The sequence below is a fragment of the Streptomyces sp. NPDC005784 genome (assembly GCF_042871525.1).
GTDB lineage: Bacteria > Actinomycetota > Actinomycetes > Streptomycetales > Streptomycetaceae > Streptomyces.
This window is the reverse complement of the sequence record NZ_JBIAIQ010000009.1, coordinates 131,904-189,574: the sequence shown is the minus strand read 5'-3', so window position 1 is coordinate 189,574 and position 57,671 is coordinate 131,904. Positions and strand designations below refer to the sequence as shown.

44 protein-coding genes and 1 riboswitch are annotated in these 57,671 nt (G+C 70.7%); of the genes, 17 read left to right on the top strand and 27 right to left on the bottom strand.

Annotation, left to right across the window (positions count from 1 at the left end):
* The first annotated feature begins 21 nt into the window (after positions 1-21).
* Positions 22-2,562, top strand: a complete 2,541-nt coding sequence (locus ACFYR3_RS17780; protein WP_389283741.1) for an ABC transporter permease — start codon at positions 22-24, stop codon at positions 2,560-2,562.
* Positions 2,563-2,669: 107 nt separating this feature from the next.
* Here ACFYR3_RS17780 and ACFYR3_RS17775 read toward each other — a convergent pair whose 3' ends face one another.
* The 9 genes from ACFYR3_RS17775 to ACFYR3_RS17735 all read right to left on the bottom strand — a co-directional run bounded on the left by ACFYR3_RS17775 (position 2,670) and on the right by ACFYR3_RS17735 (position 13,577).
* Positions 2,670-3,959: a cyclopropane-fatty-acyl-phospholipid synthase family protein gene (locus ACFYR3_RS17775; RefSeq protein ID WP_355846036.1), complete on the bottom strand. Its 1,290-nt coding sequence runs from the start codon at positions 3,957-3,959 to the stop codon at positions 2,670-2,672.
* Between the two features lie 228 nt (positions 3,960-4,187).
* Positions 4,188-5,582, bottom strand: a complete 1,395-nt coding sequence (locus tag ACFYR3_RS17770) for an NAD(P)/FAD-dependent oxidoreductase (protein ID WP_355846034.1) — start codon at positions 5,580-5,582, stop codon at positions 4,188-4,190.
* Between the two features lie 566 nt (positions 5,583-6,148).
* Entirely contained in the window at positions 6,149-7,129 is a 981-nt protein-coding gene (locus ACFYR3_RS17765; protein ID WP_389283738.1) for an exopolyphosphatase, read from the bottom strand.
* Entirely contained in the window at positions 7,126-7,734 is a 609-nt protein-coding gene (locus ACFYR3_RS17760; protein WP_355846028.1) for a DUF501 domain-containing protein, read from the bottom strand. The genes ACFYR3_RS17765 and ACFYR3_RS17760 overlap by 4 nt, the downstream gene beginning before the upstream one ends.
* A gap of 39 nt (positions 7,735-7,773) precedes the next feature.
* Positions 7,774-8,250, bottom strand: a complete 477-nt coding sequence (locus ACFYR3_RS17755; RefSeq protein WP_355846025.1) for a septum formation initiator family protein — start codon at positions 8,248-8,250, stop codon at positions 7,774-7,776.
* 141 nt (positions 8,251-8,391) lie between these two features.
* A complete protein-coding gene (eno, locus tag ACFYR3_RS17750; protein ID WP_261703999.1) occupies positions 8,392-9,678 on the bottom strand; it encodes a phosphopyruvate hydratase in 1,287 nt (428 codons plus the stop codon).
* Positions 9,679-10,026: 348 nt separating this feature from the next.
* Positions 10,027-10,728 carry a transglycosylase family protein gene (locus tag ACFYR3_RS17745; RefSeq protein WP_389283736.1) on the bottom strand — a complete coding sequence of 234 codons (702 nt, stop codon included), beginning with the start codon at positions 10,726-10,728 and terminating at the stop codon, positions 10,027-10,029.
* A gap of 4 nt (positions 10,729-10,732) precedes the next feature.
* Positions 10,733-10,926: riboswitch (cyclic di-AMP (ydaO/yuaA leader) on the bottom strand.
* Between the two features lie 183 nt (positions 10,927-11,109).
* Positions 11,110-11,991 carry a transglycosylase family protein gene (locus ACFYR3_RS17740; protein WP_389283734.1) on the bottom strand — a complete coding sequence of 294 codons (882 nt, stop codon included), beginning with the start codon at positions 11,989-11,991 and terminating at the stop codon, positions 11,110-11,112.
* Between the two features lie 314 nt (positions 11,992-12,305).
* Entirely contained in the window at positions 12,306-13,577 is a 1,272-nt protein-coding gene (locus tag ACFYR3_RS17735) for a cytochrome P450 (RefSeq protein WP_355846017.1), read from the bottom strand.
* Between the two features lie 441 nt (positions 13,578-14,018).
* Here ACFYR3_RS17735 and ACFYR3_RS17730 point away from each other — a divergent pair, with 441 nt between their 5' ends.
* A complete protein-coding gene (locus tag ACFYR3_RS17730) occupies positions 14,019-15,230 on the top strand; it encodes a globin domain-containing protein (protein ID WP_355846014.1) in 1,212 nt (403 codons plus the stop codon).
* A 36-nt stretch (positions 15,231-15,266) separates the two neighbouring features.
* On the opposite strand, the gene ACFYR3_RS17725 is transcribed toward ACFYR3_RS17730, so the two are convergent.
* The 6 genes from ACFYR3_RS17725 to ACFYR3_RS17700 form a co-directional block, all read right to left on the bottom strand.
* The gene (locus ACFYR3_RS17725) at positions 15,267-16,319 is read right to left on the bottom strand and encodes a nucleoside triphosphate pyrophosphohydrolase (protein ID WP_389283811.1); all 1,053 of its coding nucleotides are present in this window, start codon (positions 16,317-16,319) and stop codon (positions 15,267-15,269) included.
* Positions 16,320-16,455: 136 nt separating this feature from the next.
* On the bottom strand, positions 16,456-17,115 hold the full coding sequence (locus ACFYR3_RS17720; protein ID WP_355846011.1) for a SurA N-terminal domain-containing protein: 660 nt from the start codon (positions 17,113-17,115) through the stop codon (positions 16,456-16,458).
* Positions 17,116-17,337: 222 nt separating this feature from the next.
* Positions 17,338-18,165: a glycoside hydrolase domain-containing protein gene (locus ACFYR3_RS17715; RefSeq protein ID WP_355846009.1), complete on the bottom strand. Its 828-nt coding sequence runs from the start codon at positions 18,163-18,165 to the stop codon at positions 17,338-17,340.
* A gap of 175 nt (positions 18,166-18,340) precedes the next feature.
* Positions 18,341-19,825 carry a serine/threonine-protein kinase gene (locus tag ACFYR3_RS17710; RefSeq protein ID WP_355846116.1) on the bottom strand — a complete coding sequence of 495 codons (1,485 nt, stop codon included), beginning with the start codon at positions 19,823-19,825 and terminating at the stop codon, positions 18,341-18,343.
* A gap of 38 nt (positions 19,826-19,863) precedes the next feature.
* Positions 19,864-20,499: a hypothetical protein gene (locus ACFYR3_RS17705; protein WP_389283730.1), complete on the bottom strand. Its 636-nt coding sequence runs from the start codon at positions 20,497-20,499 to the stop codon at positions 19,864-19,866.
* A gap of 173 nt (positions 20,500-20,672) precedes the next feature.
* Complete coding sequence (locus ACFYR3_RS17700; protein WP_389283728.1) at positions 20,673-22,835, bottom strand: N-6 DNA methylase; 2,163 nt, start codon at positions 22,833-22,835, stop codon at positions 20,673-20,675.
* A gap of 198 nt (positions 22,836-23,033) precedes the next feature.
* Between ACFYR3_RS17700 and ACFYR3_RS17695 the strand changes: the two genes are divergently transcribed.
* The 3 genes from ACFYR3_RS17695 (at position 23,034) to ACFYR3_RS17685 (ending at position 24,722) form a co-directional block, all read left to right on the top strand.
* Positions 23,034-23,225 (top strand): hypothetical protein, encoded by a 192-nt coding sequence (locus ACFYR3_RS17695; protein ID WP_355846000.1) that lies wholly within the window; start codon positions 23,034-23,036, stop codon positions 23,223-23,225.
* A 331-nt stretch (positions 23,226-23,556) separates the two neighbouring features.
* Positions 23,557-24,273, top strand: a complete 717-nt coding sequence (locus ACFYR3_RS17690) for a hypothetical protein (protein ID WP_389283726.1) — start codon at positions 23,557-23,559, stop codon at positions 24,271-24,273.
* 86 nt (positions 24,274-24,359) lie between these two features.
* Positions 24,360-24,722, top strand: coding sequence for a hypothetical protein (locus ACFYR3_RS17685; protein ID WP_356783191.1), 363 nt, complete (start codon positions 24,360-24,362; stop codon positions 24,720-24,722).
* A gap of 135 nt (positions 24,723-24,857) precedes the next feature.
* Here the strand turns inward: ACFYR3_RS17685 and ACFYR3_RS17680 are convergent, their stop codons facing one another.
* From ACFYR3_RS17680 to ACFYR3_RS17670, 3 genes are all read right to left on the bottom strand, one after another.
* Positions 24,858-26,585: an insulinase family protein gene (locus ACFYR3_RS17680; RefSeq protein WP_389283724.1), complete on the bottom strand. Its 1,728-nt coding sequence runs from the start codon at positions 26,583-26,585 to the stop codon at positions 24,858-24,860.
* Positions 26,582-27,559, bottom strand: a complete 978-nt coding sequence (locus tag ACFYR3_RS17675; protein ID WP_355845988.1) for a hypothetical protein — start codon at positions 27,557-27,559, stop codon at positions 26,582-26,584. Before ACFYR3_RS17675 ends, ACFYR3_RS17680 begins: the two co-directional genes overlap by 4 nt.
* Positions 27,560-27,780: 221 nt before the next feature.
* A complete protein-coding gene (locus tag ACFYR3_RS17670) occupies positions 27,781-28,266 on the bottom strand; it encodes an ATP-binding protein (protein ID WP_389283722.1) in 486 nt (161 codons plus the stop codon).
* Between the two features lie 267 nt (positions 28,267-28,533).
* Here ACFYR3_RS17670 and ACFYR3_RS17665 point away from each other — a divergent pair, with 267 nt between their 5' ends.
* Genes ACFYR3_RS17665 through ACFYR3_RS17655 form a run of 3 tightly spaced genes read left to right on the top strand, consistent with a single transcriptional unit; the run spans position 28,534 to position 29,841 of the window.
* Positions 28,534-29,385 carry a helix-turn-helix domain-containing protein gene (locus tag ACFYR3_RS17665; protein ID WP_389283720.1) on the top strand — a complete coding sequence of 284 codons (852 nt, stop codon included), beginning with the start codon at positions 28,534-28,536 and terminating at the stop codon, positions 29,383-29,385.
* A gap of 3 nt (positions 29,386-29,388) precedes the next feature.
* The gene (locus ACFYR3_RS17660; RefSeq protein WP_356783186.1) at positions 29,389-29,580 is read left to right on the top strand and encodes a DUF397 domain-containing protein; all 192 of its coding nucleotides are present in this window, start codon (positions 29,389-29,391) and stop codon (positions 29,578-29,580) included.
* Positions 29,581-29,601: 21 nt separating this feature from the next.
* On the top strand, positions 29,602-29,841 hold the full coding sequence (locus ACFYR3_RS17655) for a hypothetical protein (RefSeq protein ID WP_355845977.1): 240 nt from the start codon (positions 29,602-29,604) through the stop codon (positions 29,839-29,841).
* Positions 29,842-29,883: 42 nt separating this feature from the next.
* Here the strand turns inward: ACFYR3_RS17655 and ACFYR3_RS17650 are convergent, their stop codons facing one another.
* Both ACFYR3_RS17650 and ACFYR3_RS17645 read right to left on the bottom strand, forming a co-directional pair.
* Positions 29,884-30,777, bottom strand: a complete 894-nt coding sequence (locus tag ACFYR3_RS17650) for a hypothetical protein (RefSeq protein ID WP_355845974.1) — start codon at positions 30,775-30,777, stop codon at positions 29,884-29,886.
* 8 nt (positions 30,778-30,785) lie between these two features.
* Positions 30,786-31,526 carry a hypothetical protein gene (locus ACFYR3_RS17645; protein WP_355845972.1) on the bottom strand — a complete coding sequence of 247 codons (741 nt, stop codon included), beginning with the start codon at positions 31,524-31,526 and terminating at the stop codon, positions 30,786-30,788.
* Between the two features lie 326 nt (positions 31,527-31,852).
* Here ACFYR3_RS17645 and ACFYR3_RS17640 point away from each other — a divergent pair, with 326 nt between their 5' ends.
* The 4 genes from ACFYR3_RS17640 (at position 31,853) to ACFYR3_RS17625 (ending at position 39,303) form a co-directional block, all read left to right on the top strand.
* Positions 31,853-33,403, top strand: coding sequence for a hypothetical protein (locus ACFYR3_RS17640; RefSeq protein ID WP_389283717.1), 1,551 nt, complete (start codon positions 31,853-31,855; stop codon positions 33,401-33,403).
* 160 nt (positions 33,404-33,563) lie between these two features.
* Positions 33,564-35,423, top strand: coding sequence for a hypothetical protein (locus tag ACFYR3_RS17635; protein WP_389283715.1), 1,860 nt, complete (start codon positions 33,564-33,566; stop codon positions 35,421-35,423).
* A gap of 162 nt (positions 35,424-35,585) precedes the next feature.
* Positions 35,586-37,262, top strand: coding sequence for a hypothetical protein (locus ACFYR3_RS17630; protein ID WP_389283713.1), 1,677 nt, complete (start codon positions 35,586-35,588; stop codon positions 37,260-37,262).
* Positions 37,263-37,953: 691 nt separating this feature from the next.
* A complete protein-coding gene (locus ACFYR3_RS17625; RefSeq protein WP_389283711.1) occupies positions 37,954-39,303 on the top strand; it encodes a hypothetical protein in 1,350 nt (449 codons plus the stop codon).
* Positions 39,304-39,429: 126 nt separating this feature from the next.
* Here the strand turns inward: ACFYR3_RS17625 and ACFYR3_RS17620 are convergent, their stop codons facing one another.
* The gene (locus ACFYR3_RS17620) at positions 39,430-40,161 is read right to left on the bottom strand and encodes an HNH endonuclease family protein (RefSeq protein WP_355845957.1); all 732 of its coding nucleotides are present in this window, start codon (positions 40,159-40,161) and stop codon (positions 39,430-39,432) included.
* A 161-nt stretch (positions 40,162-40,322) separates the two neighbouring features.
* Here ACFYR3_RS17620 and ACFYR3_RS17615 point away from each other — a divergent pair, with 161 nt between their 5' ends.
* Positions 40,323-40,514, top strand: coding sequence for an Rv0909 family putative TA system antitoxin (locus tag ACFYR3_RS17615; protein ID WP_355845954.1), 192 nt, complete (start codon positions 40,323-40,325; stop codon positions 40,512-40,514).
* 172 nt (positions 40,515-40,686) lie between these two features.
* On the opposite strand, the gene ACFYR3_RS17610 is transcribed toward ACFYR3_RS17615, so the two are convergent.
* The gene (locus ACFYR3_RS17610; protein WP_355845951.1) at positions 40,687-41,658 is read right to left on the bottom strand and encodes a hypothetical protein; all 972 of its coding nucleotides are present in this window, start codon (positions 41,656-41,658) and stop codon (positions 40,687-40,689) included.
* Between the two features lie 224 nt (positions 41,659-41,882).
* Between ACFYR3_RS17610 and ACFYR3_RS17605 the strand changes: the two genes are divergently transcribed.
* The gene (locus ACFYR3_RS17605) at positions 41,883-42,473 is read left to right on the top strand and encodes a TetR/AcrR family transcriptional regulator (RefSeq protein ID WP_389283710.1); all 591 of its coding nucleotides are present in this window, start codon (positions 41,883-41,885) and stop codon (positions 42,471-42,473) included.
* Positions 42,474-42,592: 119 nt separating this feature from the next.
* Here ACFYR3_RS17605 and mfd read toward each other — a convergent pair whose 3' ends face one another.
* The 3 genes from mfd to ACFYR3_RS17590 all read right to left on the bottom strand — a co-directional run bounded on the left by mfd (position 42,593) and on the right by ACFYR3_RS17590 (position 49,979).
* Positions 42,593-46,144: a transcription-repair coupling factor gene (mfd, locus tag ACFYR3_RS17600; protein WP_355845945.1), complete on the bottom strand. Its 3,552-nt coding sequence runs from the start codon at positions 46,142-46,144 to the stop codon at positions 42,593-42,595.
* A 485-nt stretch (positions 46,145-46,629) separates the two neighbouring features.
* Positions 46,630-49,194, bottom strand: coding sequence for an FtsX-like permease family protein (locus ACFYR3_RS17595; RefSeq protein WP_355845942.1), 2,565 nt, complete (start codon positions 49,192-49,194; stop codon positions 46,630-46,632).
* Complete coding sequence (locus tag ACFYR3_RS17590) at positions 49,191-49,979, bottom strand: ABC transporter ATP-binding protein (protein ID WP_355845939.1); 789 nt, start codon at positions 49,977-49,979, stop codon at positions 49,191-49,193. The genes ACFYR3_RS17595 and ACFYR3_RS17590 overlap by 4 nt, the downstream gene beginning before the upstream one ends.
* Before the next feature lie 477 nt (positions 49,980-50,456).
* Between ACFYR3_RS17590 and ACFYR3_RS17585 the strand changes: the two genes are divergently transcribed.
* Positions 50,457-52,004 (top strand): MFS transporter, encoded by a 1,548-nt coding sequence (locus tag ACFYR3_RS17585; protein WP_389283809.1) that lies wholly within the window; start codon positions 50,457-50,459, stop codon positions 52,002-52,004.
* Positions 52,005-52,261: 257 nt separating this feature from the next.
* On the opposite strand, the gene ACFYR3_RS17580 is transcribed toward ACFYR3_RS17585, so the two are convergent.
* Positions 52,262-54,025: an NlpC/P60 family protein gene (locus ACFYR3_RS17580; RefSeq protein ID WP_389283708.1), complete on the bottom strand. Its 1,764-nt coding sequence runs from the start codon at positions 54,023-54,025 to the stop codon at positions 52,262-52,264.
* A 234-nt stretch (positions 54,026-54,259) separates the two neighbouring features.
* On the opposite strand from ACFYR3_RS17580, the gene ACFYR3_RS17575 reads away from it, so the two are divergent.
* Entirely contained in the window at positions 54,260-54,859 is a 600-nt protein-coding gene (locus ACFYR3_RS17575) for a DUF485 domain-containing protein (RefSeq protein ID WP_389283706.1), read from the top strand.
* Entirely contained in the window at positions 54,856-56,490 is a 1,635-nt protein-coding gene (locus tag ACFYR3_RS17570; RefSeq protein WP_356785438.1) for a cation acetate symporter, read from the top strand. Before ACFYR3_RS17575 ends, ACFYR3_RS17570 begins: the two co-directional genes overlap by 4 nt.
* A gap of 187 nt (positions 56,491-56,677) precedes the next feature.
* On the opposite strand, the gene ACFYR3_RS17565 is transcribed toward ACFYR3_RS17570, so the two are convergent.
* The gene (locus tag ACFYR3_RS17565) at positions 56,678-57,565 is read right to left on the bottom strand and encodes a cellulose-binding protein (RefSeq protein ID WP_355845930.1); all 888 of its coding nucleotides are present in this window, start codon (positions 57,563-57,565) and stop codon (positions 56,678-56,680) included.
* Between the last annotated feature and the right edge of the window lie 106 nt (positions 57,566-57,671).

Genomic DNA, 57,671 nt, shown 5'->3' with positions numbered 1-57,671 from the left:
ACTCCTGGACTGAGACAACCCATGTTCCGTACCGCCTTGCGCAACGTGTTCGCGCACAAGGCCAGGCTCCTGATGACCGTGCTCGCCGTCCTGCTCGGCGTCGCATTCGTGTCGGGGACCCTGGTCTTCACCAACACCATCTCGGACGCCTACCAGAAGAGCTCCGCCAAGGGCTTCGACCAGGTCGACGTCGCCATCCACCCGGAGAGCGCGGCGGACACGGGCGACACCGTCGGCCGCACGCACAAGCTCACGCAGCCGCTGCTCGACAAGGCGGCCAAGGTGCCGGGAGCCGCCTCCGCGATCGGCGTCGTCAACGGCTTCACCGCCATGGCCGACAAGGACGGCAAGCTGATCGGTGGCGGCTTCCAGTCGCAGGGCGGCAACTACTGGAGCGCGAAGGACGGCGGGAAGGACCCCCGCTATCCCCTGGCCTCCGGACACGCGCCCCACGGCACGGGCGAGGTCGCGATCGACGCGGAGACCGCGAAGCGGGCCGGCTACCAGGTCGGCGACACCGTACGTCTTTCGGTCGACGGCCCCGTCCTCAAGCCCGTGGTGACCGGCATCTTCACCACCGACGACGGCAACGTCGCCGCGGGCGGCAGCCTCGCCCTGTTCGACACGGCGACCGCGCAGCGGCTGTTCCACTCGGTCGGCTCCTACGACGAGATCGATGTGAAGGCCGCGCCGGGCACCAGCCAGACCGCGCTGCGCGACGCGCTCGACGCCGTCGTGCCGAAGGACATCGCCTCCACCACGACCGGCCAGAAGCTCGCCGACGACCAGGCCGAGCAGATCTCCTCGGCGATGAGCGGTATGAAGACGGGCCTGCTGGTCTTCGCCGGGATCGCGCTGTTCGTCGGCACGTTCATCATCGCCAACACCTTCACCATGCTGGTCGCCCAGCGCACCAAGGAGCTGGCGCTGCTGCGCGCCGTCGGAGCCTCCCGCCGCCAGGTGACCCGCTCGGTGCTGATCGAGGCGTTCGTGGTCGGCGCGGTCGCCGCCGTCGGCGGGCTCGCCGCGGGCATCGGCATCGGCGCCGGAATGCGCTCCCTGATGGGCACGCTCGGCGCCACGGTGCCGGACGGCCCGCTGGTCGTCTCGCCCGGCACGGTCGCCACGGCGCTGCTCGTGGGCATCCTCATCACGATGCTGGCCGCGTGGCTGCCGGGCCGCCGCGCCGCGAAGATCCCGCCGGTCGCCGCGATGAGCAGCGTCCACGCGAAGGCGACGACGAAGTCCCTGGTCCTGCGGAACTCGATCGGTGCCCTGTTCGCGGCCGCGGGTGTCGCCGTGGTCCTCTACGCCACGACGATGGACGGCTCGGACGGCCAGGCCCCGATGGGTCTCGGCGCGGTGCTGCTCATCATCGGCGTCTTCGTCCTCACCCCGCTGCTGTCCCGTCCGATGATCGCCGCGGCGGCTCCCGTCCTGCGGGTCTTCGGGATCTCCGGCAAGCTGGCCCGGCAGAACTCCGTGCGCAATCCGCGCCGTACGGCCGCCACCGCCTCCGCGCTGATGATCGGCCTCACCCTCATCACTGGCATGACGGTGATGGCGGGCAGTCTGCAGAAGTCGATCGACAAGATGGCCAGTTCGGCGATCAAGGCGGACTACATGGTGTCGATGGCCAACGGCATCCCCCTCTCCCCGGACGTCGAGAAGAAGCTCGCCTCGGTCGACGGGGTCACCGACACCAGCTCGCTGCGCAACGCCCCCTCCCGCATCGACCACCGGACCGAGTTCCTGACCGGTGTCAACGGCGCGGCCATCGGCAGACTCACCGACCTCGCCGTCACCGACGGCTCGTTCCGGGTCGGCGGCACCCGGGTCGTGGTCGACTCGGACACCGCCAAGTCCCATGACTGGAAGGCCGGTTCGGTTTTCAAGGTCTCCTACGAGGACGGCAAGAAGGAGAACCTGACCGTCGCGGGGGTGTACGAGGCCAACGAAGTCATCCGAGGCATCATGCTCGACAACGCCACCCTCTCCCCGCACCAGCGCGACGTCACCGACATGCAGGTCGTACTGAAGACGTCCAACGGCGCGTCCGCCGCGACCAAGGACAAGCTGGAGAAGGCCCTCGGCGACAACCCCGCCATCACGGTCCAGGACAAGCAGGACATCTCCGACAGCATCGCGAAGGCGTTCACGCTGATGCTCAACATGCTCTACGGCCTGCTGGCGATGGCGGTCATCGTCGCTGTCCTCGGTGTCATCAACACCCTCGCGATGTCGGTCTTCGAGCGCTCGCAGGAGATCGGGATGCTCCGCGCGATCGGCCTGGACCGCAAGGGCGTCAAGCGGATGGTCCGTCTGGAGTCCCTGGTCATCTCGCTCTTCGGCGGTGTCCTCGGCGTCGGTCTCGGCGTGTTCTTCGGCTGGGCGGCCGGCCAGTTGCTGGGCAGCAGGATGTCGACGTACGAACTGGTCCTGCCCTGGGGCCGGATGGCGGTCTTCCTCCTCCTCGCGGCGGCAGTCGGCGTCCTCGCGGCGCTGTGGCCGGCCCGCCGGGCGGCCCGCCTGAACATGCTGACGGCGATCAAGTCGGAGTAACGGGGCGGGCGGCGGGACCGGAAGCGGCCGGACGCGCAACGTGCAGGGAGGGGTCCCGTTCCGGATGGAACGGGACCCCTCCCTGCACATTCGGCCTCTGTACAGCCTCAGTTCCAGGTTCTCGCGCGCAGTGGCATCCCGGACGAGCCGGTTCCGTCCGGGGTCTTGACCGCCAGGACCTGGTTGACGCCGATCTGGTTGCGTTCGAAGGCGACCGCGCTGGCCGCCATGTACAGACGCCAGACGCGGGCCCGGCCGGCGCTGGTGAGCCGGACGGCACGGGACCAGCCGGCCTCCAGATTGGCGACCCAGCGGCGCAGGGTGAGCGCGTAGTGCTCGCGGATCACCTCGACGTCACGCACCTCGAACCCGGCCCGTTCGAGCTGCGTCACGGTCGTCCCGAGGGGCGCGAGTTCGCCGTCGGGGAAGACGTAGGCGTCGATGAACTCGTCGACGGAGTACGTCGATTCGTCCCGCTGCGGCCGCCGCGCGATCTGGTGGTTGAGCAGCCGCCCACCGGGCTCGAGGAGGCGGTTCAGCACCTCCGCGTACTCCAGGTAGCGCTCGGCGCCGACGTGTTCGGCCATACCGATGGACGAGATCGCGTCGTAGGGCCCGTCGGTGACGTCCCGGTAGTCCTGCACCCGGATCTCCACCTTGTCGGTCAGACCCTCGTCGGCGACCCGCTTACGGGCGTACGCGGCCTGTTCCTGCGACAGCGTCACCCCGACCACCCTCGCGCCGTGCTCGCGGGCCGCGTGGATGGCCATCGAGCCCCAGCCGCAGCCGACGTCGAGGAGCCGCTGACCGGGCTTCAGACCCAGCTTCCCGGCGATGAGTTCCAGCTTGTCGCGCTGGGCCTCCTCCAGGGTGACGCCGTCCTCCCAGTAGGCGCACGAGTAGACCATCGACGGGCCGAGGACGATCTCGTAGAAGTCGTTGCCGACGTCGTAGTGGTGGCTGATGGCTCGTCGGTCGCTGCGCTTGGTGTGCAGGTGATGACGTCTGCGCACCTCCTCGACGGGCGGGGCGGGCGGCAGCGGCAGCCCGGCCATCTTCACCAGCCCGCGCACCGCGGCGCGCACCTCGGGGTCGCGCAGGGCCTCCCCGAGCCCGCGCGCGTCCTCTCCGCGTTCCCAGACGAGCCCGGAAATCAGGTCCAGGGCGGTGTACAGGTCGCCCTCGACTCCCAGGTCGCCGGAGACCCAGGCGCGGGCGAGTCCCAACTCGCCCGGTTTCCACAGCAGACGACGCAGGGCGCGCCGGTTGTGGACCACGAGCGCCGGAGCCCCGGGCGGACCCGCTTCCGAACCGTCCCAGGCGCGGATGCGCAACGGGAGCGGGACTCCCAGCATCTGTTCGACAAGGCTCTTCAGCCGCGGCGCGGCGTCCTGCATGGCGTACACCTCCGAGACAGCACTCCCGAACGCTCCGACACCACGTAAACATCTACCCGCTCTGCGCGCAGTCCCTCCTCCGCGTTACAGATTCGCAAAATACGTGTACGCGCCACGTTTTGCGCGCCGCCATGTGCGCACCGGGGTACGCCTTCCGGGGAAACACCGAAGGGGCCGCCCGCACCACGGATGGCGGGCGGCCCCTTCGGGGCGTTCGGTGACCGGAGGTCAGGAGGCCTTGGCCTTCTCCTCGGTCTTGGCGGCGGGCGCCGGGGCAGCCGCGGCCGGAGCCGGCTTGGCGGCCTCGTAGAACTCCTCGCGAGGAGATTCCATGGCGCCGAGGGAGACGACCTCGCGCTTGAGGAACATCGCGAGCGTCCAGTCCGCGAAGACGCGGATCTTGCGGTTCCAGGTCGGCATGGCCAGACCGTGGTAGCCACGGTGCATGTACCAGGCGAGACGGCCCTTGAGCTTGATCTTCGTCTTGCCCAGGACGATCATCGCGACGCCCTTGTGGAGGCCGAGACCGGCCACGGCGCCCTTGTTGGCGTGCGCGTACTCCTTCTGCGGGAAGCCCCGCATACCGGAGATCACGTTGTCGCCCAGGATCTTGGCCTGGCGCAGCGCGTGCTGGGCGTTCGGCGGGCACCAGGCGTTCTCGACACCGGCCTTGCGGGCGGCGACGTCCGGCACCTGGGCGTTGTCGCCCGCGGCCCAGATGTAGTCCGTGCCCTGCACCTGGAGGGTGGTCTGGGTGTCCACGTGGCCGCGCGGGCCGAGCGGCAGACCGAAGCGGGAGAGAACGGGGTTCGGCTTGACGCCGGCCGTCCAGACGATCGTGTTGGAGTCGACCTCGAGGCCGTTCTTCAGCACCACGTGACCGTCGACGCAGGAGTCCATGGAGGTGGAGAGGTAGATCTCCACACCGCGGCTCTCCAGGTGCTCCTTGCCGTACTGGCCGAGCTTGGGGCCGACCTCGGGAAGGATCTTGTCCGCGGCGTCGACGAGGATGAAGCGCATGTCCTCGCGGGACACGCTGCTGTAGTACTTGGCCGCGTCGCGGGCCATGTCCTCGACTTCACCGATGGTCTCGGCGCCGGCGAAGCCGCCACCCACGAAGACGAAGGTCAGCGCCTTGCGGCGGACGTCCTCGTCCGTGGTGGAGTCGGCCTTGTCGAGCTGCTCGAGGACGTGATTGCGCAGGCCGATGGCCTCCTCGATGCCCTTCATACCGATGCCCTGTTCGGCGAGGCCGGGGATCGGGAAGGTGCGGGAGACCGCGCCCATCGCGATGACGAGGTAGTCGAAGGGCAGCTCGTACGCCTCGCCCACGAGGGGGGCGACCGTGGCGACCTTGCGGTCCTGGTCGATGGTGGTGACCCGGCCGGTGAGGACCTCCGCCTTGGGAAGTACACGTCGCAGCGGGACGACGACGTGCCGCGGGGAGATGCTGCCGGCGGCGGCTTCGGGGAGGAAGGGCTGGTAGGTCATGTACGACCGGGGATCGACGACCGTGACGGTCGCCTCTCCGTAGCGCATCTGCTTGAGGATGCGCCGAGCTGCGTACAGGCCTACGTACCCACCGCCTACTACGAGGATCCTGGGACGCTCCGTGGTGCTCATGCCATCGAGTATCCACCCGCTTCAGGGGGGTCGCTCGTGCGCCCCTTCACAAGCTTGGGCAGGGGCTCTGCTACACTCCGCCGCCCACGTGATCAAGGTCATGGCAGCCGGGGGAAACCACCGTACGGTTCGTACCGTTGTCAACACCGCGTGAGCTGCACTCCAAGCCATTCGGCCCAGCGGACCACACCCCTGTTTCACCACCCGGAAACACGGCCGCAACGCTCCGTTGAGCATGCTGCCGGACCGCCCGGGGCCTGCGAAAGGGCCCAAGTGGCCCCTTCCTCGCCCAGCAGGGCTTTTTTCCTTGTGAAGAACTTCACGAAGTTTCTCGGCGGGGCCTCGCCGGAGGGGTTCCACGACCCCCTCGGGCACGCTCATACGGTATCCGACACGCTCAGCCGAGGCTACTGATCAGTAGCAAACGAGACCTGAACCACGCCCTCGCGACACCGCCGGACATCGCGTCCGGAGCTCCCTGCGGCCTCCCGGGAACCCTGGACGGCGACGGCCCCGGTCCCTCGGGAAAGAGGTACCGGGGCCGCGCCACGTCCGTTCTCGGCGCGTCAGCGAGCGTCAGTCGTCTGCCCGCCCGCCTCGGCGTCTTCCGCCACCTTGAAGGCGATGCCGTCGAGGATGTCGTGCTCGCTGACCACGACCTCCTCCGCCCCGGTCCGCTCCATGATCGAGAGCAGGACGAGGGCGCCCGCGCCGATCACGTCCACCCGGCCCGGGTGCATCGAGGGGATCGCCGCGCGCTCGGCGTGCGTGGAGCGCAGCAGCCACTGGGTGATCTCGCGGACGCGGGCGAGGGAGATCCGGGAGTGGTGGATCCTCTCGGAGTCGTACTCGGCGAGGTCCAGCGCGATCGCGGCGACCGTGGTGACCGAGCCGGCCAGACCGACCAGGGTGCGCGCCTCGCGCAGCGGGACCGTCTCCTCGGCGAGGTCGAGGGCGGCCTCGATGTCGGCGCGCATGGCCGCGACCTGCTCGGCGGTGGGCGGGTCGGTCACGACGCCGTCGTGCACGAGGTGACGTTCCGTCATCCGTACGCAGCCGATGTCCACGGAGCGTGCCGCGTGCACGTGGTCGGCACCGACGACGAACTCGGTCGAACCGCCGCCGATGTCCACGACCAGGTAGGGCGTGGCGAGGTCGTCGCGCCCGGCCAGTTCCCTGGTCGCGCCGGTGAAGGAGAACTCCGCCTCCTGGTCCCCGGTGATGACCTCCGGCTCGACGCCGAGGATGTCCAGCACCCCGCGCACGAATTCGTCCCGGTTCTCGGCGTCCCGGGAGGCGGAGGTGGCGACGAAGCGGAGCCGCTCGGCGCCGTGCTCCTTCATGGCCGCCGCGTACTCACGGCAGGCGGCGAAGGTCCGCTCCAGCGCCTCGGGGGCGAGCCGGCCGGTGCGGTCGACGCCCTGGCCCAGCCGGACGATGGTCATCCGCCGGTCCAGGTCTGCGAGTTCGCCCGTCCGCGGGTCGGCGTCGGCGACCAGGAGCCGGATGGAGTTCGTACCGCAGTCGACGGCGGCGACGCGGGTCACCGGCCCTCTCCGGGCCCGACGTCCTGCGCGGAGTCACCCGCGTCAGCCGTGTCACCGGCGTCCTCGGCAGGGCCCGTCGAGGCGTCCTCCGCGGGGAGCGTCACGCACGCACCCTTGCGCCACCACTCCGGAAGCATCGCGATGGCCTCGTCGCCGAGCGGGTTGACGCCCGGCCCGGCGGCCAGCGAGTGGGCGACCAGGACGTGCAGGCACTTCACCCGGTCCGGCATGCCGCCCGCGCTCGGGAAGCCCGCCAGGACCTCGATGGCGTCACGGCGCGCGATGTAGTCCTCGTGCGCGGCGCGGTAGGCCGCGGCCAGTTCGGGGTCGGTGGCCAGCCGGTCGGTCATCTCCTTCATGACCCCGTTGGCCTCCAGCGTCCCGATCGCGGACGCGGCCCGCGGGCACGTCAGGTAGTACGTGGTCGGGAACGGCGTCCCGTCGGGGAGGCGGGGCGCCGTCTCCACGACGTCCGGCTGACCGCAGGGGCAGCGGTGCACGATCGCGCGCAGCCCGCGCGGCGGCCGGCCGAGCTGCTGCTTGAAGGCCTCGACGTCGGCGTCGGTGGGCTCGGTGCGCGGGGTGGTCGGCGGAGGCGTTTCCATGCCGTGAGTCACGTGTCTTTCTGGTCAGTTCATGGGTCGTCACTGGTCGGCGGCGTCGGACTTGTCCACGCCGTCCCAGACATTGGTGTACCAGGGGCGGTCGGCGGTGCCCCGTTCGGCGCGGGCCTGCTTCGCCGCGTCCGGGTCGATCACGACGTAGCCGGTCTCGCCCGGCATCACATAGTGCAGCCGCTGCCGGATCTGCTGCTTCGCGTACGCGTCGTCCTGCCAGCGCGCCTTGAGGTCGCGCAGCTGCTCGACCCGTTGCCGGGCCTGCTCCCGCTGCCGCTCCAGGTCGGCGACCTGGGCGCGCTGGGAGACGTACTGCCGCATCGGGTACGCGAGGGCGACGATCAGGGAGCACAGGACCAGGGCGAGCAGCGCGGCCCGGCCGGTCAGCCGGGAGCGGCGCGCCTGCCGTTTGGTCTGGGAGCGGTAGACCCGGGCCGCCGTCTGCTCGCCGAGCAGCTTCAGCCTGGTCGAGGTGGAGAACCGGTCCCGGTCCTTCACGGCCATGAGTCCCGCCTCCCCAGTACTGGCCCGTCGTACGGGCCAGTACTGGCCCGTCGTACGGGCCCGTCACGCGCGTACGTCCCCGCACACGGTACGGGACCGAGTGCGGGGACGTACGGACGACGCTTCCTGAGCCTTGCGGGGTCAGTCCTTGAAGCGGGGGAACGCGGAGCGGCCGGCGTACACAGCGGCGTCGTCGAGGATCTCCTCGATGCGCAGCAGCTGGTTGTACTTGGCGACGCGCTCGGAGCGGGCCGGGGCGCCGGTCTTGATCTGGCCGCAGTTGGTGGCGACGGCCAGGTCGGCGATGGTGACGTCCTCGGTCTCGCCGGAGCGGTGGGACATCATGCACTTGTAGCCGCTGCGCTGGGCGAGCTCGACGGCGTCCAGGGTCTCGGTCAGCGAACCGATCTGGTTGACCTTGACGAGCAGGGCGTTGGCGGTGCCCTCCTCGATGCCGCGGGCCAGGCGCTCCGGGTTGGTGACGAACAGGTCGTCGCCGACGATCTGGACCTTGTCGCCGAGGCGGTCGGTGAGGACCTTCCAGCCGGCCCAGTCGTCCTCGAAGAGCGGGTCCTCGATGGAGACGAGCGGGTAGGCCGCCACGAGCTCCTCGTAGTACTCGGTCATCTCGGCGGCCGAGCGGGACTTGCCCTCGAACTCGTACTTGCCGTCCTTGTAGAACTCGGACGCGGCGACGTCGAGCGCGAGCGCGACCTGCTCGCCGGGGACGTAACCGGCCTGCTTGATGGCCTCGAGGATGAGGTCGAGCGCGGCGCGGTTGGAGTCCAGGTTCGGGGCGAAGCCGCCCTCGTCGCCGAGGCCGGTGGACAGGCCCTTGGACTTCAGGACGGACTTGAGGGTGTGGTAGACCTCGGTGCCCCAGCGCAGAGCCTCGGAGAAGGACTCCGCGCCGATCGGGGCGATCATGAACTCCTGGATGTCCACGTTCGAGTCGGCGTGCGACCCGCCGTTCAGGATGTTCATCATCGGAACGGGCAGCAGGTGCGCGTTCGGGCCGCCCAGGTAGCGGAAGAGCGGCAGGTCGGACGCCTCGGAAGCGGCGTGCGCGACGGCGAGCGAGACGCCGAGGATGGCGTTGGCGCCGAGCGAGCCCTTGTTGTCGGTGGCGTCCAGGTCGAACATCGCCTGGTCGATCAGGCGCTGCTCGGTGGCGTCGTAACCGACGAGCTCCGGGCCGATCTGCTCGATGACGGCGAGGACGGCCTTCTCGACACCCTTGCCCTGGTAGCGGTTGGGGTCGCCGTCGCGAAGCTCGATGGCCTCGAACGCTCCGGTGGAGGCGCCGGACGGAACGGCGGCACGACCCGTGCTGCCGTCGTCGAGGCCGACCTCGACCTCGACCGTGGGGTTGCCTCGGGAGTCCAGGATTTCCCGGGCTACGACGACGTCGATGGACGGCACGAGCATCTCCTTCTGGGATGTGACGCGGGTATGCGGGGCTTGGCAGCCCCGCGGGATGAGCCTATCCGGCTCAGGGGGATCGGCCAGCCGATCGACCACCCCTTGAGCAGAAGTGAGAGTACATATTGTTCCTGAACGGAACAAAAAAAGAAATGAAAAACCCCGCTCCGGTGCATGCGGGGGAACAAGCACCGGAGCGGGGAGCCCGTGGGGACGGGGGCCCTCACCAGGCCTTCGGCACGAAGGCCTGGCCTGCGAGGGAACTGCTGTTCAGCTGGGGCGATGCTGCGCACGGCCGGGACCACGGTCGCCCTCCGCCGAAGGCGACCCCGTCGGGCCGGCGTGCGGCCGCGCTCAGCCGAGGTGCAGCTGCTGACCCGGGTAGATGAAGTCGGCGTCGGCGACGATGTCCTTGTTCAGCTTGAACAGCTTCTGCCAACCGCCCTTGACGTGCTTCTTCTCAGCGATCGAGCTGAGGGTGTCACCCTTGACGACCTTGTACTCGCCGTCACCCTTCTTGACCTTCTTGCCGGTCGGGGTGGTGACGGTCTTCTGGGCGGCGGGGCGCTCCGCGGAACGCGAGGCGGGCTGCTCCGTCGTACGGGTGGCGGGGGCGCTCTGCGAGCCGCTCGACGAGGAGGAGCCGGAGGAGGTCGACGGGGCCGAGGCGCCACCGCCGTACGCGGCGCTCGACAGGCCGGTGCCACAGGTCGGCCAGGCACCCTTGCCCTGGGCGGCGAGGACCTTCTCACCGATGGTGATCTGCTGCGACTTCGAGGCCTGGTCGGCGGTCGAGGCGTACGCGGTGCCGCCGTACGCGGCCCAGGTCGAGGACGAGAACTGCAGACCGCCGTAGTAGCCGTTGCCGGTGTTGATCGACCAGTTGCCGCCGGCCTCGCACTGGGCGACGGCGTCCCACTCGGACGCGGTGGCGGCGGAGGCGTTGCCGGCGGCCATCAGCGGAGCGGCGATGGCGACACCGGTGACACCGGCGAGTGCGGCGACGCGGGTGGCCTTGTTCGGGCGGCGGTGCTTGCCCTTGCTGGAAAACAGCATGGAGTGATCCCCTCACCGACGCCTGCGAGGTGAGCTGTCGGGTTCGGGCCGGTTGAGTTGCCCGGCCGCGGGCCTTCCGCCCTGTCTCCAGGACGTCCGGCACGCGACTTAACCCCAAGCCGTTCCCGGGTGTCTCTCAACTCCCGGACGCGGCGCTTACCTTGGGTCCCCCGCTCCTGCCTACGGCGCATGACGCGACGACTGTTCCCGTACGGCCGCTGGCAGGATTCGGCGTTGTGACCGTCGGGGCCCGCTGTGGCGAGCGGTCACGACCGTAAGCAGTCGATCGGCGGAATATCAAAGACGATCAGGGCTTCTGAGACCCATCTCTCAGTTGCACCAAACCGGACATTCCACAGCGAACCGTGACGTGAACTCCCGCTAGTTCTGCACCGTTTCGGCAGTGTCCGCAATGCTTCGACCGGGGACGATGAGCCCGGGACCGTCGTCGGCCGCCGCGCCGTACGAGGCGGACAGGTCGCCCGATCCACCCTCGAGGCCGAGGACGTCGGAAACGTTCCAGAGATTCGTACCGAAGTCCGCGACGTACGAGTTGTCAGCGGTGTCGCTCGGGGCGCTCGAGGCATGCCGCCCCGTGGCGCTGTCAGCGGGGCTGCCCTTCGCGTTCTCCGCGGCGTCTCCGCCACGATGCCGCCCGGTGCCGGCGCTCGCGGCGTCGGAGGCGCTCGAAGAGGCGCCCTTCTGTCTCGACTTGCCGGACTCGTCACTCTTGTCGGTCGCCCGAGCCGAGGCGCTGGGGCTCGGCGAGGCGTCGGACTTCGCGGCACCGCCGGTCGCGCTCGAGGAGTCACCCGAATCGGTTGAACCAGTCAGGCCAGACAAAGGGGACGAGCTGGGCGAAGTAGACAAACCGGAGGAGCTGTATGAACCCTCGTCACTCCCGGCACTCGACGAGCCGTCGGCCACGCCCGTGTCGACCTGGACCCCGGCCGAGCCCTTGCTGAGCCCGGAGAGCGGTCCACAGGTCGGCCAGGCCGCGAGGCCCTGGTCGTCGAGCAGCTTCTCGGCGACGGCTATCTGCTGCGAGCGGCTGGCCTGGTCGGCGCTCGGGGCGTACTCGAGACCGCCGTACGCCTCCCAGTCCTCCTGGTCGAGCTGGAGCCCGCCGTAGTACCCGTTGCCCTGGTCGGCGCTCCACGCGCCACCGCTCTCGCACTGCGCCACCCGGTCCCAGGTGGTCCCGTCGGCCGCGCTCGCACCCGACGCGGCGAGCAACGGGATGACGATGGCCGATCCGGTCACTCCCGCGGCGACGATGAGGGCCGGGGCTTGACGAGGGCGACGGTGACGGCCGTTCCCGGAGAGCATGCGGAAGCCTTTCGCGTGACAGCGGGGGAACACCGCGGCTCCGGCGAAGCAAGAAGCGGAGCCGCTGCGTTGATGGGTGAACGTAGCCGGACTCGATCACTTGTCACAAGTCGATGCAGTACAGATCACGTGAAGATCACAGATTTGATGGATCGTCACGTTCCGGTAGCCGGAAGGGTGCCTTTTCCGGTATTCGGAAGAACTCCCCGGACGGGGTTCCGAAGGGTCGCCGATGAACCGATCAAGGACTATTTGACCGGGGTGAACTCAACAGGAAGCGTGCGCAATCCACGCATAATGAGTCCTCCACGCCAGCGCAAATCGGCTGATTCTCCTGCGAGTTGGAGGTCGGGCAGGCGGTTGAGGAGCGTGCCGAGCGCGGTCTGCCCCTCCAGTCGGGCGAGCGGAGCGCCCAGGCAGTAGTGGATGCCGTGGCCGTAGCCCAAGTGCTGAAGGTCACGTCGTGCGAGATCGAGGGTGTCCGGCTGCTCGAACCGCTCGGGGTCTCGGTCCGCGGCGGCGAGGACCACGAGCACGGGGTCGCCGGCCGCGATGTCCTGCCCGCCGATCCGCACGTCCTCGGTCGCGAACCGCCAGGTGGCCAGTTCCACGGGCCCGTCGTAGCGCAGGAGTTCCTCGACACCCGTTTCGAGCAGCCCGCTCTCCCCGGCCGCGAGGGAGGCCTGCAGGCGCGCCCGCTGCTCGGGGTGGGTGAGGAGCGCGTGCATCCCGTTCCCGATGAGATTGACCGTGGTCTCGAACCCGGCGAAGAGCAGGATGAAGGCCATGGCTGCGGCCTCGTTCTCGGTGAGGTGCTCGCCGTGGTCGGAGGCGCGGATGAGCCCGGAGATGAGGTCCTCGCCGGGTGCGGGCTCCTCTGTCAACGCCTCGCGCTTGCGGTGGATGAGCTCGGCGAGATACCCGCGCATCTTCTTGACGGACCGGGCGACCCCGCCCCTGGGCCCGCCGCCGTGCCGGATCATCATCCCCGCCCAGTCCCGGAAGTCGTCCTGGTCCTCGCGCGGGACGCCGAGCAGGTCGCAGATGGCGTAGATGGGGAGCGGGAAGGCGAACTCGTGAATGAGGTCCGCCGAGCCCCTGGCCGCGAACTCCCCGATGAGCTGATCCGTCAACTCCTGCACCCGGGGCGCGAATTCGGCTACGCGCCGGGGTGTGAAGGCCTTGCTGACGAGCCGCCGCAGCCGGGTGTGGTCCGGCGGATCGATGTTCAGCAGATGCGTCATCAGCTCGGCCTTGCGCTCCCCGGGAATCCCGGTCCTGCCCTTCGCGTGCGCGGGCTCGTCGTGATGCGCGGGATTCTTGGACAGCCGCTGGTCGGCGAGCGTCTGCTTGGCGTCGGCGTACCGCGTGACGAGCCAGGCCTCCACCCCGCTGGGCAGCCGCGTGCGGTGCACGGGAGCGTGCTCCCTGAGCCAGGCGTAGGCCGGGTAGGGATCGGTGGCGAACTCCCAGGTGAAGAGTTCGGGGGCGGCGCTGGCGGAGGCTTCGTGCTCGGTCACTCCTCGACCGTATCCGCAGGAGGTGGGGACTCCCGGCCCGACCGGCGATCGGGCCGACCGGACGACGCCGAAGGCGGCGCTCGGGGCGGCACTGGAGGCGGCGTTCGGGGCGGCGCTAGAGGCGGGCCTTCGGGCCGCAGCTCGGGGGCAGCTCGGGAGGCACTCGGGGGCAGCTCGGGAGGCGCTGGGGGCGGGGCGTTCGGGCGGCAGCTCGGGGGCAGTTCGGGCAACGCTGGACGCGGCGTTCGGGCGGCAGCTCGGGGGCAGTTCGGGCAACGCTGGACGCGGCGTTCGGGCGGCGGCTGGGGCGGTGTTCGGGCGGCAGCTCGGGTGCACGGTGCACGGTGGAGACGGAGGTCGTCCCCACCCGATTCGCCCCAGGCTGTCCTGACATGGCCGGCTGTTTGACTCGGCCTCTCGACACCTCCCTACATTCACGCAGTGGACCCCGAAATACTCAGATCCAGCTTCGCGGTCGTGGAAAGACGGGCCGAGTTCGCGGTCAAGTACTTCTACTCGCACCTCTTCCGCCACAACCCGGAGCTCCGCGCGCTGTTCCCGGCGGACCTCCCGCAGGACATGGAGCGGCAGCGGGACCGGCTCTTCGCGGCGCTCACGTTCGTCATGGACGGGCTGGAGGATCCGGACCTGCCACGGTATCTACGGGATCTCGGGCGCGACCACCGGAAGTATCTGACCCAGCCGGAGCACTACACGGCCGTGGGGGCGAGTCTGATCGCCGCGTTCGCGGTGGTCGCGGGCTCGGCCTGGAGTGCCGAGGCCGAGAAGGCCTGGGCCGAGGCGTACGGGTCGATCGCCCAGCTCATGCTCCAGGGCGCCGGGGAGGCCCAGCACCACGGCGAACCCCCCTGGTGGGACGCGGAGGTCGTCTCCCGCACCCGGCACGGCGACGACCTCGCCGTCCTCACCCTGCGGCCCCGGCAACGGCTCACCTACTCCCCCGGTCAGTACGTCAGCGTCAGCGTGCCCCATCTGCCGTGCGTCTGGCGTCCTTACTCCCTCGCCAACGCACCCCGCGCCGACCGCACCGTCGACCTGCACATCAGCCGCGTCGAGGACGGCGCGCTCTCCACCGCCCTCGTCCGGCAGACCCGCGTGGGCGACGTACTGCGGCTGGGCGCACCCGGCGGCGGCCTCACCCTGCGGACGCCGGCCGACCGGCCCCTCACCCTCATCGCGGCCGGTACGGGCTGGGCTCCGGTGAAGGCCCTGCTGGAACAGCTCGACCCCGCCCACGAGGCCCGCCTGTTCCTCGTCGCCCGCGACATCGCGTACCTCTACGACCAGCCCGCCGTCGAACGCCTGCGGGCCAGGCTCCCCCATCTCGGCGTCACCTACATCACCCCCGCGCCCGGCCGCCCCAAGGCCCAGGCCACCGAACGACTGCTCACCGCGCTGGGCAACCGGGCCGGCTGGACCCGGCACGACGTCTATGTCGCCGGTCCGCCCGATCTCGTCGAGGAGGTCGGCGAGACCCTGCCCTCCCTCGGCACACCGGCCGACCGCGTCTTCCACGATCCGCTGCCGCCGACCGGAGAGAGCCGTCCCCGCCCGGTGGGCGCGGCGGAGTGGCTGCTCGACCGCCCCCCACCGACCTGGCACAACCCGGCAGGCCGCGCCCCGGGGGCGTGACGCGGGCCCCCTCAAGCCTCCGCCTCCCCTATCCCTTTATTGCCTCTCACCTTTCACGTCCCCGTGATCGTCCCCGTGGCCGTCCTCGCGGTCGTCCTCGGTGTCCGTCTCCACGAAGCCCTCCGCCCCGCGGATCGCGTCCCGGTACGCCCGCGCCGCCGCCCGCAGCGCCGCCTCCGGGTCCACGCCCTCGGCCTCGGCGCGGACGGCCATCGCCAGCAGTTCGTACCCCACGCCCTCCCCCGCGGGCAGCGGGACCTCAAGTCCCGCCGCACGCACCCGGGACGACAGCTTGGCCGACAGGGCCAGGCCCGGCTGGCCGAGCGGGACGCCCTCGGTGACGGAGGTACGCCGCTTCTCCTCGGCCTTGGTACGCAGCCAGTGCGCCTTGACCTCCTCGGGCGTCGTGGCCGTCTCGTCGCCGAAGACATGGGGGTGCCGGTGGATCAGCTTGGCGACGATGCCACCGGCCACGTCGTCGATCGAGAAGGGGGCATCCACGTCGTCCTCGGCGATCCGGGAGTGGAACACGACCTGGAGCAGGACGTCGCCGAGCTCTTCGCGCAGCTCGTCCCGGTCGCCTTCCTCGATGGCCTCGACGAGTTCGTACGCCTCCTCGATGCCGTACTTCGCCAGGCCCTTGTGTGTCTGCTGGGACGACCAGGGGCACTCGCCGCGGATGCGGTCCATCACCTGGACGAGGTCGAGCAGGCGGGCGCCCGGCAGGTCGTACGAGGCGGGGAGCAGCTCCAGGTCCGGCATCCGTATGCGGCCGGAGCCCGCCAGCCGGGCCAGACCGTCGGTGAGGCGGGGCTCGCCCTCCCCACCGGCGACGACGACCAGCGAGCGTCCGCCGACGCACGCGTCGACCAGCTCCTGCGCGGTCGGGGACTCCTCGTCGACTCTGACGCCGGCTTCGCGCAGATACGGCACCTGCGGGTGCGCGGGGTCCGCGCACAGCACCCGGTCGGCGCCGTGCAGCGCCTGCCAGGCCGGCCAGGACAACAGACCGGGCGCGACCCGGTGGCTGGTGGTGAGCAGGACGATACGGCCGGGGTCGGGGCCGACGGCGGTCGTGTCGGCAGCGATCCGCTCGTCGTCGCCGAAGCTGCTGGTTGCGTTCACCCCTCGAACGTAACCCACACCGCCGACAGCCCCTGCGGTTGTCCACAGGCCTGGGGACAACCGCCGAGCCCCGAAGGGCCCGGAGAGGGTCCGGAGTCGGTTACGCGGGCTGCTGGGTCCCCACCGACGAGACGTCCCGCAGCCACGGCGTCTTCGCGTCGACGCGGCTGCTCTTCTGGACGTCCCAGGCGCCGTAGCGCGGGTTCAGGTCGACGTGGAGCTGCTTGGAGGCGGTGGACATCGCCTTCCAGAAGGTGGCCTTGCCGTCGGTGGTGTTCATGTCGACACCGAGTGCGGCGGCGAGTTTCCGGGCCTCGATCTCGGTGCGCAGGCTGTCGTCGAGGCGCTTGGGCGCCACGCCGTAGTTCGACAGCCAGGCCGTCTCCAGCGCCTTCGAGCCGCCCGCCTGCTGTTCGAGGGCCGACCGCATCTGCTGGGAGTCCTTGCGGGTGACGGCCACACCGGCGTTCTTGGCCGCCCGGTCCAGCACCTGGTCCAGGACCATGCCGTGCAGGGTGTCGCGGGTGAGGGTGCCGCTGTTGGCGACGACCTGTTCGTACTGGGCCTCGTCCTTGCTGGCGGCCCGCTGTGCCGCGCGCACCTCGTTCACCCGGCCCTCAAGCTGCGCGACGGTGATCCGGCGGCCGTCGACGACGGCCGCCGCGCCCGGATGGGCGTCGCTGCCACAGCCGGTGAGCAGAGGGGCCGCGGCGACGATCGCGGCGGAGAGGACGAGCGCGGAGCGACGGCGGCGGTGCAAGGAAGCCTCCCGAGGAGATTGTGCGACGGTGCACAAAGTCTTGCGGTGATCGATGGTAGGCAGTGGTCAGCCTCTCGGCCAGCCATTCGACCAACGATTCACCACGACTTCAGGCACCGTCGCGCCTTCCCCGCCTCGCGGAAGGCCCCCGGTCCGCTCTTACGAGTGACCCCACCGGTCGATCAGAACCGCCGCTGTCCGCCCGTGCGAGGGTCCCGTTCGTCAGCCGGTGATGGCGACCGGCGCGTCCCAGGCGTCGCGGTCCACGGTGATCGTGTAACCGCCGCGGACCTCCTTGCTGTTGACCATGTACTGGTGGGCGCGGCTGTGGCCGGGGTACTGGGTGGCACCGAACGGCCAGTCGGTGGTCGTGGTGTTCGTCTTGTCCCACAGCGCGTACCAGAGGTTGCCCGGCAGGTCCGTCTTGTCGGTCGCGGTCGCGACGGCCTTGGCGCTGGAGCTGGTGAAGCCGTAGTACCCGGTGCGGTACGTCTTGGCGTGCAGGGCCTTGTCGAAGGCACGCACGTACGTCAGCACGGCGTCGTTGCACGCCTTGTCGGTGACGTCGTACGACTCCATGTCGAGGTAGACCGGGCTGCCGGCCTTCATGCCGAGGGCGGCGGCCTTGGCGACCGCGTCCGCGCCGTCGGTCGCGCCCATGGACGCGGCGGTCGAGGCGGTGAGCTTCTCGGGGCTGCTGCCGGTCTGGCAGGACGGCTGGGCGCCGACGTACAGCGGTATGAGCTTCCAGCCCAGCGCGCTGACCGACTTCACCCAGGACGGGGTCAGGTTGGGCTGGTTGCACCCGCGGTTCTTACCGCCGACGTAGACAGCGGCCGCGCCGTAGAAACCGGTGTTCCATGCCTTCATGGCAGCCAGCGAGGGCGCTGTGCAGGTGTCGAAGGCGCGGCCCGTGTAGGTCTTCTGCGCGGGCCAGGTCGTGGTTGCCATGGAGGCCTGCGCGGCGATACCGGCGCCGGCGACGACGGCGGCCCCGGCCACCCCCCACGTGATGTACCTGCGCTTCCTCGACTGACGATGGTCGGACATGTGAACCTACTCCTGGTTGTTCCGGTGGTACCGGCCGGTTGCGCGATGACAGCGCACGCGGCGCACTGGGAGGCGCGCACGGCACGAAATAGGCGCAATATAACTGGATGCGCATGCCCGTTCGGGAAAGAAAGCCCCTGGAAAGTCACAAGATCATCCCAGGGCAGGGCAAAGTCTAGCCACGCACCTGCCCCAGCCATTGCAATGCCCCCCGGATCTCTGCCGCGAGCGGGTGTCCGGGACCGTGCAGCCGCTCCACGTCGTGCAGCAGCCGGGCCAGTGTGTCGCGGGCGGCGCCGTGGTCACCCAGCGCCAGCAGCAGGTGCCCGATGCGGCGGCGGACGTCGAAGGCGAGTTCCGGGTCGCCGACCGCGTACTGGTTCTCGTAGTACGGCAGCAGCGTGCGGTACTCGGTGAGCGCCGCCGCCGGTTCGCCCAACTGCTCCAGGCATTGGGCGGATTCGTAGCGATAGCGCAGGGACTGGGGGTCGGCCCAGCCGGCCTCGGCGGCGCGTTCGTCGGCAAGGCGGCGCAGTTCGGGCAGCGCGCGCCGGTACTGGCCGTCGTCCATGAGCGTGGCCGCGTACTGCTTGCGCAGGGTGCGTACGACCGGGGAGTGCTCGCCGTGCCGCTGTGCGGCGGTGGGCAGGATCGCGCCGAGGAGGTCGACGGCCTGGGTGATGCGGCCCTCGCCCAGAAGGCGCTTCACCTCGTCGACGGCGCCGGCCACATCGGGCTTGTCGGCGTCCCGCACGACGGGGGCGGGCCGGGGTGCAGGCGTGCGCGCCCGGTCCGGCCAGGGGGCGTGTGGGCGCAGGAAGGGGCGCGTGGGGTCGAGTGGGGCCCCGGTGGGGGTTCCGCGCCCGGGCAGGAGCGGCGCCAGATGCTCGTACACCTCCTGCGCGGAGGCGGGCCGGTGCTGCGGGTCCTTCGCGAGCAGGCGCAGAACCAGGCTCTCCAGCGCCTCCGGGACCTCGGGGCGCAGCCGGCGTACGGGCGGCGGCGGCTCGTACAAGTGCCGGTGCAACACCCCGAGCGCCGTCGAGCCCGTGAACGGCACGTCGCCGCTGAGGAGTTCGTGTATCAGCACACCGAGCGCGTACAGGTCGGTGTACGGGCCGACTGCGCCGCCCATCACCTGCTCGGGCGCCATGTAGGCGGGCGAGCCGATGGGGGAGCCGGTGCGCGTGAGGCGGGTGGTGTCGGTGTCCATGACGGAGGCGACGCCGAGGTCGAGGACGGTCACCGTGCCGTCCTGCTTCACCATCACGTTGCGCGGCTTGAGGTCACGGTGGACGATCGGCACGGCGTGCACGGCGCTCAATACGGCGCACAGTTGCGTGGCGACCGCGACCGCCCACTGCCACGGGTAGGGGTCGTGTTCGGCGAGGTGATCGGAGAGGTCGGCGCCGTCGACGTACTGCATGACGAGGAACAGTTCCTCGCCCTCGCTGCCCGCGTCGTGCACGGTGACCAGGCCGGGGTGGTCGACCTGGGCGGTCACCCGGCACTCGCGCGCGAAGCGGCGGCGCAGTTCGTCGGCCTCCTGGCCGACGACCTTGTCGGGGCGCAGCAGCTTCACCGCGACGCGCCGGTCGAGCCGTTGGTCGTAGGCCGTCCAGACCTGGCCCATGCCTCCCTGCCCGATGAGCGTGGCCAGTTCGTACCGGCCGGCGACGACGCGTCCGGCCGCCGCGGTCACCGTCCGCCCTCGTGTTCGCCGTCCCGCTGGTCCTCGTGCTTGCGCAGATAGTCGCTGAGTTCGTCGAGCTCGGCGCGCACCTGGTCGATACGGGCGGGTGTGGCTCGCCGCGACGGGGGCTGGGGCATCGAGGGCTGGGGCATCGGCGTGTTCGGCAGGTACGGCTGCGGTACGGGCGGCTGCGGCTGCGGCTGCGGCTGCGATACGGGAGTGCCCGGGTACGGAGGGGCGGGCGGCGCGGGCTGCGGATAGCCGTACGGCTCGCGGGCGGTCTGCACATGAGGTGGCGCGTAGCCCGTGAACCGCTGCCCCGCGTTGTGGAAACGGATGTCGTTGACCAGGTAGTACGCGACGCTGCCGGCGCCGATGGTCAGCGCCACGGCCAGCGCGACATCGCCTCTGGTGTCGCTCTCCGGCACCGTGCCGACGATCACGAGCGCGCCGATGGTCACCGGCAGCGACACCCAGGCCGCCGTCCAGTCGAACCATCGCCCGCGCTGGAGCGCGACCCGGAACAGCGGAACGCAGGCGAGCAGACCGCACGACAGGACCCCGGCGACGGCGAACAGCACGCGCAAGGTGATGACGGTTCCCGCGCTGCGGGTGGGTGGCGCCCCGTCGTGGCCGTACATGACTGCTCCCGGGCCTGGGTTCGATTTGGGAGTTCGAGCGTATAGGCCGACACGGACGACCGGTCCCGGGTTGTACGGAACCGTTGTCGTGCTGATCACCTCGTACGGCGCCGCAGGTGACATCCGGTGGCGGGCCCGCGGCGGCCCGGGGCGCGGGCGGAGCGCGCGGGGCCTCAGCCCGGGGGCACCGTCCCGTCCGTCAGCCCGTCGTACATGCCGCGTACGAACTGGTCCCCCAGCCGGCCCGCGTGCCGGAGCGCCCGCTCGAACTCGTCGAGCGCGCGGAACCGGGTGCCGTAGCGCCGCTGTTCGTCCAGCGGGAGGCGGGGCAGTTGCAGACGGCGCACGTCGAGCCGGGTGGCGGTGGACGCGTAACTGCTGGCCTGGCGGTTGTTGGCGGTGCCCCGCAGGAACCCGGCGAGGAACCACGGGTCGAGCGCCGCGGGATCGGGGTGCAGGAGCACGAGGTTGCGCCCCAGGACGGCGCCCGCTGTCGTGCCGTCGACCACGCGGACCACCGAGCCGCCGCCGAGCACCGGCACGACCACGTCGCCCGCCTCCGTCAGCACGGCTTCCTCGTCGGTCTCGGGCAGCGTCCCCGAGGGACCGGTGCCGGCGAGCACGTCGTGGTCGGTGAGGACGGCCGCACGCGCGTGACCGCCGTTTCCGCCCGTACGCATCACCAGGGCGCTCCCGCGGGCGAGTTCGCCGACGGTGGTGAGCGGCCAGCGGGCGGGCCGCGCCGTCGTGGCGGGGGACGGGGTGAGATCGGTGGTCAGGCGCAGCGTCTCGGCGAGGCACTCGCGCACGGCCGCGAGCTGCTCGGCGCCGTCGGCCGCCGCCGGGGGCGGGAGATGGCGGGCCGGGGCGAGGTCGACGTCGTCGTCGAGGAGTTCGATGACGGGAACGGAACGCGCCAGACCGGGCCGCTCCGGGAGGGTGCCGTCCCGGTCGTGGGCCCACCAGGCGTCGAGCACGATGTCTCTGACGGCCTGCCAGTCGGGACCGCCGCGCCCCTCGCCGGCGAACTGCCCGGCGTCGGCGAGCAGCACCTCGGGCTGGCCGGGCGCCTTCTCGGGCCGGCGCAGCACCCACAGGTGCAGGGGGATGTTGTACGGGGGTGCCGCGCCGACCGGCAGGGCGACGACGGCCCGCAGCGCGCCGCGGCGCAGCAGGTCGGCGCGGATACGGCGCCCGGAACGGCGGGAAGCGGTGGCGGGCGGCATGAGCAGGACGGCGGTGCCGCCGTCCCGCAGCCGGGCCAGCGCGTGCTGCACCCAGGCCAGCTCGGACTCGGCGCGGGCCGGGAAGCCGTACTCCCAGCGGGGGTCGTAGGCCAGTTCGTCATGTCCCCAGTTGCGTTCGTTGAACGGGGGGTGGCACAGGACCGTGTCGGCGCGCAGCCACGGAAACGCGTCGGCGCGCAGGCTGTCGCCGACGGCCGCTCGCACGGTGGCCCACCCGTGCAGGGCGAGCCGGAGAGCGGTGAGCACGGCGAGTTCGGGGGCGCTGTCCTGGGCGTGGAGCTCCTGGCCGGGGCGGGCGTCGAGAGCGCGCAGCAGGGCGCCGGTGCCACAGGCCGGATCGAGGACGGTGCGGGCGGGGCCGGCGAGGTCGGCCATGAGGCGGGCGAGCTCGGTGGGGGTGGTCGTGAACTGGCGCGGGTTGGCGTCGAGGTGCCGTCCGAGCAGGAACTCGAAGGCCTGGCGGGCGCCCAGCTCGGCGGCGAGCTCGGCCGCGCCGCGCAGGAGAGGGGTGGAGGGGAGCAGCTGGGGGCCGGTGGGCACAGCGAGGGCGGCCGGGGTGGTGGGGGTGGCTGGGGCGTGCGGGGCTGCCGATCCTCCTGAAGCGACTTCTGGAGTGTTCACAGCTCCCGGTCGATTCACAGTCGACGGCGGCTCCACGCCCATCCCGGCGTGAACACCACGTTCGGCTTGCACCCAGCCGAACCGGGGGACGGTCACCTGCTCCAGCGCGGCAGGCAGCAGCGCGGCAAGGCGCTCGTCGGAACCGGCGCTCACCTCCAGCCAGACCGTCGGCCGGTCATGGATGAGCAGCAGCACGCAGCCGGCGTGGGCGAGTGCGGCGGCCGGGCCCTCGGGGTGGCCGGCGAGTTGCTGCCACACGCGTTCCCGCAAAGGCACTTCGGCGAGTTTGCCCTGGTGACGCAGCCAGGCCTCGACCTCGGCGAGCGCGAACGACGGGCTGGTCTCCGTACCGCCGACGGGCTTGGGGAAGTCGGCGTGGCGACGGCGCCAGTTACTCACGGCCGCGCGGCCGACGCCGGCCAGCCGTGCGATTCCGGCTGCGGTCACCTCGGTCGCGTTGTCCTGCACTCGCTCCGCTCCTCTCGTCCCGACTCGTCCCTGTGTGGTGTCGAGCATACCGACATAGGCAAGATCTACCCGTTCACACTGTGCACGCGAGAGACTGAGTGAATCGTGTTGACTCGATTCACAGGCTCTGGTCTTATTGACCCAGCGAACGAGCGGCTGCCATGGAGGCGTCCGCCGGGGAAGGGGACAGTCGTGGGCATGAAGGGCAGGGCCGCGCTGAGTGCCACTGTGGGCCTCGTCGTCATAGGTGTCGTCTCGGCGAATGTCGGCGGCCACAGCCGCGGACTTGGCCGCACAGGCGGCGGCGCCGACAAGGGCTCGGTATCCACGACTCCGCATCCCGGTGCCCGGCAGCACACCGGCTCGGCCGATGCGGCCGAAAGGAAATAGGCCGCGTTCGCGGGGGACGGTGACTTCCGGGTCGGCCCGGACACCGAGCCAGGCACCTGTCGCACCACCGGCGACACCGGCTCCCGGGAACGCGCCAAGGACACCTACTTCGACACGTCCGGCTGCGGGGACCCGAAGAAGACTCGCTGACCGGCCGCCGTACACGCCTCCCGTCACACCACCCCGCCCGCCATACGCGCCGCAGTACATCGCACCGCACCGCACCACTTCGACTCTGCCCGGCCTGTGTGCGTTCAGAGTCCCGCAACCGAAAGCCCTGCTCGACGGGCACTCGGCCCGTTCCGACCTCACCTTCGAAGGACAGATCCCGATGCGTCATCCCTCCCGTGCCGCCAAGGCGCTGCTCGCCGCCGCCGTGCTCCCGCTGGCCCTGACCGCCTGCTCCTCCGCGACCGGCACCTCGTCCCCGTCCGCCACGGCGGAAAAGCCCAAGGACCCCAACGCCGGTCTGCTGACGGGCGCGCAGCTCAAGAAGGCGCTGGCGCCCGCCTCCTTCTTCGCCACCGGTTTCGCGGTCGACCCCAGCGGCGCACGGGACTCCGGCACCACCTACACCGCGCCGAGCTCCTCCCCCGCGGCGAAGCGCGACTGCACCCTTCTCGGCGGCACCGCCTGGATAGCGGTCACCGGCGACTCGGGCGTCTCCTTCGCCCAGAACGACTACGTCAGCAAGAACACGTCCGAGGACATCGCGCAGGAGGTCGACACCTACCGCGGTACGACTGCGGCGACCGTACTGGCGGACCTGAAGAAGGTCGTCGCCGGCTGCGCGACCTACACCGACTCGGACACCCACACCAAGGTGAAGGTCGCGGGCGCCGACACCTCCGGTCTCGGCGACGCCGCGTACACGATCACGCTGACCAACAGCGCCTGGGAGAACGGCTCGACCCTCATCGCCGCACGCTCCGGAACCGACGTCGTCACAGTGATGTCCAACGACGGAAAGGACAACGGCGCGGCCACGGCGAAGAAGCTGGCCGACCGGATCGTGACGTCCCTGAAGGGCGAACACGCGCACGCGTGACCCATCGGATGGGAGCATGACGCCCCCGAGTGGTTTCTCGGGAGCCCGGGAGTCTTCTCGGGGGGCACAGGGTCTTCGGGGGTGTGATGGACAAGCGCTTGGAAGCCAGCTGGTTCCAGCGACTGGCGTGGTCGGTTCTGGCGGTCGGGTCGTGCGGCCTGCTGGTGTGGGTACCTTTCCTGTACGTGGCCATCCGCCGGGGGCGAGGGTCCGACTGGGGCGCCTTCGCCTCGTTCGCGCTGTACGAGGCGGGGTCACTGTCGTTGGCGAACATCCCGGCGGACAAGGGAAATACGGCCTTGGGCCTGGTCGCCCTCTCCACCCTGGCCGTGGCCGTGTGGCTGCTGACAGGCCCGCTGTTCGACAAACCCACTCCGCGGAACGCCATGACCGGCGCGGTGCCTGCCCCCTGGCCGACCCAAGGGGCCGGCAACCCCTATCTGCGCTGACACTCGGCAGCACGTCGGGACCGAGGCACCGGGCGGTTCGTCGCCGCCGGGTGCCGCGGACTCCGTCCCCGCCGGGCGGCCCGACGTTCAGCCTCGCCGGGCGGCCCGACGTTCAGCCTCGCCGGGCCGCGAGGATCAGCCCCGCCGGGTCCCGCGCTGGATCCTGATGGCCGGATAGGCCAGCAGTCCGCCGACGCACCAGAGGAAAACGGTGAGCGCGGCCCATCCTCCGAGACTGGTCTCCGGATCGGAGAAGCCGAAGACGGTGTACATCAGGGCCAGGAGGCACCAGAGCCCGGCGAGGGTCCCGAAGATGACGAGGATCGCCGTCTGCCCTCCGGTACGCCGCGTAGTCGCCCGCCGCTGAGCGGCGCCGCCGGAGTCCCGCCCCTGCCCCTCCCCGCCCTCACCCCCCGGGGCGGCGCGTTCGGGCCGCCGCTGCCGGGGCGGCAACCGCACCACCGTGCCCGGAGGCACCGCCGCGTCGATCGTCGCCATGGTGTGCGCGCCGATCCCGTAAGCCCCCGGTTCCACCTCCACGCACAGCCCGTCGGTGCCGATGAGCCGACGCCCGCCGTCCGGCCAGGTCAGCAGCGCGGCGCAGTCGCGGTAGAGCACGGTGGCCGCCTCGCCCCCCGCCGTCAGGCTGACCCCCTCGCCCCCGACGATCAGGGCCGTCCTGTCCTTGCGTACGGCCTCGAACCGCTTGCCCGTGACGGCGTACGACGAATTGGTCGGGGCAGCCGTGTACCCGGCCCAGTCGGCGCTGTGCCCCGAGGGCACCTGGAGCAGTGCCGTCCCGGCGGCCTCCAGCGCGACCGCGTGCACCTGCTCCGGTGTCACCGCCCACAGCTCGGCCCGCAGTTCGTCGAGCGCGCGCGGCGGCCGGTGGGCGAGCAGGTCCTCCGCCGCGCCGGGCAGTCGTCGTACGGCCGCGTCGGGCGCGGTCAGTGTGGCGTCGCTGCGGCCGCGTACGGCGTCCAGGTCGGCCTGCGTGATCCGGCCGACCTGGAGCCCCGCGAGGACGTCGACGAAGCCGCCGAGCGCCGCGTCCTGCTTGGCGGGCAGGGCGTCCGCGAAGGCGGTGACGGTCGCGAATCCGTCCCGGCGGGAGGTGTAGTCAGTGGCCGCCGTGTACGAGTAGCCGCCCTCCTGGCGGAGCGAGCGGGAGAGTTCGCGCTCCAGGACGCCCGCGTACATCCGGGCGGCGGTGGTGTCGGCGACGACGGCGTCGAGCAGGACACCACCCTGGCCGTCGGAGAAGTAGGCGGGATCGGTGGGCAGGGCTGAGGTGACCGCGGGCATCGGGCGGCGCTCGCCACCGGGCAGCTTCAGCGAGAGTCCGGCGGGCAGCCGTTCCCCCGCGACCCACAGCACGGCGTTGTCCCGCGTGAACCAGGTCCCCGCCCAGCGCCGTACGTCGTCCGGCCGCAACTGCCGTACGCCCCACTCGGGATAGCTGGTCAGCCCGTACCCCTGGGCCCCGTACCGCCACAGCGGGAGCTGTCCCACCTCGCGCCGTGCCTCCTCGGTGCGCAGGATCTCCTTCTCGGTCTCCAGCCGCTCCATGGGCAGATCTAGGAGGGAGGTGCACAGACCGTCGAGGTACGCGACGACCTCGTGCTCCGCGCCCTCCACATGGAAGTGGGTGAACGCGGCCTTGGTCGCCCCGTTGAAGTGGTAGTCGGCCAGACCCTGGCGGTACAGGGCCAGATGCTCGACCAGGTGCGTGATCCCGGCGCCGGCGAGCGTCTCGTCGGCGACACCGACGCGGAAGACGAGTCCGGCCCGCATGGGCCCGGTGGCGTACGCGAAGAGGGTCGGTATGCCGGCGATCTCGGTGTGATGGATGGCCTGGCTCATCGTCCGCCTCTTCCCGTTCTTCCGGCTGTTCCGAGGGCCGCGGCGCGGTGTCGTACGTATGCGTCCGCGGGTTCGCCGAGATAGCTCCACGGGTACTTGGAGGCCAGATTGCCGAGCGCGCGGAAGTGCGCGGCGGCGCGGGCGGTGTCCCCGATCAGCGAGAAGAGCGCGGCGAAGTTGCCCTGGACGGTGACCCAGCCGTACGTGGGCCGGTGGTGCGGGTGCAGGACGGACCGTTCGGCGGCCTCGACGAGTTCGGGGTGGACGTTGGCCTGCCGCAGGTACTCGGTTCGCGCGTTCCCGGTGGAGGACAGATCGAGCCAGTGCTCCAGATGCGCCTCGGCCACCAGCCCCCCGCTCAACGCTCCTTCGGGCGCTCCGCGCAGACACTCGCGGGCGAACCCGTGCGCCGCCTCCCAGCTCCCGCTCCACTTCGGGCACAGCTGCTGGAGCAGCCGGGCCTGTCCCGTGAAGTGGTTCGGGTGGTGACCGGCCAGCCGGTCGTATCGACGCCGTGCCTCGTTCTGCCCGAGTTGCAGTCCCCTGGCCGTGTTCAGGCGCGCGGCCCAGGCCGCGTCGTGGGTCGGGTCGAGGGCGGTCGCCCGGATCAGCAACTGTTCGGCCTGCCGCAGGTGTTCGTGCATCTGGCGGAACTGCTCCCGGCTGACGTCCTTGGCCCGCGCGGCCGTCCGGATCGACCAGCCGATCTCGATCTCGCGGCTCCCGAGAATCGTCAGGGCGAGTACGTCGTCGGGGGCGGCGGCGACGACTTCCCGCAGGAAGTGCTCGACACCGGGCACTTCGGCGACCACGCGGACGAGGAACGCCCGGTCGGTGCCGTGCGGCAGCCCGTCGACGTACTGCCGGATCGCCGCCCAGTCCCGCGCGGCGGCGACCTGCCGTAGCCATCCGGCTTCGGGGAAGGCGGAGGCGAGCTCGAAGTCCGGGGGTGGGAGGGGTGCGTCGGTCGGCATGGAGCGGATGGTAGGGGGCGGATTGGCAGCGGTTTCCGCCGAGGTGAGGAGAGCGTGTGGGAACACACGGGTCAAACAGCGCATACAGGTGCCGGCTTGACCCGGTGATGAACGATCTTGACTTTCCCATGACTCGAACTTGAGTTCGCCTTGTGTGAGGTGATCACCCACCTTTCGCCAGACCCGCACCGACGACCACGTGTTCGCCGGGGCCCTGCCGGTCACGCACTGACAGACTCCGGGGCCGCCGCCCACGGCGGCCCCACCTCGCACCACAGCAACTTCCCGCTCCTGCCGAACAGGTCGTCGCCGAGCGGGTATCCGCCCCACGCGTCCGCGTAATGGCATACGAGGAACAGCCCCCGCCCGCCGTCCGCCTCGGCCGGCACGGGATGCAGCGCGCCGTGCCGCCTGTCGAACGGGGGCGGGATGCGGGGGTCGGCATCCCAGACGCTGACGCGAAGACGGCCACTCCCCAGAGCGCGGAGCCGAAGCATCGCGGGCCCGGCGGAGTGCCGGTAGGCGTTCGTGACGAGCTCCGAGGCCAGCAACTCCGCCGTGTCGGCGATGCGGGCCATTCCATGGCCGTTCAGCACGGCCCTGAGGGTGACCCGGGCGACCCGCGGCGCGAGCGGATCGTGCGGCAACTGCAGGGCGTACGTCCAAGATGGGGACGCATCGGACTTCTGCGGGGATACGGTAACCATGAACGCCTCCTGCGGTGGGGGTACTTGGTTCGCTCTACCGGTCCGGCCGGGCGGTGGCATGTCGCGGGGGTACGTACACGCAGGCACGTGGGTGTACGGGGGTGACGCGGTGCGCTTCCGGCTTACCGGAGGGACCAGTTGAGCGGCTCCGAGACCACGACCGTAGGGCCAAAAGTGATAGCCCTGCTACCTTCAACGTGATAATCCCGGCGGATTCACTCATGTGAGGTACCGCAGCCGATCCGTCGTCCGACGAAGGGAACGGCAGTGCCGCCCACCAACACCCCAACCCTGCGGCAACGACGTCTCGGCATCGAAGTGCGCAAGCTCCGCGAACACGCCGGACTCACGTCGACCGACGCGGCAGGCAGCCTGGGCTTGCAGCAGGCGCGACTCAGCATGATCGAAGCCGGCCGCTATCCAGTGAGCGCCGACCGCGTACGCGCCATCGCACGCACCTACGAGTGCGTGGACGAATCGCTGCTCGACGCCCTTACGGCGATGACGGGACGGCGCACCCGGGGATGGTGGGACGAGTACCGGGACCACCTGCCTCCCGACCTCGTCGACCTAGCCGAACTTGAGCACCACGCCTCAGAGTTGAGAGTCTCCCTGGCCATCCACATTCCGGCCCTGTTGCAGACTCCGGACCACACCCGGGCCATGCTGCGGGAGGCCGTTCCCGCGTTCCGCGCCTACGAGATCGAGCACCGGCTCTCCCACCGCATCAAGCGCCAGACCGTCCTGCACCGCACCAGTCCCCCGCCGTACACCGCGCTGCTCCACGAGGCGGCTCTGCACATCCAATACGGCGGACCGGCCACCGCCCGCGACCAGTTGTCCCATCTGCTCACGCTGAGCGAAGAGGACCACATCACGCTCCGAGTGATCCCCTTCACCTGCGGCGGCTTCCCCGGAAACGGGCAGTCGATCAACTACGTGCACGGCACCGACCCCCACCTCGACACCGTGCAGCTCGACACTCACCACGGCTGCGACTTCCTTGACGCACAAGCTCAGTTGACGAAGTACCGAACTATCCTCGACCGCATGGAAACCGTCGCTCTCAAGCCCGCAGCCACACGCGACCTCGTCAACGACATCATCCGGAGCCTGTGAGCGGTGCCCGCCATAACCCCGTACACCTGGCAGAAGTCCTCGTTCAGCCCGGACGGCTCAGATTGCGTCTACGTGGCCACCACCCCCACCGGAACGATCCTCCTCCGCGAAAGCGACGCCCCGGAAACGATCCTCGCCACCGGGCCACGCCAACTCGGCTCTCTAATAGCCGCCTTGCGACCGACGCGCCGCTAGCGTCTCGGAGCGGAGACCGGAATGTTCATCGAAATCGTCTTCACGGGCCTGCCGATCGACCGCGACGAGGTCGAGGAAGCACTGGAGGCCGCGTTCGGCCCCGACGGCGAGATCACAGGCGCGGGCAGCGGGATGGGCCGCTGCCATCTCGACCTGGAGATCGAGGCCGGCGTCGCCCCCGGAGCGGCGACGGAACGACTCCGGGCCGTCCTGACCGATCTCGGCATCGAGGAGTACGCGTCCTTCGAGGTCGGTGCCTGACCCGCACCAGAAGTTCCGCACCGCATGCTGTCGTCGCAAGATTCAGCGCCGCACCCAGCCCGGCGTGGTGCCGGCGCTCCCAGCCGTCACGGACACACCTGATACCCGAAGTTCGGGACTCTCCGGCCTGGAGGACCAGACCCTGACACGGCCTTGATGAAGCTGGACTTCACCTTCCGACACCTCGAACTGCAGGCCCGCTCCTGCGGCAGCCGTCACGAATTCCCCGAACGGCACTCCAAGAGTCGGCAATCCGTCGACGGTCGCCTTCGACCGGGAAACAGCTACGAGCCGGCAGACAACTCCGGCGTCGTACTGCGCAACAATTCCCACACCGAAGAAGATGTCCGTCGGTCGACCGAAGTAGACCGTCGACATCCCTTCTCCGAGGAGCCGACGCAACTGGTCAACGGTCATCCCGAGCCTGGCCGGCCCGAGACGGTCGGGCTCGACCACGAGAGGGTCTTCCAGAGAACCCGCGAGACGTTCCTGGCCGCTTCCCGCAAAAACCTCGTGGCCGGACACACCTCGCCAGAACGCGGACATACTCAGAAATGGTTCACTGGAAGCCTGCCCGGAAGGCGTGAAGAGAGCAATGCCGAGGCGGGGAACGCTGAGCAGTCCGAGTTCCCAATCCGATGCGCAGGACTTCTCCGCCAAGCCCTCCACCACAGCGCTCGACGGCCGACCAAGCACGTCCACGGCTTCGACGATGGGCCGAGCCGGAGAAATGGCCTCCACCGCTTCGAGGTTTCCGTCGTCGCCGTAGTCAAGGGTCAGGCCGAGCTCCGTGTAGACGTCCGCGAGTTGACCGACCCACGCCGACCTCCGGTAACGGTGTGCCGGCGGTCCGAGAATCGCGTGACTCGCCGCCCGCGTCATACCGAAGTCGAGCGGTCCGAAGCCGGCGAAGGGCCGCACCACCGGGTTCGTCATGTCCGGCCTCACAGGGCAGCAGCTCCGCGGCCGGATCCGCTGAGGGCATCGGCCAGGGCCTGGGTCTGCTCGGAGGTGATGCCCAGGGCGATCGGCACACGGCGGGCGCTGTAGGGCGCCGAGCAGACGGCGATCGGGCTGTCGTCGGTGACGGTCCACCGGGGCTCTTGACCGGGATCGGGCAGCACGGCGGCGGCCAACTCGTGGGCCGCGTCGGCGCGTATCCCGCAGTGGACCAGCGCCCGCGCCACCACGTCGGTCGCTTCCTCGGGCATGTCGGCGTCGCCGAGCATCGGAAGCAGGAGCAGCAGACGCTGAGAGGGGTCGGAGAGACCTTCACCGCCGTCCGATGTGCTCGCGGCGAGGGTGGTGAGTTCGTTCCAGGACAGCCCGGGACCGGCATGGTCGCCGCCGCAGTCCCCGAGGAATCCGAGCCGCCCCCACGCGGGATGGCGGACGAAGAACTCGATGTCGCTCATGTCCTCGGAGTTTGCGTACACGACGTAGGCCGTGTGTCCGCCATCGAAGGGCACGCGCAGGACGGGCCACGGCTGCTCGGTGTCCCCGAGGCGGTCCTCCATGGCGTCGTAGGCCGAGGACGCCACGCCGTAGCGGTCCGGCTGCTCTCCCTGGTCCCCCATGGTCAGCAGAACGTGGGCGAGCCAAAATGCGGGGTCGCCCGCGAGTTGCTCACCGGCAACCAGCTCGACGTCTTCGTAGTACTCCGGGATCACCAAGGCACCGGTCATGACCGGAGGGTACTTGGGACCGTGTGAAGGGCCGGCCCACGGGGCGGACAGCCTTGGCGACGACGGTCGTGCGGTTGGGGCCGATACGGGCCCTGGGGAGAAGATCCGCCAGGACTTCGGCCGTGCCGTGCAAGAGCTCCGGGGTGCCCTTGCGACACACGCTCCGCCGGAGGTGTGTCGTACTGGCGGCGGACAGTCCGTCTCTCCTCGGCGATCCACGCAGCCGACGCAGGCACCGGCCCGCACCGTTGAAGTTCGAAGCCCGTACAACCTTTCGACGTCTCGCCCTGTCTGGAAGGTCATTGTTCTCGCACCGTTCATGGCGTGTGAACTTGACCATTGGGGGTCCCGTGAAGATCGGCGAGGTGCGGCGCGGGGTGTGGGCCACGGCCGGGGTGCTGGCGGTGGCCGCGGCGACGGTGGGTGTGCCGTCCGAGCGCGCGGTCGCTGTCGGGGCGGGGCTGGAGGTCGCCTCGGGTTCCGGCGACTACACCCTGGAGGTCGATCCCTATGCGGGTTACGACCTGACCTCGGGCGGTTCCATGACGCTGACCAACACGGGTACGACGGACATCACGTCCTACACACTCACCGTCGACTACAGCTCGCTCGGCGGAGTCGTGGACGTCACCGCTCCCTTCCCCGGATGCAAGAAGAAGACCGAGGGCGTCCTGGTCTGTCACGGCAACGACGCTCCCTCCCCCGGCGGGACGACCCGGCTCACCAACTTCCAGCTGCGGAGCCTGAAGGGTGCGCGGGGCGGGACCACCGGCGAGATCCGGGTCAGCGGACAGGCCGACGGAGCCGCGATCACCGAACGGGTGTGGAAGGTCGACATCCTGGACAAGGGGTTCGTCCAGGACCGGGCGACGGGAACGGTGAAGGGCAAGGTGAAGCCCGGCGCCGAGGTGCGTCCCGGCGCAGGCTTCACCTACCTCGGCACGAACACGCTCAAGGGCACCGAGTTCTCCATGCATGCCGGGGGCGCGTCGTTCGAGCAGGAGTTCAGCAACTGCGACTACGGCACGATGCCGGAGTACGTGTACGGCAACGGGCAGCTCACCGACTTGACGTTCCCGGCGGCGATCTGTCACCTCAACAACACGATCGAGGCAGGCGACTCCTTCGACGTGTCCCCGGGCCCGCTCAAGATCAACAAAGACGCACGCGGCGCGTCCTGGCACGCCCAGCTGGGCTCCAGGAACCCCGTGGTCGACCGTGAGAAGCTGACCGACGTCCACCCCGGCCGGGGCCCGGAACTGAAGCTCGTGCCGCGCCCGGACAGCGCACCCCAGGGGGAGCCGCAGGCTTCCGGTCTCGGAGTGAGCTACGAGGTCGACAACACGGCGGACATCGAAGCCCTCGGCGCCTCGGCAAAGGGACGGCCGGGTGACGTGGTCACGGTGAACGTCGGGTACCGCAACAACGGTCCTGGCGGAATGCCCACCTGGAACGGCAGCGAGCCCATCGAAGAGCTTTCAGTGAGGACGACGGTCATCGTTCCCCCGGGCACAACCGCGGTGAAGGTGCCGAGAGAGTGCCAGTCGTTCGACGACGGCAGGCATCCCGACGTCCACAGCTACAGCTGCACGAACAAGGTCAACGACTGGTGGGTCGGTCCCAAAGAGCGCCTCGTGTGGTCCTTCGACCTGCGCATCGACAAGGCATCCGCCCTCAAGCCCGGCAGGGTCTCGCTGAAGGTGCTCTCGGAGCATGACAGCAACCCGAAGAACGACACCGCCGCCATCACCGTGAAGGTGCCGGGCACGACGGGCGGCACCGGTGGTACTCCGTGGATCGCCGGGGCGGCGGGCGTCCTCGCCGCGGGCGTCGGCACGGTCCTGTTCACCACGGCCCGCAGGCGCCGACAGTCCTGAACACGTCCCGCGACTCACTGAGATGAGGGCAGGTCGGCCACCGGCCCGGCGACGGAACAACTCCGAACCGGAGGAGTTCCGTCGCCGGATTCCTTCCACCACACCGTTGTCAGAGGCGGTCGGTATGGTCGGCGCACCCGATCAGCTGAGGAGCGTGCGCATGAGATCTCCGGCCGAGCTGGACGACGTCCGGTGGTCCGACCTGACCCACGCCTACGGCCCCGCCGAGGACGTGCCCGAGCTGATCCGGGCGCTCTACGAGGACGACGAGGAAGCCGCCGACGAGGCGGTCTACGAGCTCTACGGCAACATCCACCACCAGGGCACGATCTACCAGGCCTCGGCCCCTGCCGTCCCCTTCCTCGCCCACGCCGTGCTGCACGCGCGGCGCAAGCGCGAGGACCTGCTGATGCTGCTCGCCGTCCTCGCCGATCACAGCCCCGACTTCGTCGAATCACCGCACTGGCCCGGCAGCGATGTCGCCGCGGTCTGCGCGGAACTCTGCGAGGTGCTCCCGGAGCTGCTGCCGTGTCTCGGGGACCCCGAGCGCGGGGTGCGCCGCGCGGTGCTGCGGACGGTCGCGGCAGTGGCCGACCTGCTCCCGGACGAGTTGCGGGCTCTGGCCGTCGAGCAGGTCGACGCGCTCTACGCCGACGATCCCGTCCCTGCCGTACGGGCGGACGCGCTGGTCGTCCTGAACCGTTTCGGCCGGGTGCTGGAACCCCTGGACAGCCCGCTGCCCGAGGTGAGGCTCGCCGCGGCCCAGCTGGCCGCCGAACGGTCCGGGCCGCCGTACTCGCCCGAGCTCGTGGAGGTCTTCGCCGAGGACGGCGCCGAACCCGACCCCGGGGACGACGACTACCCGTGGTCGGACAGCGTCACCCAGGACCGGCGGCTCACCGGCCTGCTCGGTCGGGAGCCGGACGTCGCCCTCACCGTGGCCGCCCGCTGGATCGCGGCCGGGGACATCGGCTCACGCGGTTCGTGGCTGGCCGGGGGGATAGCCGAGAAGTGGCGCGACCGCGAGCGTGAGGTCCTGGACCTGTCGCTGGCCGCACTGCCCCACCAGGACAAACTCGCCGCCCTGCTCCGCACGATCGGCCACTGGATCGGCCATGTGCCCGACCCGGAAGCCGACCTCCGGGACACGCTCCACCGGTACGCCAGTGCCGACGACGAGACCGCCGAACCGGCGCTCCTCGCCCTGGTGAACTCCCGCGATCCCCGCGCCTTGGAGCTGGTGCTCGAGCGCCCCACCGCCCGGCTGGTCGAAGCGGCGGCCCGGCACTTCCCGGAGGCGGCCGACCGGCTGATACCCGTGATCCGCCACGAGCTGGCCGCCGGCGCCACCGGGAACGACGGCATCGCCCTGGTCCAGGCCCTGGCACCGTTCGGCACCACCGCGGCCGTCGCCGCCCGGCCCGAACTGGTCGACTGCCTGAGGACCCGTCGCGCGGCCATCGTCGCCGCCCGCCAACTCGGCTCCATCGGCGTACGCACGCCGGAGATCACCGACCTGCTGCTCGACGCCACGCGGAGCAGCGACCCTTCTCTGAGGGCCTCGGCGGCCGTGGCCCACCACCGGTTGACCGATGACCCCGCTGCGGCGCTTCGCACCTACGAGGAACTGCTCTCGTCCAAGGGCCAGACCCACTGGTACCTGAGCGGACTGGAGCCGCTGAGCAGCGCCGCCGCCCCGCTGCTCCCCCTCATCGAGCCCCTGCTGGAAGCCCGCTACGACTGGACGCGCAAGGCGGCCGCCGAGGCCCACCACTGGATCACCGGATCCCCCGACCGCGCGGTCCCCGTCCTCGCCGGCCTGGTCGGCCCCAGCCCGGTCGGCATCAGTGCCCTCAAGGCCCTCGCCGCGACGGGCCGGTCCCCGAAGGAGCTCCACCCCGCCCTCCGCTCCTACGTCTCCTCCCCGAAGCGCCTGCTCCCCGACTCCCCCTTCTCGGGCAAGGACCATCCGGACGACGAACTCCGCACACTGTCCCGGATGTTGCTCATGATCGGCTGACCGGGTCCGCCCTGCCCGACCTCACCGGCCAATCGCTCCGCGGCCTCGGCCCGCGTCGCTGCAGCTCGAAGCCCGTACAACCTTTCGATGCCTCTCCCTGTCTGGAAGGTCATTGTTCTCGCGCTGTTCATGGCGCGTGTTTTTGGTCTTGGGAGGGGTTCCATGAGGGTGAGCCAGGTGCCGCGAGGAGTGTGGGCCGCGGCCGGGGTGCTGGCGGTTGCCGCGGCGGCGGTGGGTGTGCCGTCCGAGCGTGCGGTCGCCGTCGGGGCGGGGCTGGAGGTCGCCTCGGACACCGGCGACTACACCCTGAAGGCCGAGCCCTATGCGCCGCCGGCCGCGGACACGTCGGATCCCGTGACGCTGACCAACACGGGTACGACGAAGATCACGTCGTACACGCTCACCGTCGACTACAGCTCGCTCGGCAAAGTCGTGGACGCCACCGCCCCCTTCTCCGGATGCGCGAAGAAGACCGAGGGCGTCCTGGTCTGCCAGGGCAAGGACGCTCCCTCCCCCGGCAAAACGACCCGGCTCGGCAGCTTCCGGGCACAAAGCCTGAAGGGCGCGCGGGGCGGGACCACCGGCGAGATCCGCGTCAGCGGACAGGCCGACGGAGCCGCGATCACCGAACGGGTGTGGAAGGTCGACATCGAGGACGAGGGGTTCGTCCAGGACCATGTGACGGGAACGGTGGAGGGCAAGGTGAAACCCGGCGCCGAGGTGCGTCCGGGCTTGGGCTTCACCTACTTCGGCGCGAACACTCTCAAGGGCACGGACTTCTTCACCTACGCTCCGAACGCGTCGTTCAAGCAGGAGTTCAGTAACTGCAAGTACGGCAAACTGCCCGTCCACATGGACGGCGTGCAGAGTGGGGAGCTCACCGACACGACGCTCCAAGCGGCGCTCTGTCACTTCGACGACACGATCGAGGTGGGCGACTCCTTCGACGTGTCCCCGGGCACGCTCAGGATCGACGACGACGCACGCACCGTGGATTGGTACGGCTGGATGGGCGGCACGGACGAGCTGAAGGAGATGACCGACGTCCACCTCGGCGAGGGCCCCGAGCTGAAGCTCGTGCCGCGCCCGGACGACGCACCCCCGGGGAAGCCGCAGGTGGGCCCGACCGGCATCCTCTACACGGTCGACAACACGGCGGACGCCGAAGCCCTCGGCGCCTCGGCGGAGGGGCGGCCGGGTGACGTGGTCACGGTGGATGTCGGGTACCGCAACAACGGTCCCGGCGGTGTGCCGACCTGGAACGGCAGTCGGCCCCTCGAAGATCCCTCGGTCGAGACGACGGTCACGATTCCCCCGGGCACGACCGCGGTGAAAGTTCCGGAGCGGTGCTGGACGGAAAACGGCGGGAAGAAGGGGCCCGGTGGCCGCGTCTACTCCTGCAGAGGTGAGAGCAACGACTGGTGGGTCGGTTCCGGCGAGCGCCTCGTGTGGTCCTTCGACCTGCACATCGACAAGGCGTCCGCCCTCAAGCCCGGCAAGGTCTCGCTGAAGGTGCTGCCCGAGAGTGACAGCAACCCGAGGAACGACACCGCCGCCATCACCGTGAAGGTGCCGGGCGCGACGGGCGGCACCGGTGGCTCCGACGGCGGAAACGGCTCCTCCGGAGGAACGGCGGGCGGCTCGTCCGGCTCGGGTTCCGGTGGCGGGTCCGGGTCCGCCGGGGGTGCACACGACACATCGTCCACCTCCGGGCAGACCGGGTCCATGGCGAGCACGGGAGCGGGAGCTACTCCGTGGATCGCCGGAACGGCGGGCGTCCTCGCCGCGGGCCTCGGCACGGTCCTGTTCACCACAGCCCGCAGGCGCCGACAGTCCTGAGCACTTCCCGCAGGACAACGTAGGGGCCTTTCAGCGCGGCCCTCGATCAGGTGACGCCGACCGCGTCGGCAACGGACGAGGCTCCTGCGTCGCCGGGCGAGGTGCCCGACGCCTCGACTCACCGGCACAGGAGCCTCGTCGGTTCCGCCGTCCTGCCGCACCCGACCTCCCGCACACGCTGGTCGAACACGGCCCGGACCATGTCCGCACAGGTCGGGCCTGCGACCCTGACAGGCATCGTCACCGCGGAGAACGATCCGAACCGCCTGCTCGGCCGCCCGGGCGAGTACACGTCCAAGGTCACGTTCTCGGACAGCTGGGTGCAGGCCCCCAGGTCACCGGCGCGGACCCCGGCGCCGTCGAACGCGGCGGCGCCATCGAGGTGTTAACCGACGCGTCGGACGCCAGGGCGCGCGCGGAGTACATCCGCGGCATCGCCAAGTCCTCCCCGGGCCTTCGCCGCGTACGACTACGTCCACGGCTCGGTACTCGTACGCGTCTCCCGCTACCTCACCCCGAAGCAGGCCGCCCGGTACGAATCAGTCGCAGCCGGACTCGGCTGAGAGCGCGGGGACGGAAAACCCCCCGCCGCACCCCTCTCCTCCGCAACCTTCCACCCCACCAGGGAGTCGAACTGACGTCCGGCGATGATCACTTCGCCGGGGTCACCTCTGCCCATCTGGGGGATGCAATGAGTTCTCTCTCCGTCGGTCGTGTACTGCGTCGCGGATTATGTGCCGGAGCCGTGGGGGCGCTGGTCGTCACCGGGCTCGGGAGTGGGGTCGCCTTCGCCGACGAGGCGCAGAGCGATCAACTGTGGATCCATGCGCCGTACGATCAGACGGTCACCGTCGCTCCGGACGGCGGTACGGCGCAGTACCGACCGCTGGCGCTCGGCCTTTATCACGACAACGGCAACTTCACCGTGACCGAGGGACGGCTGACCGTCGACGCCTCCGGGCTCGCCGGAGTCGCCGAGGTCGCCTGGCCCGACAACTGCACGCCGAACGACACCGGCACCGTCGCCGTGTGCGACACCGGGGACGTGCCGACCCGTTACAGCGCGCAGGTGCAGCTGAAGGTGCGGGCCGCCGCGGGCGCCGCCCTGGGAGCGCAGGGTGTGATCGAGTACTCCGCCGAGGCCACCGGTGGCCCCGACGGCACACTCGTCGCCCGGGCGGGCAACGCGGAGACCTCCGTCACCGTCGGCTCCGGCCCGGACCTCGGCATCAGCGCCCCGCAGAGCGTCACCGACGTCTCGCCCGGCACCAGCCTCACCGTGCCGTCCTCCGTCACCAACACCGGCAACGAGACCGCCCACGGCTTCAGCGTGAAAATGCGGGCGACCAACGGCCTCCAGGTCGTCACCCGCTACTCGGAGTGCACCTACACCGGGCCGGACGACGGCGGCCTGTACACGGACATGACGTACGTGACCTGCTCCTTCGACACCGATGTCGCGCCCGGTGCCACCGTGGAGCTGTCGGAGCCGTTGCGGCTCACCGTCACCGGCCACGCGCTGTACGAGCGGTTCGACTACAACGTCAAGCCCGCCGGCGACGCCACCGACCTCAGCACCGCGGACAACAGCCGCGCCTGGAGCATCGACGCCGACAACACCGCCGACTTCGCCGTACAGGGCACCGAGGTGAGCGGCGCGGCCGGCGACATCGTCACCGGCGCCTTCCGCTTCGTCAACCACGGCCCGGCCGGGGTCGCCAACGTCAGCTCCGGCGACCCGGCCGCCGTAATCGACTTCTACCTCCCGGAGGGCACCACCGCCACGTCCGTGCCCCGCGCCTGCCGCACCGCCTGGACGTCGGACGACGCCCCGGACATCGGCCACTACGTCTGCGCCCTGCTGACGTGGGCCACGCCTGACCTGGAAATCAGCTTCCCGTTCCAGCTGCGCATCGACCGGGTCGTCCCCGACGCGACCGGCCGCGTCGTCGCCCGGCCCGGCCCCGGCGGCACGTACTTCGCCTTCGACCCGGACACCACGAACAACTCGGCCAAGGTGATCGTCAACCCGTCCGCCTGACAGCGGTAAGGGCCCGACAGCGGTGAAGGGGCGGGCTCACGGCCCGCCCCCTCACCGTTTCCGCGCCACGACGGGCACGGGCGTGGGCGGGCCGTGACCGCGTCCCTTCGCGGGAAGCGACCCGCGTCATTTCGCGTGGAACCTCTTAGGCGCCTCGGTCGGGTTGCCGCCCGAGGGCAGTTTCTGGCCGGAGCAGCCGCCCAGCACCTTCTTCATGGCCGCCTTCTCGGCACCGGTGACCCACAGTCCGTACTTCTTCTTCACCGCCACCTGCGCGGCGACATATGTGCAGCGGTACGCCTTGTTGGGCGGGAGCCAGGTCGCCGTGTCGCCGTCGCCCTTGCTGCGGTTGGCGCTCGCGCCGACGGCGCGGAGGTTGAGCGGATCGTTGGCCAGCGCTATTCGCTTGCTCGCGTCCCAGTACTTGGCGCCGGTCTGCCAGGCGTCCGAGAGCGCGACGAGGTGGTCGATGTCGACCAGGCTGCGCCCGCGCACGAAGGTGACGTCCTTGCCGCCGTACGGATCGGGTTCGAGGACCCCGCGGGACACCCTGCACCTGCCGTCGCTGAACTTCACCTCTTTCAGGTCCCGCTTGAGGATGTCGTCACGGGTGTCGCACGAATTCGCGTCGGTGTCGGCCCAGGCCGTGCCGAACCGCTCCCTGCTGTACCCGGTCTTGGGCGCGCGCCCCTTGACGGCCAGCGAGTCCACGGCGGCGTAAGCGGCGCCACCGCTGCCGGCCGCCGTCTCCTGCGGTCCCGCCGACCCCAAGTCGTCCTTCTTGCAGCCGCTGACTCCGGCCCCGACGACGAACACCACCAGTGCGGCAGCAGCCGCCCCACCCCTCAGACGCAGCACAGCGCCCTCCCCTTCGCCTCCCCGGGTCCGCCCAGATCGGACGTGATTCCCGTCTGCCCAAGGTAACGGCCGCCATTCCCCGGCCATACCAGACATCGATGGGCAATGGGCGCACGCCGGGCGTATCGTCGGTCTTGAGTCCACCCCGGAAGGAGCTCTGGATGGGCATCTTCGACAGGTTCAAGAGCAGCCGGGCGGCACAGGACAAAGCAGCGGACATGTCCGACGCCGCGGAGAAGCAGGCCAACAAGAAGACCGGCGACAAATACACGGACAAGGTCGACGACGCGCAACAGAAAGCCGAAGGCGCGATGGGTATGGACCGAAACCGCGACCGGCCGGGACAGCAGTAGCCGGAGCGATTCGAGAACCACCTCCCCTTCCAGCCCCATCGCGGCATCCCCGCCGGGTGGGGCCGGGGTCGTACGGGTGCGACCGACCTCCATACCGAGGCAGCGTCCACGCCCGTCACACCTCCCCCGCGCCCTTGCCCTTACCCCCTCCGGTCGATGACCGTCGACGGCGTCAGACCTTTCCGATCCCCAGCGTCGTCTCCGACGGCAGCAGTCCCGAACTCAGTACCGCGACCCAGAACTCCCCGAGCAGGTCGGCGAGGCGGGTGACGGCGTCCGGGCCGAGCGACCGCCAAGGGGCGGCGGCGAGGCGGTCGGTGTGGTGCTCGACCTGGCGGCGCAGCTCACGGCCGGCGTCCGTGGCGACACCGTCCTCGTCGACCAGGCCCCGGGCTGTCAGACGGCCCCTTGCCGCGGCCCACTCCTCGGGGCTCCAGCCCCGGCTCTCGAACCGCTCCACGGAGGCCGCTCCTATCGCCGCGAAGGAGACCAGCGACTCGACCGGGTCGAGGTCGGCCACGAGCAGGGCCGCGAGGTGTCCGTCGCCACGGTGCTCGCGCAGGATCGTCGCCGCGTGCCACAGCTGGAGGTGCGGCGCCTCGGGCCAGCGCAACTCGGCGTTCGACGCGGCGAGTTGGCGCCCCTCGGTGTTCGCGGCCTCAGCGGCCCGGCGGGCGAGCGCCGCCGCCTCGGCCAGCTCGGGACTGGCGACGCGGTCGCCGAGTATCGCGCGGTACGCCCGGTCGACGGCCCGCTCCCGCGCCGCGAGCACCTGCTCCGGACTCGCCGTCCGCCAGGCCGAGTCGATGTGCTCGTCCACCATGCGCGGGCTGAAACTGTAGAAAGCGGAGGCCACTCGCCCGCCGCCTACCGCCCCCAACGGCGCCGCGCGGTAGGGGAAGTAACTGGGCCAGCGCTCCTCGGCCCCGTATCCGAGCGCCGCCGCCTCCTCGAAGGCCTCCGGCGCGTAGTACAGCACGGCATGCAGGGGCTCCAGCAGATGCCAGAGCTGACGCACCCGACCGAGGTCGACGCCCGCACCATCCTCCGGCCCGCCGCCCTGCGACACCTCTCCCTGCGGCACCCCGTCCTCCGCGACCCCTGCCCCGCCGGCCCCACTCGCCCCGCTCACGTTCCCGGACATGACTCCACCCCTCGTCACGAAACGACACGCTCCACAACTTGACACTGACAAGATTGCCCGAACCGACCAAACTTGTCAACGGCTAGATTTCCCTCGGCCGACCCGGCCGACCCCTGCAAACCCCGGTCGGGTCGGCCTCTGCCACCCCCGACCGACCCGGGCCACCCCCGGCCGACCCCGGCCGCCGAACTTGGCAATGCCTAGATCCGGCGTACGCTTCTGTCATGAATCCCGCGAAAACCAGCGGCTCCGAGCGCCCCTATCACCACGGGGACCTGCGCCGCGCCATCCTCGGCGCCGCTCTCGACGTCATCGCCGTCGAGGGGCCCTCCGCGGTGAGCCTGCGCGATCTGGCCCGCCGCGCGGGCGTCTCGCACGCCGCCCCGGCACACCACTTCAAGGACCGCATCGGCCTGCTCACGGCCATCGCGGCGGAGGGCTTCGGGCTCCTGGCGACCGCGCTCGACGACGCCGACGACCTGCGCGACGCGGGCGTGCGCTACGTACGTTTCGCGCGGGAGCACCCCGCCCACTTCCAGGTCATGTTCTCCCCGGAGCTGCTCCGCGAGAACGACCTGGAGCTCACGACGGCCCGGACGCTGGCGGGCGTACGGCTGCGCGCCGCCGTCTCCGCGCTCCCCTCGGAGGTCCGCGGCCCCGACACCCACCTCGCCGGCATCGCGGCCTGGTCCCTCGCCCACGGCTTCGCCACGCTCCTGATCAGCCACAACCTGGACGGCCAGGTTGGCGACGAGGACCCCGACGAGGTCTTCCAGTCCCTGACGGGAATGCTGTTCCGCCCCCAGCAGCCCTGATCCGGTCCTGAGCCGGATGCCTGATCCCGTCCTGAGTCGAACACGAAGCCGGTCATGGGCCGCGCACAGCAAACGGGCCGCCGGAGTCTCCGGCGGCCCGTTTGCTGTGCGCGGTACCGCTAAGACCCCAGGATCGAAGCAAGGAACTCCCCGGTCCAGCCGAGCAGTTCCCGCCCGACCAGCGGCTTTCCGCCGACCTTCGCCGTCTTCGGGCGGGGTACGAGGAGCTGGTGGGCGGTCGGCTTGATGACGGTTCCCGGATACAGGCGCGTCAGGCGCAGCTCCTGGGACTCTCTCAACTCCACCGGCGCGAAGCGGATGTTGTTGCCCTGGAGGACGATCTCACCGACCCCGCAGGCGCGCGCGAGCATCCGCAGGCCCGCCACGAGGAGCAGGTTCTCGACCGGCTCCGGGAGCTTGCCGTAGCGGTCGACGAGTTCCTCGCGTACGGCCTTGACGTCCTCCTCCGTGTTCGCGGAGGCGATGGACCGGTACGCGGCGAGGCGCAGCCGCTCGCCCGGCGCGTACTCGTGCGGGACGTGCGCGTCGACCGGCAGCTCGATCTTGACCTCCAGCGGCGGCTCCTCCTCCACACCGCCCTCCAGGGAGGCGCGGTAGTCCGCGACCGCCTCGCCCACCATGCGTACGTACAGGTCGAAGCCGACGCCGGCGATGTGGCCCGACTGTTCGCCGCCGAGCAGATTGCCCGCGCCGCGGATCTCCAGGTCCTTCATCGCCACGTACATGCCCGCGCCCATCTCGGTGTGCTGGGCGATCGTCGCGAGCCGCTCGTGGGCCGTCTCGGTGAGGGGCTTCTCCGGCGGATAGAGGAAGTAGGCGTAGCCGCGTTCCCGGCCGCGGCCGACCCGGCCGCGCAGCTGGTGGAGCTGCGACAGACCGAAGTTGTCGCCGCGCTCCACGATCAGCGTGTTCGCATTCGAGATGTCGATGCCCGACTCGACGATCGTCGTGGACACCAGCACGTCGAACCTCTTCTCCCAGAAGTCGACGACCACCTGCTCCAGTGCCTGCTCCCCCATCTGGCCGTGGGCCGTGGCGATCCGCGCCTCCGGGACGATCTCCCTGAGGCGGGCGGCCGCCCGGTCGATGGACTCGACCCGGTTGTGGATGTAGAAGACCTGGCCCTCGCGCAGCAGTTCACGGCGGATCGCCGCGCCGATCTGCTTCTCCTCGTACGGGCCGACGAAGGTCAGCACCGGGTGCCGCTCCTCCGGCGGGGTGGTGATCGTGGACATCTCGCGGATGCCCGTCACCGCCATTTCGAGCGTGCGGGGAATGGGGGTCGCGGACATCGTGAGGACGTCGACGTTGGCGCGGAGCTTCTTCAGCTGCTCCTTGTGCTCGACGCCGAAGCGCTGCTCCTCGTCGACGACGACCAGGCCCAGGTCCTTGAACTTGGTCTCGGCGGAGAACAGGCGGTGGGTGCCGATGACGAGGTCCACCGAGCCTTCGCGCAGCCCCTCCAGGACCGACTTGGCCTCGGTGTCCGTCTGGAAGCGGGACAGGGCACGGACGTTCACCGGGAACTGCGAGTAGCGCTCGGAGAACGTGCCGAAGTGCTGCTGCACCAGCAGGGTGGTGGGGACGAGGACCGCCACCTGCTTGCCGTCCTGCACCGCCTTGAACGCGGCGCGGACCGCGATCTCCGTCTTGCCGTAGCCCACGTCGCCGCAGATCAGGCGGTCCATCGGGACCGTCTTCTCCATGTCCTCCTTGACCTCGGCGATCGTCGTCAGCTGGTCGGGCGTCTCCGCGTACGGGAACGCGTCCTCCAGCTCGCGCTGCCAGGGTGTGTCGGCGCCGAAGGCGTGGCCGGGGGCCGCCATCCGCGCCGAGTACAGCTTGATCAGGTCCGCGGCGATCTCCTTGACCGCCTTCTTGGCGCGCGCCTTGGTCTTGGTCCAGTCGGCGCCGCCCAGGCGGTGCATCGTCGGGGCCTCGCCGCCGACGTACTTGGTGATCTGCTCCAGCTGGTCGGTGGGGATGTAGAGGCGGTCGCCGGGCTGGCCGCGCTTGGCGGGGGCGTACTCGACGACCAGGTACTCGCGGGTCGCGGTCTGGACGGTGCGCTGCACCATCTCGATGTAGCGGCCGACACCGTGCTGTTCGTGCACGATGTAGTCGCCGGTCTCCAGGGTCAGCGGGTCGATCGTCTTGCGGCGGCGGGCCGGCATGCGGGCGCCGTCCTTGCCCGCCGCCTTCTGGCCGGAGAGGTCGGTCTCCGTCAGGACGGCGAGCCGGAGCGCCGGGTCGACGAAGCCGTAGTCGATGGAGCCGCACGCCACGTGCACGACGGAGGGGCCGATCCCGGTGAGGTCGGTCTCCAGGCGGGCGGCGATGCCCTCGCCGCCCAGCACCTCGACGGTGCGTGCCGCCGGGCCGTGCGCCTCGGTGACGTAGACCGTGTGCCAGCCGTCGGCCAGCCAGCCCTTGGTGTCGGCGAGCGCGCGGGCGGTGTCGCCGCGGTAGGTCTCGGGGGCGTGCATGCCCAGCTTGAGGGTGTCCCCCAGCCCGCCGGCGAAGGCGTCCGTGAGGTCCGCGTCGGCGGCGAACGGCGACACCGACCACCACATCATGTCCAGCTCGCGGGCCCGGTCCCGTACGTCCGCGATGGACCACAGGGAGGCCGCGCCGACGTCGATGGGTGCCTCGCCGCCCCCGGCCGTCGCCGCCCAGGACGCCTGGAGGAACTCCTGCGAGGTCGCGACCAGGTCCGTGGCCCGTGTCCGTACCCGCTCCGGATCGCATACGACGGTCATCGCGCCCTCGGGCAGGACGTCGAGCAGCAGTTCCATGTCGTCGACGAGGACCGGGGCGAGCGATTCCATGCCTTCGACGGCGATGCCCTCGGCGATCTTGCCGAGGAGTTCGCCCAGTTCCGGGTGGGCCTCGGCGAGGGCCGCGGCCCGCGCCCGCACGTCCTCGGTGAGCAGCAGTTCGCGGCAGGGCGGGGCCCACAGGCCGTGTGCGGCGACCTCCAGGGAGCGCTGGTCCGCGATCTTGAAGTAGCGGATCTCCTCGATGTCGTCGCCCCAGAACTCCACCCGCAGCGGGTGCTCCTCGGTGGGCGGGAAGACGTCCAGGATGCCGCCGCGGACAGCGAACTCGCCGCGCTTCTCGACGAGTTCGACGCGGGAGTACGCGGCTGCCGCGAGCGCCTCGACGGTCTCGCCCAGGTCGGCCGAGCTACCGGTGCGCAGGACGACGGGCTCCAGGTCGCCCAGGCCCTTGACCTGCGGCTGGAGAACCGAGCGGATGGGGGCCACGACGACGGACACCGGGCCGGTCTCGGGGTCGTCGGGGCGTGGGTGGGAAAGGCGCCGCAGGATGGCGAGGCGCCGGCCGACGGTGTCCGACCGGGGCGAGAGCCGCTCGTGCGGCAGCGTCTCCCACGACGGGTACTCCGCCACGCCGTCCGGCGGGAGCAGGGAGCGCAGGGCCGCGGCCAGGTCCTCGGCCTCGCGGCCGGTGGCCGTCACCGCCAGCACCGTACGGCCGGTCTCGCGGGCGAGCGCGGCGACGGCGAACGGGCGCGCCGCCGGTGGGCCGACCAGGTCGATGTGCATCCGGTTGCCGTCGGCGGCGGCCTTCACCGCCTCCGTGAGGGCGGCGTCCTTGACGACGGCGTCGAGCAGACCGTGCAGGCTCATGAAGGGCTTCCATCCCGGGGAGTGGGCAACGCGAGACGCCCGACACGTGGGACGGGCCGGGGGCATCCAGCCTACGACTCCGCGCCCGCTCGCGCGTGACCGTCCACCGAGGGCCCCGCCCAGTTCCGCGACCCACCGCGCACCCCGACCCAGGCCCAGGACCCCTGCCCAGGCCCGGCACCCCTGGGCCCAGGACCCCGAACCCTCGCAGCTCACCCCCGTCCCTCGCCCGCCAGATCCAGACCGCCCGGCCGCCTGCCCGCCACCGACCACCGACCACCGACCACCGGAGACTGGCACCACGCACTCCCGGAAACGGGGCCGCGTACTCCCCGAACGGTGACCACGCACGCACTCCCGAACGGGCCCCGGACACACCGCGGGCCCGGTCCGAGGAGAGTGACTCTCCTCGGACCGGGCCCGTCCGTTCCGCCGCGACCCCCGTACGCGGTGGCCCGTTCGATCGTCCGCCGAGCGGACAGGTCCTAGTCGGTGGCGATCGCGTTCAGTACGTTCATCCGGCCCGCTCGGAACGCCGGGATCAGGGCGGCGAACAGGCCCACGAAGGCCGAGCCGATGAAGACCCCGATGATGGTCGGCCAGGGGATCTCCAGAACCTTCAGGCCCTCCAGGGCGAGGAGTTTCTGGGCGGTGGCGCCCCAGCTCATGCCGAGCCCCAGGCCGAGGAGGGCGCCGAAGAGGGCGATGACGACCGACTCCAGGCGGATCATGCGGCGCAGCTGGCGGCGGGAGAGCCCGATGGCGCGCATCAGGCCGATCTCGCGGGTCCGCTCGACGACCGACAGCGCCAGGGTGTTCACCACACCGAGGATCGCCACCACGATCGCCAGACCCAGCAGGCCGTAGACCATGTTCAGGAGCTGGCCCACCTGGTCCTTCAGCTCCTGCTTGTAGTCCGTCTGGTCGCGGACCTGGTACTGCGGGTACGGCTCCATGGCCTTCTTCAGGGCCGCGTACGCCTGCTTCTCCTGGCCGGGCTTGGCCTTGGCGAACATGATCTCGTTCGGCGGGATCCTGTTCGCGGGCAGGTACTTCTTCATCGTCTCGATGCTGGTGTACCGGACCTCGTGGTCGATGGCGACGTCGTCGTCCGTGATGGCCGCGACCTTGAGCTTCGCCGTGGCACCGCCCTTGAACGCGACGTTCAGGGTGTCGCCGACCCGCACCCCGTGCTTCTTGGCGTACTTCGAGCCCACCGACATGGCGTTCGTGCCGTAGGCCGCCGCCAGGTCACCGGCGGTCGTCTTGCGCCGCAGGTCCTGGGCGTACGACGGGTCGGCCGCGGTGATCCCGGAGTCGTCGACCTGTCCGTCCGGCGAGGTCGTCTTCGCCTCGATGTCCTTGTAGCGGGTGACGTGCTCCAGGCCCGGGGTCGTCTCCATGGCCTGCTCGGCCTGCGGGACGATCCGCTGCTGGCCCTGGACGATGAAGTCCGCGCCGACCGACTTGTCGAGCTCGTCGGTCGCCGAGGCCACCATCGAGGAGCCGACCACCGACAGGCAGGCGACCAGGGCCAGGCCGATCATCAGGGCCGCGCCGGTGGCGCCGGTGCGGCGCGGGTTGCGCAGCGCGTTGCGCTCGGCGAGCCGGCCCACGGGGCCGAACATCCGCAGCAGTACGGCGCTGATCACCCGGACCACACCGCCGGCCAGCAGCGGGCCGACGATCACGAAGCCGATCAGGGTGAGGACGATGCCCGCGCCGAGGACCAGTGAGCCGTCGCTCGCCTTGTGGGCGGTGGCCGCCGTGTAGAGCGCGAACGCTCCGGCGCCGGTCAGGGCCAGGCCGATCAGTCCGCGGACGAGACCCGCCTTGCCGTCCGCCGGGGTGCCGGCGTCGCGCAGCGCGGCCATCGGGGAGACCTTGCCGGCACGCCGGGCCGGCAGATAGGCGGCCAGGACGGTGACGACGACACCGAGGATCATGCCGATGACCGGGGTGGCCGCCTTGACGGTCAGGTCACGCGTGGAGAGGTCCATGCCCATCGACGCCATGAGTTTCATCAGGCCGACCGCAAGGCCGACGCCCGCGGCGACGCCGAGGACCGAGCCGACGAAACCGAGCAGCAGTGCCTCGACCAGCACCGAGCGGTTGACCTGCTTGCGGGAGGAGCCGATGGCGCGCATCAGGCCGATCTCGCGGGTGCGCTGGGCGACCAGCATCGAGAAGGTGTTGATGATCAGGAAGATGCCGACCAGGAACGCGATCCCGGCGAAGCCCAGCATGGCGTACTTGATGACGTTCATGAACTGGCCGACGCCCTTGCGGTTCTCGTCGGCGTTCTCCTTCTGCGTCTGGATCTTGTACGACCCGTGGAGCGCGGTGGAGACGTTCTGCTTGAGGTGCGCGTCGGAGACGCCCGGCGCGGCGGTGACGTTGATCTGGGTGAACCGGCCGGTGGAGCCGAGGAGTTCGCGCTGCGCGGTGGCGGTGTCGAACCAGACGACGGCGGCACCGGGGTTGGTCACCTTGAAGGTGGCGATCCCGACGATCCTGGCCTTGAAGTCACCGGTGACCGCGATGGTGCGCAGTTCGTCGCCCATCTTCAGGTGGTGCTTGTCGGCGGTGTCGACGTCGACCATCACCTCGGTGGGTCCGCGCGGGGCGCGGCCGGAGGTGATCTCCGTGGAACGGAGGTCGTTGCGCGTCCAGTTGCCGGCGATGGTCGGGGCACCGGTGGTGGAGCCCATGTTCTTGTTGTGGCTGTTCACGACGGTCACGTTCATCGAACTGACCGCGCCCTCGGCGGACTTGACGCCGTCCGTCCGTTGCGTCAGCGCCAGCACGGAGGCCGGCACCGACTCGGGCTTGCCGTTCTGCGGGGTGTCGTCGCTCTTGGCGGCCTTCGGCAGCACCGTCACGTCGGAGGAGGTGGCCGCGAAGAGCTTGTCGAACGTCGTGTTCATCGTGTCGGTGAAGACGAGCGTGCCGCAGACGAAGGCCACCGACAGCAGGACCGCCACGGCGGACAGGGCCATGCGTCCCTTGTGCGCGAAGAAGTTGCGCATCGAGGTCTTGAGGACGGTCATGACGTCCGCCCGCGGGAGTCGAAGTCCTTCATGCGGTCCAGGACCTGGTCGGCCGTCGGCTGGTGCATCTCGTCGACGATCCTGCCGTCCGCGAGGTACAGCACGCGGTCCGCGTACGAGGCGGCCACCGGGTCGTGCGTGACCATCACGATGGTCTGGCCCAGGTCGTCCACCGAGCGCCGCAGGAAGCCCAGCACCTCGGCGCCGGCCCGGGAGTCCAGGTTTCCGGTCGGCTCGTCGCCGAAGATGATCTCGGGGCGGGCCGCCAGCGCCCGTGCCACCGCGACGCGCTGCTGCTGGCCGCCGGAGAGCTGGTTCGGGCGGTGCTTGAGCCGGTCCGCGAGCCCGACGGTCTCCACGACCTGGTCCAGCCAGCGCTTGTCGGGCTTGCGTCCCGCGATGTCCATCGGAAGCGTGATGTTCTCCAGGGCGCTCAGCGTCGGCAGCAGGTTGAAGGCCTGGAAGATGAAGCCGATCCGGTCCCGGCGCAGCTGCGTCAGCCTCTTGTCCTTGAGCCCGGTGATCTCGGTCTCGTCGAGGAAGATCTGGCCGGAGGTGACGGTGTCGAGCCCGGCGAGGCAGTGCATCAGGGTGGATTTTCCGGAGCCCGAGGGGCCCATGATCGCGGTGAACCGGCCCCGCGCGATGTCCACGTCGACCTGGTCGAGGGCGACGACGCGGGTCTCCCCGGACCCATACGCCTTGACGACCTGACGCGCCCGCGCGGCGACGGCCGTACGCCCTCCAGTGCCCTCGTGCCTGGGAATGCTTACAGCCGATGTCACGGTATGTCTCCTAAGTCGACCGACAGGGGAAACTGCCGGTTGCGAAAGTCTGCGAGCGGGTACGACGGGCCTCGAAGGTCCGCGCCGGGTCTCGGACGCGGTGCGCTGGGCCACGTCCGTAAGTCTGGTGCCGGGAGGGGGTCGGACGCGCTGGTGCACGGCCCCGTCTTCTGCTGGGGAAAACCCCACCCCCGTGGGTGCGGTCCGTACGACCCGAACGCGCCCCCGACGGCGTAAAACCAGGTTAAGGACGTCCTCTGCCCCGTCTCGTCCTCCAACGGGAGGAACCCTCCCCGACCCCTGATGCGGAGATCCCCCTAGGGGTCCTCCACCCATCGGTGGACAACTCCTCGGGGTCGGCTCCACCCCCGGGCCCACACAGCCTCCGCCCTCCCCCGGCGTGAGGCTCAAGTGGGAAGCTGGTCCCGGCAGATAGATGCAGGGGGAAGGAATCCCGTGGGCAAGGGCGACACCGAGATACCGGCCGTACGGGAGCACCCTCCCCGCACGACCCGCGCCGGGACCCGGCGGCACCGCGCCGTCGTCGCCGCGCTCATGCTGGCGATGGGTCTCGCCGCGCTCGACTCCACCATCGTGTCCACCGCCGTTCCGCAGATCGTCGGCGACCTCGGCGGATTCTCCGTCTTCTCCTGGCTGTTCTCGGGCTACCTGCTGGCCGTCACGGTCACGCTCCCCGTCTACGGCAAGCTCTCCGACACCTTCGGCCGCAAGCCGGTCCTCGTGGCGGGCGCGGCCGTCTTCCTCCTCGGCTCACTGCTCTGCGCCACCGCCTGGAACATGGCCGCGCTCATCGCCTTCCGCGTCGTGCAGGGCCTGGGCGGCGGCGCCCTCCAGGGCACCGTGCAGACACTCGCCGCCGATCTGTACCCGCTCAGGGAACGCCCGAAGATCCAGGCCAAACTGTCCACGGTGTGGGCGACCTCGGCCATCGCGGGTCCCGCCCTGGGCGGAGTCCTCGCGGCGTACGCCGACTGGCGGTGGATCTTCCTCGTCAACCTGCCGGTCGGCGCCCTCGCCCTGTGGCTGATCGTCCGTCATCTGCACGAACCGCAGCGGGCCGCGCCGGCCCGGCGGCCCCGGATCGACTGGGCGGGCGCCCTCGCGGTGTTCGCCTGCGGCGGTGTCCTGCTGACCGCGCTGGTGCAGGGCGGTGTCGCCTGGGACTGGCTGTCGGCCCCCTCGGTCGCCCTGTTCGGCACGGGCCTCTGCCTGGTCGCGGTCGTGGTGGCCGTCGAGCGGCGGGCGGCCGAACCGATCATCCCGGGCTGGGTGTGGCGCCGCCGGACGATCGCCGCGGTCAACCTGGCGCTCGGGGCGCTGGGCCTGCTCATGGTCGCGCCGACGGTCTTCCTGCCCACCTACGCGCAGGCGGTCCTCGGGCTCGCCCCGGTCGCCGCCGGATTCGTGCTCTCCGTATGGACGTTGAGCTGGCCGGTGTCCGCGGCGCTCAGCCAGCACGTCTACCGCCGCATCGGCTTCCGCAACACCGCGATGCTCGGCATCGGTACGGCGAGCCTGCTCCTGCTGGCCTTTCCCTTCCTGCCCTATCCGGGCGAGCCGTGGCAGCCCGCCCTGCTGATGCTGCTGCTGGGCGGCGCCCTCGGGCTCTTCCAGCTCCCCCTGATCATCGGCGTCCAGTCCACCGTCGGGTGGGCCGAACGCGGGACGACCACCGCCTCCGTCCTCTTCTGCCGGCAGACCGGACAGACCCTGGGCGCCGCCCTGTTCGGCGCCGTCGCCAACGGGGTGCTGGCCGCGCGGCTCGGCGGCGCCGGGGATCTCGACGCGGTGACCCGCGCACTGGACTCGGGCGCGCCGGCCGGGCGGCTGCGCCACGCGGTCGCCGACGCGGTCCACGCCGTCTATCTGGGCGCCGCCGGTGCCGCCGCCCTCGCCTTCCTGGTCCTGCTGTTCGTCGCACCGCGCCGCTTCCCCGTACTCAAGGACCCCACGGACCCCACGGAGTCCGTGGAGTCCGTGGAGTCCACGGAGCGCACGGCCTGACCGCGACACGGGCGCTCGTCCCGCCCACCCGTTCGCCGAAGTGGTCACCCCTGTCCGAGGGACCTCCTTGGCTCGACCGACCCCGTCGTCGGACCGATCGACGGAGTCCGGCAGGCGCGGTCCTTCCCGTGCTTCGGGATCCACACCCGCCGGTGTCTCCGGGACGTCGGCCGAGCTCCGCCGGGAACCGAGCGACCGATCCCGGACGGCGGGTCCCGAGGAGCGGGTTCAGATACCGCGGGCCCCGAGCGACTGGTTCAGATACGGCGCACGGTGTGCAGCTTCGTCGCGTACGTGCCCGTGCCGTCGAGCAGCGACGCCCCGCCCAGGTCGGACATGGTGGGCCCGTCGACCGTCTTGCGGCTGGAGAGGAAACGCCGCTTGCCGGCCGCGTCCCGGCCCAGGTAGATACCGACATGGTCGACGGTCACGGTGCCGGTGTCCGTGTCGTCGTCACTCGAGTCCGCGTTGAACAGCACCAGATCGCCGGGCTGGAGCAGGGCCGCTACGGGCGGGGCGGTGCCGTCGGTGCGGTCCACGAGAACCCCGGGCGCGTGGTCGGCGATGTCCCGCGACTTGCGCGGAATCCGGTTCCCGGACGTGTCCTCCCCCGCGGCCAGGGGCACCCCCATGTGGTAGCCGTAGACCATCCGCGTGTAACCCGAGCAGTCGAGGTTGCCGACCTGCTTGCTGCTCGGCCCGGTGTAGGTCCCGTCGGGGAAGGTCCAGCCCACGTTCATGTACTCGTGGAAGTCGGCGCCCTCGTAGCGGTAGCCCTGCGGGTCCAGATAGCCGTAACCGGCCTCGCCCAGCACCTGCTTGCCCTGGGCGGGCCCGGCTCCGGCCGTCACCGCCGGAGCGTCCGCGAGGAACATGGCGGCGTACGCGAGGACATCGGGCACCGTGGAGCCGGCCCAGCCGCGGATCGTCTGCTCCAGCTGGGGCGTCCAGGTCCCGTCGAACGGCTCGGGCAGTACCCGCACCCAGTCGCCGTGCGTGACGGTGGGCGGGGTCTGCCAGTTCGCGGCGTCCACCTCGTAGCGGCTGACGGAGAGGGCGACCGGCAGGTTCGTACAGCCCTTGTTGGCCAGGGCGCGCAGGCCCACGCGGCCCTTGGCGAAGGTGGAGTCGGTGATGTCGACGGCCCACGCGGACGGCTCGGCCGACGCCGACCGCCATGCCTTGGCCTGGATCCGGGTGCCCTCCCGGCGCACCCGGATCGTCCAGTCGGTTCCCGCGGGCACACTCGTGCCGAGAGTGAGGGTGGTGGCCAACTGCGTCACCGTGTCGTCGACCTCCTTCTCGACGCGCAGCTCGACCGCGCCCGACGTCAGGAACGACAACCGGGCCCGGTAGTTGCTGTGCGTGCTCTGGTAGCCGAACGTCAGCCCGAACGAACACGCCTGACCGGTGGGTATCTTGTCGAACCGCGCCGTGCAGCGTGCGTCGACGTCCGTGATCTCGTCGTCGCGCAGGCTGGCGTGCCGACTGTAGTTCTCGGTGGTGAGACCGACGACGCCACTGCCCGGTACGACGGAGTAGTCGGTGTCCGCCGGCCCGAGCGTCGACCAACTGCCGCCGCCGGGAGACGTACCCCAGTAAGCCCGGTCCGCCGGGTCGAGCGAAAGGTCGGGCAGGGTGCGCTGGAAATCGTCCACGAAGGGCTGCTTGTTCTCCGCGAACCTGCGCTGCGGCCCCGGCACCACGACGGTCCGCGCACCGTGGGTCAGCAACGCGACGCGCCGGCCGCCGGAGGTGACCTCGGTGCGCATCGGGGTTCCCGCCAGCACGGTCGCGGCGAGCGGGGCGCCGAGTGTCACCGAGGTGAAGTAGGAGGCGTCCAACGACGGCAGGGTCACCGAGGAACGGGCCGAGGAGAGGCCGGCCGGACCCGCGAACGGATCCACGGGAACGGTCGCTCCGGCGGCACGGGCCGGTACCGACGCGGCTCCGACGAGCGGCACGGAGGCGGCGGAGGCCGCGAGAACGGCGAGAAGTCTTCTTCGAGAGGTGTGAGACATGAAGATCATGATCCCGGACGGGCCGAACACCTGACCAGTAGCGTCTCCTCGATCGGCCGGTGGGCGATGCCGAGTTCGGACCGGCCCGGCGGCCGCGACCGAAGTAAGCGCATACCGACCGACCAGTTCGGTGAAACGGTCGCGCGCTCACGCTACCTACGAGTAGCGTGCGCTGCTCACCCCCCAGCTCCCTGCGGTCCCGCACCGGACCCGAGCCACGCAAGGAGAACCGGGATGCCCGACGCGTTCTCGTCCCCCGACCACCCAAGGCCACGTCAGCAGCGCCCGCACCAACGGCAGTACCCGCCGCCCCAGCCTCCGCGGAACTCCCCGTACCAACAGCCGTACCAGCAGTCGTACGAGCCGTACCCGCCGTACGACGAGCACCCCCAGGACCCCCGGCAAGCCCCGCACGCCGGACATCCACCGCCCGGCCACGCACCCGCTCCCGCCCGGCTGACCTACCCCTGGCAACCACAGCCCGGGCCTCCCGAGCCCCCGCGACGGCGGATGCCGCGCCACCAGCCGCTCGGACAGCACAGCGACATCAGACTCCTGCGCGGCGCCTACCGCAGACAGCGGCGCGTCGCGACCCTCACCGCGCTCGGCTACTTCACCCTCTTCCTCCTCCTGTCGGCCTTCGCGCCGTCGCTGATGACGAGCACGGTGTCCGGCGGACTGTCGACCGGCCTGCTGCTCGGCCTGCTCCAAGTCCCCGTCACCTGCCTGGCCATCGGGCTGTACGAGTACTCGGCGCGCCGGCGCGTCGACCCGATCGCGGACCGGATCCGCAAGCAGACCGAACTGGACGCGAAGCGGGAGGCGGCACGATGACGGGGTTCACCAGTTCTGCGCAGGCCATGTCGCTCGTGGCGTTCACGGCCGTCGCCACGATCACCCTGCTGCTGTGCGTGATGACCGGCCCCGACCGCGACGACCTGGACGAGTTCTACACCGGCTACGGATCGCTCTCACCGATGCGCAACGGCCTCGCCATCGCCGGGGACTACATCTCCGCGGCGAGCGTGCTCGGCACCGGCGGCGTCATCGCGCTGGCCGGCTACGACGGGGTCGTCCTCGCCCTCAGCACGGCCCTCTCCCTGATGCTGCTGATGTTCCTGCTGGCCGAACCGCTGCGCAACGCGGGCCGGTTCACCATGGGCGACGCGCTCGCGCGCCGGACGCCGGGCCGTGCGGTCCGCAACACGGCCTGCGCGGTGACCATCGTGGCGCTGCTGCCGCTGATGCTGGTCCAACTGGCGGGCGCCGGCGACCTGCTGGCGTTCATCCTCGGCTTCTCCGGCGACTCCCTCAAGACCGGCTGTGTCATCGGCCTCGGCGCGCTGATGATCAGCTACGCGGCGATCGGCGGCATGAAGGGCACCGCCCTCATCCAGATCCTGAAGATCGTGATGCTGCTCGGCTCGGGCGCGGTGGTGGCCGTACTCGTCCTGCAGCGCTTCGACTGGAACCCCGGCACGCTACTGGCCACCGCAGCCGGGAACAGCGGCGTGGGGGACGCCTTCCTCCGCTCCGGACTCCAGTTCACGGGCGGCGCCAGCCCCCGCCTCGACATGATCACCTCGGAGCTGACGGTCGTCCTCGGCGGCGCCTGCCTCCCCCACATCACCATGCGCATGTACACGGCGGACAGTGCCCGTCAGGTGCGCAGGTCGCTGTCCTGGGCGGTGCCGTGCGTGGCCCTGTTCGTGCTGATCGTCAGCGTCATCGGCTTCGGTGCCACGGCCATGATCGGCCGCGACGCGATCGCGACGGCCGACCCACAGGGCAACACGGCCTATCTGCTGGGTTCCAGGGCCGTCTTCGGCGCATCCGTCTCCACCGCCGAGACCCTCCTGTTCACCACCGTGACGACAGCGATCTTCCTGACGCTGCTCGCGTCCGTCGCCGGGATGATCCTGGCCTGCGCCAACTCCCTCGCCCACGACGTGTTCGCGCACAGCAGGCTCTTCCGGGGCCGTCGCCACGACGACGAACTCTCCCCGCGCCGCGAGATGCTCCTCGCCCGTATCTCGGCGCTGGCGGTGGGGGCGCCGGCCATCCTGCTCGCCACCCTCGCCCAGCACCGCAGCCTGCAGCCCCTGGTCACCCTGTCCTTCTGCATCGGCGCCTCCGCGATCGCGCCCGCGCTGGTCTACAGCCTCTTCTGGCGCCGCTACACCCGCACCGGCCTCCTCGCCACCCTCATCGGCGGCACCCTCACGGTCCTCGTCCTCATGCCCGGCACGAACCTCGTCTCCGGGTCCCCCACCGCCGCGTTCCCGGACGCCGACTTCAACTGGTTCCCGTTCACCACGACCGGCCTCGTGTCGATCCCGCTGGGCTTCGCCTACGGGTGGATCGGAACGGTGGTCTCGGGCCGCCGGAAGGCGGAGGAGCAGCGGAGGCAGTACGAGGCGGTGGAGGGCTGGATTCTGGCGGGGGCGATACGGAGGGGGCGGTGAGGGGGGTGGTGAGGGGGGTGCCCTCTTGACTGGGCGAGACGGGCGGGCCGGGTGGCAAACCCACCGCGGAGCGGCGAAGAGACCCCGCGGAGCGGGGGGACCAGGGCCGCGGAGCGGCCGAAGAAGCACCGCGGAGCGGGGAGGACCGGGCCCGCGGAGCGGGGAGTGACGGGCCCGCGGAGCGGGGCTACTCCGCCGGGGCCCGCCCCGTGAGGGACGTGAGACTGCTCCGTACGTGGTCCATATGGGCCCGTACGTGATCCCATCGCTCCCCGTGCTCGCGCAGCACCCGGTCGGTCTCCCGGGCGATCCGTTCCTCACTGACCCGGGCCTCGGCGACCAGTTCGGCGGCCCGCGCCGCCGCGTCCTCCTGCCGGTGCCGGTCCGACTCCTTCGCCTCGGCGAGGACCCGGGCGGCCCGGGCGAGCGACTCCTCGGCACGCGCCGCGCGTTCGAGATCGTGCGCCTCGAACGCGGCCTCGCGCTCGGCGTCCGCCCGCTCGGCCTCCGCCCACCGCGCGGTGTGCTCCGCGTCCTGCTCGGTCACCAAGGCCTCCGTCCGCCGACGCACCTCCCGCAGCACGATCAGCGCCTCACCCCGGTCCTCCTTGACGTCCCGCCGCGCGGAGATCCGCACCTCGTCGGCCTCTGCACGCGCGTCGAGGAGCCGCTGCAGGGCCCACTCCTCCGCCTCGTCGCGCACCTCGTCGGCGTACGCCTGGGCGGCCTCCCGCACCTCGCGCCCCGCGGCCTCGGACTCCTCGGCCTCCGACCGGGCTTCGCGCCGCGCCTCTTCCCGCAGGGCCTCGGCCTCCTCCTCGCCGAGCTGGAAGATCCGCCGCGCCCGCTCGCCGAGCTCCTCGTACGTCTGCGGGGCGAGCCGCGTCACGGCCTCCCGCAGCCGCTCCGCCTCGGCCTCCATGTCCTTCGCCAGCACGGTGAGCCGCGCGGCCCGCTCCCACGCGGCGTCGCGGCCCCGGGAGAGCGCCGCGGCGTACGCGTCGACCTGTTCGGGACGGTAGCCACGTCCCCGTACGGCCACGAAGCCGTGCGGCGACACCGATGTGCTGCTCATCCTTGGACCCCTCTCCGCCCGACACACACAAAAAAGACGATTTCGCGCACATCTTGATGGATCGCACGGAAGTGTTCATAACGCGACACTCCGCCCGCCCATTCGG

Excerpts from the sequence above, each read along its gene's own strand:
- ACFYR3_RS17780 (WP_389283741.1), top strand. The coding sequence starts at position 22 with ATGTTCCGTACCGCCTTGCGCAACGTGTTCGCGCACAAGGCCAGGCTC.
- ACFYR3_RS17775 (WP_355846036.1), bottom strand. The coding sequence starts at position 3,959 with ATGCAGGACGCCGCGCCGCGGCTGAAGAGCCTTGTCGAACAGATGCTG.
- ACFYR3_RS17770 (WP_355846034.1), bottom strand. The coding sequence starts at position 5,582 with ATGAGCACCACGGAGCGTCCCAGGATCCTCGTAGTAGGCGGTGGGTAC.
- ACFYR3_RS17760 (WP_355846028.1), bottom strand. The coding sequence starts at position 7,734 with ATGGAAACGCCTCCGCCGACCACCCCGCGCACCGAGCCCACCGACGCC.
- ACFYR3_RS17755 (WP_355846025.1), bottom strand. The coding sequence starts at position 8,250 with ATGGCCGTGAAGGACCGGGACCGGTTCTCCACCTCGACCAGGCTGAAG.
- eno (WP_261703999.1), bottom strand. The coding sequence starts at position 9,678 with ATGCTCGTGCCGTCCATCGACGTCGTCGTAGCCCGGGAAATCCTGGAC.
- ACFYR3_RS17745 (WP_389283736.1), bottom strand. The coding sequence starts at position 10,728 with ATGCTGTTTTCCAGCAAGGGCAAGCACCGCCGCCCGAACAAGGCCACC.
- ACFYR3_RS17715 (WP_355846009.1), bottom strand. The coding sequence starts at position 18,165 with ATGTCCGACCATCGTCAGTCGAGGAAGCGCAGGTACATCACGTGGGGG.
- ACFYR3_RS17705 (WP_389283730.1), bottom strand. The coding sequence starts at position 20,499 with ATGTACGGCCACGACGGGGCGCCACCCACCCGCAGCGCGGGAACCGTC.
- ACFYR3_RS17695 (WP_355846000.1), top strand. The coding sequence starts at position 23,034 with ATGAAGGGCAGGGCCGCGCTGAGTGCCACTGTGGGCCTCGTCGTCATA.
- ACFYR3_RS17690 (WP_389283726.1), top strand. The coding sequence starts at position 23,557 with ATGCGTCATCCCTCCCGTGCCGCCAAGGCGCTGCTCGCCGCCGCCGTG.
- ACFYR3_RS17685 (WP_356783191.1), top strand. The coding sequence starts at position 24,360 with ATGGACAAGCGCTTGGAAGCCAGCTGGTTCCAGCGACTGGCGTGGTCG.
- ACFYR3_RS17680 (WP_389283724.1), bottom strand. The coding sequence starts at position 26,585 with ATGAGCCAGGCCATCCATCACACCGAGATCGCCGGCATACCGACCCTC.
- ACFYR3_RS17675 (WP_355845988.1), bottom strand. The coding sequence starts at position 27,559 with ATGCCGACCGACGCACCCCTCCCACCCCCGGACTTCGAGCTCGCCTCC.
- ACFYR3_RS17670 (WP_389283722.1), bottom strand. The coding sequence starts at position 28,266 with ATGGTTACCGTATCCCCGCAGAAGTCCGATGCGTCCCCATCTTGGACG.
- ACFYR3_RS17655 (WP_355845977.1), top strand. The coding sequence starts at position 29,602 with ATGTTCATCGAAATCGTCTTCACGGGCCTGCCGATCGACCGCGACGAG.
- ACFYR3_RS17650 (WP_355845974.1), bottom strand. The coding sequence starts at position 30,777 with ATGACGAACCCGGTGGTGCGGCCCTTCGCCGGCTTCGGACCGCTCGAC.
- ACFYR3_RS17645 (WP_355845972.1), bottom strand. The coding sequence starts at position 31,526 with ATGACCGGTGCCTTGGTGATCCCGGAGTACTACGAAGACGTCGAGCTG.
- ACFYR3_RS17635 (WP_389283715.1), top strand. The coding sequence starts at position 33,564 with ATGAGATCTCCGGCCGAGCTGGACGACGTCCGGTGGTCCGACCTGACC.
- ACFYR3_RS17630 (WP_389283713.1), top strand. The coding sequence starts at position 35,586 with ATGAGGGTGAGCCAGGTGCCGCGAGGAGTGTGGGCCGCGGCCGGGGTG.
- ACFYR3_RS17625 (WP_389283711.1), top strand. The coding sequence starts at position 37,954 with ATGAGTTCTCTCTCCGTCGGTCGTGTACTGCGTCGCGGATTATGTGCC.
- ACFYR3_RS17615 (WP_355845954.1), top strand. The coding sequence starts at position 40,323 with ATGGGCATCTTCGACAGGTTCAAGAGCAGCCGGGCGGCACAGGACAAA.
- ACFYR3_RS17610 (WP_355845951.1), bottom strand. The coding sequence starts at position 41,658 with ATGTCCGGGAACGTGAGCGGGGCGAGTGGGGCCGGCGGGGCAGGGGTC.
- ACFYR3_RS17605 (WP_389283710.1), top strand. The coding sequence starts at position 41,883 with ATGAATCCCGCGAAAACCAGCGGCTCCGAGCGCCCCTATCACCACGGG.
- mfd (WP_355845945.1), bottom strand. The coding sequence starts at position 46,144 with ATGAGCCTGCACGGTCTGCTCGACGCCGTCGTCAAGGACGCCGCCCTC.
- ACFYR3_RS17595 (WP_355845942.1), bottom strand. The coding sequence starts at position 49,194 with ATGACCGTCCTCAAGACCTCGATGCGCAACTTCTTCGCGCACAAGGGA.
- ACFYR3_RS17580 (WP_389283708.1), bottom strand. The coding sequence starts at position 54,025 with ATGTCTCACACCTCTCGAAGAAGACTTCTCGCCGTTCTCGCGGCCTCC.
- ACFYR3_RS17575 (WP_389283706.1), top strand. The coding sequence starts at position 54,260 with ATGCCCGACGCGTTCTCGTCCCCCGACCACCCAAGGCCACGTCAGCAG.
- ACFYR3_RS17570 (WP_356785438.1), top strand. The coding sequence starts at position 54,856 with ATGACGGGGTTCACCAGTTCTGCGCAGGCCATGTCGCTCGTGGCGTTC.
- ACFYR3_RS17565 (WP_355845930.1), bottom strand. The coding sequence starts at position 57,565 with ATGAGCAGCACATCGGTGTCGCCGCACGGCTTCGTGGCCGTACGGGGA.